Annotated in this window: 41 protein-coding genes, 3 pseudogenes and 1 riboswitch; of the genes and pseudogenes, 32 read left to right on the top strand and 12 right to left on the bottom strand. The window is 38.0% G+C overall.

Annotation, left to right across the window (positions count from 1 at the left end):
- Positions 1-82: pseudogene (locus tag ACFQ3N_RS12055) on the bottom strand (IS200/IS605 family transposase); the annotation flags it as partial.
- Between the two features lie 274 nt (positions 83-356).
- Here ACFQ3N_RS12055 and ltaE point away from each other — a divergent pair.
- Positions 357-1,382, top strand: coding sequence for a low-specificity L-threonine aldolase (gene ltaE / locus ACFQ3N_RS12050; RefSeq protein ID WP_390362741.1), 1,026 nt, complete (start codon positions 357-359; stop codon positions 1,380-1,382).
- A gap of 54 nt (positions 1,383-1,436) precedes the next feature.
- Here ltaE and ACFQ3N_RS12045 read toward each other — a convergent pair whose 3' ends face one another.
- Positions 1,437-2,195: a hypothetical protein gene (locus ACFQ3N_RS12045; protein WP_390362740.1), complete on the bottom strand. Its 759-nt coding sequence runs from the start codon at positions 2,193-2,195 to the stop codon at positions 1,437-1,439.
- Between the two features lie 131 nt (positions 2,196-2,326).
- On the opposite strand from ACFQ3N_RS12045, the gene ACFQ3N_RS12040 reads away from it, so the two are divergent.
- The 4 genes from ACFQ3N_RS12040 to ACFQ3N_RS12025 all read left to right on the top strand — a co-directional run bounded on the left by ACFQ3N_RS12040 (position 2,327) and on the right by ACFQ3N_RS12025 (position 6,703).
- Positions 2,327-3,028, top strand: a complete 702-nt coding sequence (locus ACFQ3N_RS12040) for a YetF domain-containing protein (protein WP_390362738.1) — start codon at positions 2,327-2,329, stop codon at positions 3,026-3,028.
- Positions 3,029-3,301: 273 nt separating this feature from the next.
- Positions 3,302-3,958 (top strand): NAD(P)H:quinone oxidoreductase, encoded by a 657-nt coding sequence (gene wrbA, locus ACFQ3N_RS12035; protein ID WP_390362736.1) that lies wholly within the window; start codon positions 3,302-3,304, stop codon positions 3,956-3,958.
- 253 nt (positions 3,959-4,211) lie between these two features.
- Positions 4,212-5,066, top strand: coding sequence for a VOC family protein (locus ACFQ3N_RS12030; RefSeq protein ID WP_390362735.1), 855 nt, complete (start codon positions 4,212-4,214; stop codon positions 5,064-5,066).
- 845 nt (positions 5,067-5,911) lie between these two features.
- Entirely contained in the window at positions 5,912-6,703 is a 792-nt protein-coding gene (locus ACFQ3N_RS12025; protein WP_390362734.1) for an ion transporter, read from the top strand.
- 45 nt (positions 6,704-6,748) lie between these two features.
- On the opposite strand, the gene ACFQ3N_RS12020 is transcribed toward ACFQ3N_RS12025, so the two are convergent.
- Positions 6,749-7,750 carry an LLM class flavin-dependent oxidoreductase gene (locus ACFQ3N_RS12020; RefSeq protein ID WP_390362733.1) on the bottom strand — a complete coding sequence of 334 codons (1,002 nt, stop codon included), beginning with the start codon at positions 7,748-7,750 and terminating at the stop codon, positions 6,749-6,751.
- A gap of 163 nt (positions 7,751-7,913) precedes the next feature.
- On the opposite strand from ACFQ3N_RS12020, the gene ACFQ3N_RS12015 reads away from it, so the two are divergent.
- The 4 genes from ACFQ3N_RS12015 (at position 7,914) to rlmN (ending at position 16,602) form a co-directional block, all read left to right on the top strand.
- Entirely contained in the window at positions 7,914-8,642 is a 729-nt protein-coding gene (locus tag ACFQ3N_RS12015; RefSeq protein ID WP_390362732.1) for a hypothetical protein, read from the top strand.
- Positions 8,643-9,076: 434 nt separating this feature from the next.
- Positions 9,077-13,723 carry a glutamate synthase large subunit gene (gltB, locus tag ACFQ3N_RS12010; RefSeq protein ID WP_390362731.1) on the top strand — a complete coding sequence of 1,549 codons (4,647 nt, stop codon included), beginning with the start codon at positions 9,077-9,079 and terminating at the stop codon, positions 13,721-13,723.
- Between the two features lie 40 nt (positions 13,724-13,763).
- A complete protein-coding gene (locus ACFQ3N_RS12005; RefSeq protein WP_390362730.1) occupies positions 13,764-15,251 on the top strand; it encodes a glutamate synthase subunit beta in 1,488 nt (495 codons plus the stop codon).
- Positions 15,252-15,534: 283 nt separating this feature from the next.
- Positions 15,535-16,602, top strand: coding sequence for a 23S rRNA (adenine(2503)-C(2))-methyltransferase RlmN (gene rlmN / locus ACFQ3N_RS12000; protein WP_390362729.1), 1,068 nt, complete (start codon positions 15,535-15,537; stop codon positions 16,600-16,602).
- A gap of 284 nt (positions 16,603-16,886) precedes the next feature.
- Here rlmN and ACFQ3N_RS11995 read toward each other — a convergent pair whose 3' ends face one another.
- Positions 16,887-17,771, bottom strand: a complete 885-nt coding sequence (locus tag ACFQ3N_RS11995) for an EamA family transporter (RefSeq protein ID WP_390362728.1) — start codon at positions 17,769-17,771, stop codon at positions 16,887-16,889.
- 715 nt (positions 17,772-18,486) lie between these two features.
- On the opposite strand from ACFQ3N_RS11995, the gene ACFQ3N_RS11990 reads away from it, so the two are divergent.
- The 4 genes from ACFQ3N_RS11990 to ACFQ3N_RS11975 all read left to right on the top strand — a co-directional run bounded on the left by ACFQ3N_RS11990 (position 18,487) and on the right by ACFQ3N_RS11975 (position 24,321).
- Positions 18,487-20,535 carry a catalase gene (locus tag ACFQ3N_RS11990; RefSeq protein WP_390362727.1) on the top strand — a complete coding sequence of 683 codons (2,049 nt, stop codon included), beginning with the start codon at positions 18,487-18,489 and terminating at the stop codon, positions 20,533-20,535.
- Positions 20,536-20,724: 189 nt separating this feature from the next.
- Positions 20,725-21,693: a hypothetical protein gene (locus ACFQ3N_RS11985; protein ID WP_390362726.1), complete on the top strand. Its 969-nt coding sequence runs from the start codon at positions 20,725-20,727 to the stop codon at positions 21,691-21,693.
- Between the two features lie 888 nt (positions 21,694-22,581).
- A complete protein-coding gene (locus tag ACFQ3N_RS11980) occupies positions 22,582-23,757 on the top strand; it encodes an Alp7A family actin-like protein (protein WP_390362725.1) in 1,176 nt (391 codons plus the stop codon).
- A 9-nt stretch (positions 23,758-23,766) separates the two neighbouring features.
- Entirely contained in the window at positions 23,767-24,321 is a 555-nt protein-coding gene (locus tag ACFQ3N_RS11975) for a hypothetical protein (protein WP_390362724.1), read from the top strand.
- Positions 24,322-24,753: 432 nt separating this feature from the next.
- Here the strand turns inward: ACFQ3N_RS11975 and ACFQ3N_RS11970 are convergent, their stop codons facing one another.
- Entirely contained in the window at positions 24,754-25,392 is a 639-nt protein-coding gene (locus tag ACFQ3N_RS11970; protein WP_390362723.1) for an NAD(P)-dependent oxidoreductase, read from the bottom strand.
- 206 nt (positions 25,393-25,598) lie between these two features.
- On the opposite strand from ACFQ3N_RS11970, the gene ACFQ3N_RS11965 reads away from it, so the two are divergent.
- Positions 25,599-26,033 carry an Rrf2 family transcriptional regulator gene (locus tag ACFQ3N_RS11965; protein ID WP_390362721.1) on the top strand — a complete coding sequence of 145 codons (435 nt, stop codon included), beginning with the start codon at positions 25,599-25,601 and terminating at the stop codon, positions 26,031-26,033.
- A 561-nt stretch (positions 26,034-26,594) separates the two neighbouring features.
- On the top strand, positions 26,595-27,227 hold the full coding sequence (locus ACFQ3N_RS11960; protein WP_390362719.1) for a DUF421 domain-containing protein: 633 nt from the start codon (positions 26,595-26,597) through the stop codon (positions 27,225-27,227).
- Positions 27,228-27,242: 15 nt separating this feature from the next.
- Here the strand turns inward: ACFQ3N_RS11960 and fdhD are convergent, their stop codons facing one another.
- The 5 genes and pseudogenes from fdhD to ACFQ3N_RS11935 all read right to left on the bottom strand — a co-directional run bounded on the left by fdhD (position 27,243) and on the right by ACFQ3N_RS11935 (position 32,515).
- A complete protein-coding gene (fdhD, locus tag ACFQ3N_RS11955; protein ID WP_390362717.1) occupies positions 27,243-28,046 on the bottom strand; it encodes a formate dehydrogenase accessory sulfurtransferase FdhD in 804 nt (267 codons plus the stop codon).
- A gap of 16 nt (positions 28,047-28,062) precedes the next feature.
- Positions 28,063-30,414: an FdhF/YdeP family oxidoreductase gene (locus ACFQ3N_RS11950; protein ID WP_390362715.1), complete on the bottom strand. Its 2,352-nt coding sequence runs from the start codon at positions 30,412-30,414 to the stop codon at positions 28,063-28,065.
- 178 nt (positions 30,415-30,592) lie between these two features.
- Positions 30,593-31,876, bottom strand: a complete 1,284-nt coding sequence (locus ACFQ3N_RS11945) for an L-lactate MFS transporter (RefSeq protein ID WP_390362712.1) — start codon at positions 31,874-31,876, stop codon at positions 30,593-30,595.
- A 320-nt stretch (positions 31,877-32,196) separates the two neighbouring features.
- Positions 32,197-32,345 (bottom strand): annotated as a pseudogene (locus ACFQ3N_RS11940) (transposase); the annotation flags it as partial.
- The gene (locus ACFQ3N_RS11935; RefSeq protein WP_390362710.1) at positions 32,300-32,515 is read right to left on the bottom strand and encodes a hypothetical protein; all 216 of its coding nucleotides are present in this window, start codon (positions 32,513-32,515) and stop codon (positions 32,300-32,302) included. The pseudogene ACFQ3N_RS11940 and the gene ACFQ3N_RS11935, both read right to left, overlap by 46 nt.
- Positions 32,516-32,738: 223 nt before the next feature.
- On the opposite strand from ACFQ3N_RS11935, the gene ACFQ3N_RS11930 reads away from it, so the two are divergent.
- From ACFQ3N_RS11930 to ACFQ3N_RS11895, 8 genes are all read left to right on the top strand, one after another.
- Positions 32,739-33,725 (top strand): ABC transporter substrate-binding protein, encoded by a 987-nt coding sequence (locus ACFQ3N_RS11930; protein WP_390362708.1) that lies wholly within the window; start codon positions 32,739-32,741, stop codon positions 33,723-33,725.
- A 93-nt stretch (positions 33,726-33,818) separates the two neighbouring features.
- Positions 33,819-34,799, top strand: a complete 981-nt coding sequence (locus tag ACFQ3N_RS11925) for an ABC transporter permease (protein WP_390362707.1) — start codon at positions 33,819-33,821, stop codon at positions 34,797-34,799.
- Positions 34,800-34,802: 3 nt separating this feature from the next.
- Positions 34,803-35,597 carry an ABC transporter ATP-binding protein gene (locus ACFQ3N_RS11920; protein WP_390362705.1) on the top strand — a complete coding sequence of 265 codons (795 nt, stop codon included), beginning with the start codon at positions 34,803-34,805 and terminating at the stop codon, positions 35,595-35,597.
- A gap of 214 nt (positions 35,598-35,811) precedes the next feature.
- Positions 35,812-36,366 carry a DUF3231 family protein gene (locus tag ACFQ3N_RS11915; RefSeq protein ID WP_390362703.1) on the top strand — a complete coding sequence of 185 codons (555 nt, stop codon included), beginning with the start codon at positions 35,812-35,814 and terminating at the stop codon, positions 36,364-36,366.
- A gap of 672 nt (positions 36,367-37,038) precedes the next feature.
- The gene (locus ACFQ3N_RS11910) at positions 37,039-37,653 is read left to right on the top strand and encodes a carbonate dehydratase (RefSeq protein WP_390362701.1); all 615 of its coding nucleotides are present in this window, start codon (positions 37,039-37,041) and stop codon (positions 37,651-37,653) included.
- 97 nt (positions 37,654-37,750) lie between these two features.
- Positions 37,751-37,943, top strand: a riboswitch (cobalamin riboswitch).
- Positions 37,944-38,061: 118 nt separating this feature from the next.
- Positions 38,062-40,287: a ribonucleoside-diphosphate reductase subunit alpha gene (locus ACFQ3N_RS11905; protein WP_390362699.1), complete on the top strand. Its 2,226-nt coding sequence runs from the start codon at positions 38,062-38,064 to the stop codon at positions 40,285-40,287.
- The gene (locus ACFQ3N_RS11900) at positions 40,284-40,718 is read left to right on the top strand and encodes a flavodoxin (RefSeq protein ID WP_390362697.1); all 435 of its coding nucleotides are present in this window, start codon (positions 40,284-40,286) and stop codon (positions 40,716-40,718) included. Before ACFQ3N_RS11905 ends, ACFQ3N_RS11900 begins: the two co-directional genes overlap by 4 nt.
- Entirely contained in the window at positions 40,699-41,742 is a 1,044-nt protein-coding gene (locus ACFQ3N_RS11895) for a ribonucleotide-diphosphate reductase subunit beta (RefSeq protein ID WP_390362695.1), read from the top strand. Before ACFQ3N_RS11900 ends, ACFQ3N_RS11895 begins: the two co-directional genes overlap by 20 nt.
- A gap of 58 nt (positions 41,743-41,800) precedes the next feature.
- Here ACFQ3N_RS11895 and ACFQ3N_RS11890 read toward each other — a convergent pair whose 3' ends face one another.
- On the bottom strand, positions 41,801-43,063 hold the full coding sequence (locus tag ACFQ3N_RS11890) for a hypothetical protein (protein ID WP_390362694.1): 1,263 nt from the start codon (positions 43,061-43,063) through the stop codon (positions 41,801-41,803).
- A 174-nt stretch (positions 43,064-43,237) separates the two neighbouring features.
- Here ACFQ3N_RS11890 and ACFQ3N_RS11885 point away from each other — a divergent pair, with 174 nt between their 5' ends.
- Both ACFQ3N_RS11885 and ACFQ3N_RS11880 read left to right on the top strand, forming a co-directional pair.
- On the top strand, positions 43,238-44,623 hold the full coding sequence (locus tag ACFQ3N_RS11885) for a sodium:solute symporter family protein (RefSeq protein ID WP_390362693.1): 1,386 nt from the start codon (positions 43,238-43,240) through the stop codon (positions 44,621-44,623).
- A 494-nt stretch (positions 44,624-45,117) separates the two neighbouring features.
- A complete protein-coding gene (locus ACFQ3N_RS11880; RefSeq protein WP_390362691.1) occupies positions 45,118-45,663 on the top strand; it encodes a GyrI-like domain-containing protein in 546 nt (181 codons plus the stop codon).
- 545 nt (positions 45,664-46,208) lie between these two features.
- Here the strand turns inward: ACFQ3N_RS11880 and ACFQ3N_RS11875 are convergent.
- The gene (locus ACFQ3N_RS11875) at positions 46,209-46,856 is read right to left on the bottom strand and encodes an N-acetylmuramoyl-L-alanine amidase family protein (protein WP_390362689.1); all 648 of its coding nucleotides are present in this window, start codon (positions 46,854-46,856) and stop codon (positions 46,209-46,211) included.
- A 108-nt stretch (positions 46,857-46,964) separates the two neighbouring features.
- Here ACFQ3N_RS11875 and ACFQ3N_RS11870 point away from each other — a divergent pair, with 108 nt between their 5' ends.
- From ACFQ3N_RS11870 to ACFQ3N_RS11840, 7 genes and pseudogenes are all read left to right on the top strand, one after another.
- Entirely contained in the window at positions 46,965-47,153 is a 189-nt protein-coding gene (locus ACFQ3N_RS11870; RefSeq protein ID WP_390362687.1) for a hypothetical protein, read from the top strand.
- A gap of 414 nt (positions 47,154-47,567) precedes the next feature.
- On the top strand, positions 47,568-47,840 hold the full coding sequence (locus ACFQ3N_RS11865; protein ID WP_390362685.1) for a hypothetical protein: 273 nt from the start codon (positions 47,568-47,570) through the stop codon (positions 47,838-47,840).
- Between the two features lie 27 nt (positions 47,841-47,867).
- On the top strand, positions 47,868-49,052 hold the full coding sequence (locus tag ACFQ3N_RS11860) for a spr1629 family repressor/antitoxin (protein WP_390362683.1): 1,185 nt from the start codon (positions 47,868-47,870) through the stop codon (positions 49,050-49,052).
- Positions 49,053-49,202: 150 nt separating this feature from the next.
- A pseudogene (locus ACFQ3N_RS11855) lies at positions 49,203-49,667 on the top strand (SDR family NAD(P)-dependent oxidoreductase); the annotation flags it as partial.
- A gap of 941 nt (positions 49,668-50,608) precedes the next feature.
- On the top strand, positions 50,609-51,712 hold the full coding sequence (locus tag ACFQ3N_RS11850; RefSeq protein ID WP_390362744.1) for an ABC transporter substrate-binding protein: 1,104 nt from the start codon (positions 50,609-50,611) through the stop codon (positions 51,710-51,712).
- Between the two features lie 84 nt (positions 51,713-51,796).
- Positions 51,797-52,681, top strand: coding sequence for a branched-chain amino acid ABC transporter permease (locus ACFQ3N_RS11845; RefSeq protein ID WP_390362742.1), 885 nt, complete (start codon positions 51,797-51,799; stop codon positions 52,679-52,681).
- A complete protein-coding gene (locus ACFQ3N_RS11840) occupies positions 52,650-53,264 on the top strand; it encodes a branched-chain amino acid ABC transporter permease (protein ID WP_390362681.1) in 615 nt (204 codons plus the stop codon). Before ACFQ3N_RS11845 ends, ACFQ3N_RS11840 begins: the two co-directional genes overlap by 32 nt.
- Positions 53,265-53,297: the final 33 nt, after the last annotated feature.

Below are 53,297 nucleotides of genomic sequence, written 5' to 3'. Positions count from 1 at the left end.
TTACTTTCCTTCGATATTTCACGACTAACACAAGATGGTAATACATCAAGAATACTGAATGATTATTGCTGTCTAATTTCATTGTTATATCAATCCTTATACTTTATAATACTGATTATACCATACTGGACAAAAAAAGCAAAAGAAAAAGCCTTTGGGCTGTCGCCCAACCGAAATTCATCTCCCCCTTACCGTTGGGCTACGCCCTTCACACACTTGAAGATGGAGACTTCTTTCGGAAGTACGTTAAAATTATCTCAGCTGAAATTGGCAAAAATAAGTAGTGTGATTTTCCATTTTCAATGAATGATTAGGTGTATAATGGATGGTAAAAAGAAATAAAGGGGAGGATACATATGATAGATTTACGTAGCGATACGGTCACAAAACCAAGTGAAAAGATGAGAAAAGCCATGTATGATGCTGAAGTTGGGGATGACGTTTACGAAGAAGATCCAACAGTAAATAAATTAGAAGAAAGAGCAGCAGAAATGCTAGGCAAGGAAAAAGCACTGTTTGTAACAAGTGGAACCCAAGGGAACCAAATTGCTGCGTTAGTGCAATGCAAACCTAGTGATGAAGTTATTTTGGAATCCAATGCACATATATTCCTTTATGAAGGTGCAGCTATTTCAGCCTTCGCTGGGGTGCAAACGAGAGTGATCCAGGGAGAACGTGGGGTCATGAAACCAGAAGATGTAGAAGCGGCTATTCGGGAAGATGATATCCATTTTCCAGAAACAGGGCTCATCTGCTTGGAGAACACGCATAATAAAGCAGGAGGAGCAGTGATACCGCTTGAAAATATGAAAGAAATTTATCACATTGCCCAAAAACACCACGTCCCTGTTCACTTAGATGGTGCACGGCTATTTAACGCATCAGTTGCCACAGGTATTCCTGTTAAAAAGTATGCTGAATATGTAGATACGGTGCAATTCTGTTTGTCTAAAGGGCTTGGTGCCCCAGTGGGATCTATTATTGCTGGCTCAGCTGAATTTATTGCAAGAGCTCGTAAATGGCGAAAGCGCCTCGGTGGAGGGTTAAGGCAGTCAGGGGTCCTAGCTGCTCCTGGTCTGTTGGCCCTTCAGGAAAATGTAGAACGTTTAACAGAAGATCATGAAAACGCGAAAGTGTTAGCTGATGGGTTTTCAACTATTAATGGTTTAACACTCGAAAGCGTTGTGGAAACCAACATTATTATAGTAAACATAGCGGGTACCCACATGACAACAGATCAATTTGTATCTGAATTGAAGGAGAATGGAGTACTAGCTGGAGCTTTCGGAGCGGATACAATCAGGTTTGTAACAAACAACGGTGTTACAAAAGAGGATATCGACAATGTGTTAAAAATCATTCAAAACATCATAAATGCTTAAACTTTTAATAAATAGAAAAGAAATACCGTGCCACAAATAGGCACGGTATTTTCTTTATAAATTAATATTAAATCCAAACTCCGGATGTTGATAAATTAGCTCGAAGCGGTCGTCATATTGTAAGTTTGTGGCTAAATCCTCTGGTGCAAAAAGGTAGAAATCATTCTCAAAAAGTATGTCGGCACCCTGGTAATAACTATGCCAGACAAGCTTTGAACAATACAAACCACTTGAAAGATCTTCTAGTGGAATAGTGTGATTGAAGGAGAACGGAGTAATTTTCTCCCCATTATCCAGCTGTTTATTATATTCGGATAGATAGTCTTTAGCAAATGCAGCTGCCTGCTCGCCTATTTCTATATCCTTGCTGCGATAGTGAGCATGAATAGGATGGACAGACAGAAAATTATCTATTTTGACCTTACGAACTTGTGGTTTAGAAGTGACTGCTTCAATAATATGGTTCTCATCGACTACCAATGCAGAGTGTCCCATATAGCCAGGTGGCAGAATATCCCCGTAGTTATCACTGGCAACTAGGATATCACCTGGCATGTAATCTTGGGCACGATGTACTTGATCCGGACGCAAAGAAAAAGTTGTAGGTTTCTGGGAGCCATCAATTAATGTAGATATTATTGTTATGAGACGACCACGACTAGTTGGCAAGTAAAATTGAGAAGCAGGATAAAAGTTTCCCATTAGTTGATTATCAATGAAGATGGTTACATATTGCACCGGATAACGGTTTAAATCAATAAAAACCATTAAACCGTTGTCCAACGATTTCCCTTCTATAATAGGGTTATTCATGATGGAACACCTCATCTTGTTTTATAGTACAGAATATAAGTTGTTCAAGGTATATGTGCATAAAAATAATGGATAAGGGACGTTCCTATGACCAAACTATAAACAACACACTATAGATAGGGGCTATATTCATGAGTTTTATAGAAATCATTATTCGAGTAGCGTCGTCATTTTTTGTATTGTTACTGATGACACGGATAATTGGCAGGAAAGAACTGAGGCAGCTTACCTTTTTCAATTTTGCATCAGGCATAGCAATTGGATCTATTGCTGCAAATCTTGCCGTTAATGGAAACTTGAATATTTCCCAAGGTATACTTGCTCTTTCATTATGGGCTCTTTTAACCATTGTAATGGGATTTGTTGATATTAAAGCTGGCAAGAATGTAAGGAGAATAGTTAATGGACAGCCAGTGATAGTTATTAAGGATGGAAAAATCATGGAAAAGGAGTTAAGGAAGGCGAGATTAGATATTAATGATTTAAGGGTTATGCTCAGGGAAAAAAATGTGTTTTCAGTGAGCGATGTAGACTATGCAATCCTGGAGACGGATGGCAAAGTATCGATTTTGAAAAAAGACAACAAGAAAACGATAACCAAAAGTGATATGAGGTTAGAAAAGATAAAAACAGACATGTACCCCTTACCAACAGTCATTATCAATGATGGGAATATCGATATGGATAATCTTGACCAATTAGATTTAGATGAGGTGTGGGTAATGAAACATTTAAGACAAGCAGGAATACAGAATGTAGCTGATGTTTTCTATGGTGAACTACAGACAGATGGAACGTTATACATAGATAAAAGGGAGGATTATAAGTATTAGTTATGTTTAGTAAGTTAGTTATTTGACAGAAGTATTGAAATCAGGTATATTAGTTACATAAAGTAAGTTACTTGATTAATACAAGTATCCTTTGCTTTTTTGTTCAACATTAGAAAACTTGGCTTATCGCCAAGCCATAATGCGAAAGCCTTAGTTGCACTTATGTAGATAAGAAAGTTTCTATACTTTCCTATCTACTAAAAAAACTAATAAAGGAGTGTATTATAAACCATACTAGTAGCAAAATATATGCATGAGGAGAAATAGAATAACATGGGATTTTTAGAAAAATTATTTGGAAAACCATCTACAAAGGAGACTAACAACATGGCAAACGTAAAATTAGCAGTAATTTATTACAGCTCATCAGGCACAAACTATCAATTAGCACAGTGGGCAGAAGCGAGTGCAAAAGAAGCTGGAGCAGAGGTTAAACTTGTAAAAGTACCTGAACTTGCACCAAAAGAGGCTATTGAATCGAATCCAGCTTGGAAAGCTCATTATGAAGCAACACAGGATGTCCCAGAAGCATCTTCAGACGATATTGAATGGGCAGATGCAATCATATTCAGTATGCCAACCCGATTTGGTAATCTCCCAGCTCAAATGAAGCAATTCCTTGATACACAAGGTGGTCTGTGGGCAAATGGTAAAACTGTTAACAAAGTAGTTAGTGGTATGACCTCGGCACAAAATCCACATGGTGGACAAGAGGCTACACTTCTTGCTTTATATACATCCATGATGCACTGGGGTGCTATCATCGCAAATCCAGCATATACGGATCCAGTTTTATTTGGTGCTGGTGGTAATCCTTATGGTACAAGCGTCTCTGTCGATCAGGATGGAAACATGGTCGAGGATGTAGAGGGTGCCGTGAAGCATCAAGCTAAACGCGTAGTAGATATAGCCGGACGCATTAATGGTTAATATAATTAAAGCTGACTAGTTTTTTAGTCAGCTTTTTAGATTCAATTCTCTTTGAATCGTGTTGATTTGAGCAAAGGCTATGACTAATCGGTTCTTCTTATCAGCGAATTTCAGCAGTTTATCAGTATTTGACCAGGTATCATCCTTGACACAAACTGTTATTTTAGTATACATTACTTATATTAAGTAACTTCATTATTAAATGGAATTATAATCATTTAAAATACAATCACCAGGGAGGGAATGGAGCCATATGGAACAGAAGTTTTTTCGTGAACCGAATACGTATGTAGGTCATGTGGAATTAAAAGTAAAAGACTTAGCACGGTCACTGAAGTTTTATAAAGAAGTAATTGGGTTTCAATTACTCGAACAAACAGAGCATCAAGCAGTACTATCTGCTGATGGGAAAACAGCTTTACTAACAATCGTTCAACCAGAAAATGTGATGGCAAAACAAGGTAATACGACGGGGTTGTATCATTATGCGATCTTACTGCCAAGCCGTGTGGAGTTAGGAAAAGTGTTAAAGCATTTTATTGCGCTTAACCAGCCATTAGGATCATCAGACCATTTGGTTAGTGAGGCACTTTATTTAAGTGACCCAGATGGGAATGGAATAGAAATCTATATCGACCGTCACTCATCCGACTGGAATTGGAATCATGGTCAAGTAGAAATGACGGTCGATCCAATTGAAGCTAAAAGTATTCTCGCAGAGGCCGAGGGCGAGACATGGAGTGGCCTTCCGACTGGTACAGTAATGGGACATATTCATTTGCATGTATCTGAATTACAAAAAACAGAGGAATTTTATAGTAAGGGACTCGGCTTTGACACTGTATGTCGTTTTGGCCAACAAGCACTCTTCATGTCCACTGGTAGTTATCATCATCATATAGGTTTAAATACTTGGGCTGGCGTTGGTGCGCCTGCAGCACCGAAAAATGGCGTTGGTTTAAAAGTGTTTTCGCTTGTATATCCGAATGAAAAATCTCGTGGAGAAGTAGTAGAACAATTAAGAACACTTGGTTATGAGGTTCAAGAAGAGCATGGGGCATTCATTACAGAGGATCCATCCGGTAATCGTATTCAACTATCGATTTAATACAAATATGAAAGCTGATTGGGAATAATTCCTAATCAGCTTTTTTAAATGGTCATTTCAAAAATGGCTTTTTCGTAGATGTTGTTGCTTTTGAGAGAATAGATATATAATACGACATAACTTGATGTGACGGTTAACCTATCGCTACGGAAATACACTTCGCTTTCACCCATCCGGGTACAAGTGCGACATCTGCTTCGTTTCACTGCGCAGTGTCTTCTACCCGTGGGCGGCTGATGATCCTCCTCGAGCTAACACTCTGCGGGGTCTCAGGCTAGGAGGCTGTCCGACGAAGTGAAATTGCCGAATATTTATTCAAAATATGGTGGATTATACATTAATAATTCAGTGTGAATGCATATATATTCACAGAAATTATTCCATTGGACAGCCTCCTAGGCATCTGCTCCCACAGGATAAGGAAAGCTACATAGCTAGACATCGCACGCAGAAAATCGGTTTGTATTTTCAAGGAGTCTACGTGTATTTCCTTCGCTGTTATTTCTGTTACTGTCGTGGGAATGTATTAGTATTAATAAAACCCCTTACCAGTCAGGGTGAGCGGAGGGCGGTGACTCCTGCGGGAACAGCACGTGTCTGAAGACACCGAAGCGGTGGTTTTCCGCTTCGGAGGCTGAAGCCGTGCCCGCGGAAAGCATCCGCCCGTAGCGATCCCAGACGGCGGCAATAGCACGCGTTCTTAGAAATAAGCCTAAAGTTACGTCGCAGTTTACATCAACAATGAAGATGAAAAAGTAACAATGCGTACGAAAACAGACTACAAAAATAATGACAGATCCGTTTGAAAAAAGTAAAATAAATGGGGGAGGAGGATAGAATAACACATGAACAGACTTAGAAAAAAATGCGCTCGAATCTCAGAACATCCTTTATTTATGAATGCAATAATTGGTTTAATTATCATAAATGCTATTTTAGTAGGATTAGAAACTTATTCATATTTTAAACATAATTTTTCCGATTGGATAACTATCGTTGATCAGTTATTACTTTGGATTTTTACCATAGAGATTGTGATTAGACTCATTGGGAGTAAGTCAATTGGCTCCTTTTTTCGTGATCCGTGGAGTATATTTGACTTTTTAATTGTGGCAAGTGGACATATCTTAGTAGGAGCCCATTATGTTACGGTGCTAAGGGTGCTAAGGGTTTTGCGTGTACTACGTGCTATCTCGATTATTCCCTCACTTCGTCGAATCGTGAACGCTTTATTATTAACGATTCCATCGATGGGAACCATTATGTTACTGCTTGGTATTTTCTTTTATATTTATGGGGTAATTGGTACGATGCTGTATGGTTCCATTGCGCCTGAATACTTTGGTACGCTACATGAGTCGTTGATAACGTTATTCCAGGTTGTAACATTAGAGTCTTGGGCAAGTGGTCTTATGCGACCGATACTAGCAAAAGACCCAACATCATGGTGGTTCTTTATAAGCTTTATTCTAATTGGTACGTTTGTTATTTTTAACTTATTAATTGGTGTTATCGTGAATAATGTGGAAGAAGCGGATGACGAAGAGAAAGAGCCTTCTTCGACGGATAAAAAATTAGCAGAAGTACAGCAGGAGTTACAGGATATTAAAAAATTACTTGAAAAAGATGCAAGATAAAAACAAATCCCCTCGATCTAATTCGGGGGGATTTAAGTATGTGTTCTAATTAAACAATTCAGCCACAATCTCATACGACCTGACTCGATCTTCATGATTATAAATTTGTGAGTTAATAATCATTTCATCTGCTTGTGTTTCGTTTAAGAAATCTTCAAGTCCCTTTTTGACTTTTTCTGGTCCACCAACAATCGTTGAACGTGAGCTAAGTGATTGTTCAACAGTAGCACGTTCCATTGGGGACCAAACCTCATCAAGGCTATCAATTGGTGGTTGCAGTTTAGTCGGCTGTCCTCGTCGAATACTTAAAAATTGTTGTTGTTGAGACGTCGCTAGCCACTCGGCTTTTTCGTCTGTATCTGCTGCAATAACGTTTACTCCGACCATCGCATATGGTTTATCGAGTACGTCAGCTTTAAAGTTATCACGGTACAGATTCAGTGCTGGAATTGTATAGTCTGGCGCAAAGTGACTGGCGAATGAAAATGGTAATCCTTTTTTGGCAGCAAGTTGTGCGCTAAATCCACTTGATCCTAAAAGCCATATTGGAATATCAAGACCTTCTCCTGGCACAGCTCGAACACTAGCAGTTCCCTCAAAATACGATTGCAGTTCATCTACTTGCATTGGGAAATCCTCGACACGCATGTTCAACGTGCGTCGTAATGCGTGTGCAGCAGCTTGGTCACTTCCGGGTGCCCGACCTAAACCAAGGTCAATACGGCCAGGATACATGGTTTCCAATGTTCCAAATTGCTCGGCAATAGCTAATGTGGCATGGTTAGGAAGCATAATACCGCCTGCACCGATACGCATTTGGTTAGTGGCACCAGCAATATGTCCTATGATCACAGAAGTTGCAGAACTGGCTATGCCAGGCATGTTGTGGTGCTCCGCAAACCAATAGCGGTGAAACCCTAATTTTTCAACATGTTGGGCCAAGTCAACACTATTTTTAAACGATTGTTCCGGTTTTCCACCTTCCACAACAGGGGCAAGGTCTAAGACGGATAAAGGTATATGGTTAAATGTTTTCGCGGTCGTCATTTTATTCACTCCTTAGGTATTTCTGTAGTAAGAAATGATACGACTTTTATACGTGTTAGTCCAATTTTTTAGCTTACAAAATAGTATTCATTTTTTTACGTTGTTTGGAAACCCTATGAAATGTGATAAAAATACATATCTCAAAAATAGGAGGATGGTTAACATGAAGAATTGTTTGCTTATCGTATTTAGTACCGTTATGTTTTTAGGAATTACTTGGCAAGTTCCAGCGGTAGTAGAAGCGCTAGACGACGAAAAAGTGGAATATATGGATGTTATGAAGGATAGAAAAGGGCATGTAGATTTATATAATCATGAGGCTTACATAAAGATGCAGGCTAGGGAACTGGGAATTGATACAGAAGGAAAAAATCTTGAGGAATTAGCAAAAGAAGTTCGTGAAGCCAAGATAAAACAAGCAGCAGAAGAATTAGGTATTAAAACAAAAGGAAAAGACTTAAAAGAGTTAGCTAATGAAGTGCATCATGCTAAAGTAGTGAAGAAAGCAAAAGAGATGGGCATTAAAACAAAAGGAAAGGAACCTGAAGAACTGGCTAAAGAAGTGTATGAGACAAAAATCAAACAACGAGCTGAAAGATTAGGTATTGAAACAGAAGGTAAAGATTTTGAAACCATCAAACAAGAAGTAATGGAAACCTATCTTAAAAAAGGTGCAAAGCAATTGGGAATTGATACAGAAGGTAAAGAAATCAGTGATATCGTACAAGCAATCCACGAAAAGAAAATTGCACAGACTGCTGAAGAATTGGGAATCGATAGTACGGATAAAGATACCGAACAGCTTCTAAATGAGATCCTAACCGACCATGCAGAAAAAGCAAAAGAACTTAAACTTTATCCTTTTAATAATGAAGCGGATTATGACCATTAGTTCCAGGTAAGTAATTGTGAAAAAATCAACTACCCCAAATGATATCAATTTGGGGTAGTTTTTTAATGTAACATGTCCAGAATAATAACTAGTTTTTTCTTACATATTATTAAAAATTTGGAACTAAATTGCTAGAAAATAGCCCGCTTTTTAAAAAAATATAATTTTTTTTGCTAAAATTACTAGTCAGACTTCCAAAATCCTATCATGATATACATTATAGCTGTATAAAAAAATAAAGAACACCTAAATGACAACGTTTTCATTTGATTAAATTTAGTTAAATTACATGAAAATGACTTATCAGAATTTTATGTTAACACTACATTTATGATATAATAGAATTTCACTAAACTATATAGGGAAAGAACTGCGTGAATAAAATGCTTATATAAAGTTATTTTTCACGCTTATACAAGAGAGGAGTTGTTGTGATGACAAGAAGGGAGTACCCTGAAGTGCAGGGTTTATATCATCCGGACTTTGAACATGAAGCATGCGGAATTGGGATGATAGCAAATATAAACGGCAAAAAAACACATAACATTGTTCAAAATGCTATTAATATTCTATGTAATCTCGAGCACCGTGGTGGTCAATCTGCTGACACGAGTACTGGCGATGGAGCTGGAATACTTATGCAAATTCCAGATCGTTTTTTCCAAAAGCAATGTGCTAAGGAAGACATCCATCTCCCGAATGAGGGCGAATATGGAATTGGCATGGTTTTTCTTCCAGAGGATCATAAAACACGAATTGATAGTAAACGTATCATTGAACAGATTATTCGCGAAGAAGGGCAAACGCATCTCGGCTGGCGTCCTGTACCGATAAATGGATCATTTATTGGAAAGGTAGCAGCGAAAAGTATGCCAACGATCCGTCAGGTGTTTATACAGAAATCCGAAGACCTGAAAGACCAAATGGCCTTCGAACGGAAGCTATATGTTATTCGAAAACGTATTGAGCAGGCTGTAGCAGATAAGCCTGAATATGATGACATCTATATAAGTAGTTTATCGACCCGTACCATAGTATATAAAGGAATGCTTATACCAGAACAATTAGATTCCTTCTACATTGATTTGAACCACCCTGATTTTAAATCCGCGCTAGCACTTGTACATTCACGCTTTAGTACGAACACCTTCCCAAGCTGGAAGCGATCACACCCAAATCGCTACTCCATTCATAACGGTGAATTTAATACATTACGTGGAAATGTTAATTGGATGCGGGCTCGTGAACAACTTTGTGATTCTGACTATTTTAGTGAAGAAGACTTGGAAAAGGTCTTACCGGTCATTGATGCAGATGGTAGTGATTCGTCTATATTTGATAATACGTTTGAATTCCTGCATCTTTCTGGACGGTCATTAGCACATACTGCCATGATGATGGTACCGGAACCATGGGCAAATGATTCCACAATTAAAGAAGAGAAGCGTGATTTCTATGAATATCATAGTACATTAATGGAACCGTGGGATGGTCCGGCAGCACTAGTGTTTACAGATGGTAATCAAATTGGTGCCTGCCTTGACCGTAATGGCCTTAGACCAGCGCGATATTATGTTACGAAAAGTGGCATGATTGTACTTGGTTCTGAGGTAGGTGCACTAGATATTTTTGCAGATGATATTTTGTATAAAGACCGTTTACAGCCAGGGAAAATGCTACTTGTGGATTTAGATAAAGGAATTATTATTCCTGATGAGGACATAAAGATGCAAATTGCTTCCGAGCACCCATATAAAGAGTGGCTTTCGAACATGACAAATCTGGATGATATTCCAGAAGTCGTTGAGAAGCAACCAGCCTATCGAAATGAATTGCTATTAAACCAACAACTAGTGTTTGGCTATACGAGGGAAGAATTAAATAAAATTATAAAGCCACTAGTAATGGACGGCAAAGACCCTATTGGTTCGATGGGATATGATTCACCACTTGCTGTACTATCGAAAAAACCACAGCTATTGTACAACTATTTTAAGCAACTTTTTGCACAGGTGACGAATCCTGCAATCGATGCAATTAGGGAACAGTTGATTACAATGGTGGAAACAACTATTGGAGCAGAGGGGAATCTAGTAAATCCTGGTCCAGAAAGTTGTAGACATATTAAATTAAAAACACCAATATTAACAAATCAGCAGTTGGAAAAACTTCGTCAACAGCAGTTAGAAGGGTTTCATACAACTACAATATCAACCCTTTTTAATGCAGTTGAGGGGCCAAATAATATGGAACAAGCATTAGAGGAAACCTTTAAAAAAGCAGATGAGGCAGTGGAATCTGGTTCGACATTGCTTATTTTATCAGATCGTGGTGTTTCGAAAGGTAAGGCAGCGATCCCAGCGCTTTTAGCTGTTTCAGGACTACACCATCATTTAATTCGAGCAGGGGAACGTACGAAGGTTAGTCTGTTAGTTGAGTCTGGTGAACCAAGAGAAGTGCATCACTTTGCAACTCTATTGGGGTATGGTGCTGAAGGTATTAATCCATATTTGGCGTTCGATTCCATTAGTGAATTGGTCGAAGAAAACGAAATTGAAGCTGTTTCAAACGAACAAGCAATTGAAAAATATATTGGTTCTGTTACCGATGGAATCATCAAAATATTATCGAAAATGGGAATTTCGACGATACAGAGTTATCGTGGTGCACAAATTTTCGAAGCAGTTGGAATACAAAATGATGTAATCGATAAATACTTTACCCGTACAGCATCACGACTTGGTGGCATAGGCATGGATATCATTGAAAAAGAGGTACTCATGCGTCATGAACGTGCTTTCAAGGAAGGTCGTGGATCCAATCACACATTAGATGCTGGTGATGAATTCCAATATCGTGAAAATGGTGAGGACCATCAATATAATCCAAGAACGATTCATACCCTTCAACATGCATGCCGGACCAATGATTATGATCTATTCAAAACCTACTCGAAGTTACTAACCGATGAAACGAACAACCTGCAATCTTTGCGTGGATTTTTAGCATTCAAAGAACAGAAATCGGTGCCAATTGAAGAGGTAGAATCTGTTGAAGAGATCTGTGCTCGCTTTAAAACGGGTGCTATGTCATACGGTGCTATTAGCCAAGAAGCTCATGAGGCACTTGCGATTGCTATGAACCGAATTGGTGGTAAAAGTAACTCAGGTGAGGGTGGAGAATCACCTGAACGTTTTACACCAGATGAAAATGGCGATTACAGAAGGAGTTCGATTAAACAGGTTGCATCAGGGAGATTTGGTGTAACAAGTCACTACCTCGTTAATGCGGATGAAATTCAAATTAAAGTGGCTCAAGGTGCAAAACCAGGTGAAGGTGGGCATTTACCAGGTAAAAAGGTATATCCTTGGATTGCCGAGGTACGAGGATCAACTCCTGGTGTTGAGTTAATCTCACCACCTCCACATCATGATATTTATTCGATTGAGGACTTAGCTGAATTGATTCATAACCTGAAGAATACCAATCCTGATGCACGTATAAGTGTAAAGCTCGTATCTGCAGTAGGAGTTGGAACAATTGCTGCAGGTGTGGCAAAAGGTCGTGCTGATCACGTGTTGATTAGTGGTTATGACGGCGGAACAGGTGCCGCTCCCAATACGAGTATTAAACATACTGGATTACCATGGGAGATAGGTCTAGCTGAAACACATCAGACCCTTCTGTTGAATGGCTTACGTGATCGAATTGCGGTTGAAACCGATGGTAAAATGATGACGGGTCGTGATGTAGTTGTTGCTACATTACTAGGTGCAGAGGAGTACGGATTTTCGACTGCCCCACTTGTTGTATTAGGCTGTGTCATGATGCGTGTCTGTCATTTGGATACATGTCCTGTTGGGGTAGCAACTCAAAATCCTGAACTACGTAAAAAATTCTCTGGTGATGCCGATCATGTAGCGAATTTCATGCGATTTATTGCACAAGAAACGCGCGAACTAATGGCTGAGCTAGGGTTTAGAACGATCAATGAAATGATTGGCCGTACAGATATAATGAAGGTTAACAGTGGTATTGAACATTGGAAGGCCAAGGACCTGGATCTTTCTACGCTACTGCATCAGCCTGATCTACCAGCAAAAGTTGGCCGTTATGCAACAGTTAAACAAGATCATGGAATAGATAAATCACTTGATTATCAAGAACTGATTCCCAATTGCCAACCCGCTTTGGATGATCAAAAACCTGTTCAATTTACAACGGCAATTCGAAATATTCACCGTGTAACTGGAACACTCCTCGGAAGTGAGATTACGAAGCGCTATGGAGAGAAAGGTCTTCCAGAGGATACTATTAAACTGACATTTAATGGTTCAGCAGGTCAAAGTTTTGGTGGGTATATTCCAAAAGGTATGACATTAAGACTTGTTGGTGATGCCAATGACTTTGTTGGAAAAGGATTATCAGGTGGTAAGATTATTGTCCAACCAGATCCAGTAGCTACTTTTGAACCAGAGAAAAATATTATTATTGGTAATGTTGCATTATATGGAGCATCCGATGGTGAAGCATACATTCGTGGAATTGCTGGAGAACGCTTCTGTGTCCGTAATAGTGGTGCTGAAGTTGTCGTTGAAGGTGTTGGCGATCATGGCTGTGAATATATGACAGGTGGAGCGGTAGTCGTTCTCGGATCAACTGGTCGTAACTTTGCTGCAGGTATGTCTGGTGGGGTTGCCTATGTGTACGATGAAGATTCAAGTTTTCGTGAAAAGGTAAATCCTGAACTTGTCCATGTGGATCAGTTATCAGAGCAGGCTGAGATGGATAAGGTTTATCAAATGATTCAAAAACACGCCCAATATACAAACAGTACACATGCGGAACGAATTTTAGCATATTGGGAAAAATATGCAGAAAAATTTGTACGTGTAATTCCTAAAGCATACCTGAAGATGAATGATCGTATCCAGGCGCTAAAGGATAGTGGATTAAGTAAGTTCGACGCAGAAATGACAGCTTTTGAAGAAAGTAATTCAGGGAGTAAAGATAGCAAGGATAAGCAAGCAACGATAGTAAAAAAAACATCTAAAGTAGGTATAGAAACAGTTTTAAAATAGTTGATTTGTCAGTTGACAATTCTTATTAAGGGGGCCTTTGATGGGAAAACAAACTGGATTTATGGAATATGAACGCCAGGCACAACGTGAACGCGATCCCGCGGAGCGAACGAATGACTGGAATGATTATACTGCTCCTATGTCGGAGCAAGAGCTACAAAATCAAGGTGCACGCTGCATGGACTGTGGTGTTCCCACATGTCATACAGGGATGGAAATTAACGGGGTAACAACAGGGTGCCCCGTGTATCATCTTATTCCTGAATGGAACCACCTTGTATACGAGGGAAAGTGGAAAGAAGCTTTAGAGCGTGAGCTTGAGATGAATAACTTCCCGGAATTTACGGGGATAGCTTGTCCTGCACCATGTGAGGGAGCATGTGTGTTAGGCATAAACGAGCCACCAGTAGCAATTCGTACCATTGAGCGTTCGATTATCGAAAAGGGTTTTGATGAAGGCTGGGTGGTACCAGAATTACCTGAAACTCGAACAGGTAAAAAAATAGCAGTTGTCGGATCAGGTCCAGCAGGGCTTGCCGCAGCTGCACAACTAAACAAAGCTGGTCACACGGTTACCGTTTTTGAACGAAATGATCGTGTGGGTGGTTTATTGACTTACGGTATTCCTGAAATGAAACTTTCATATGATGTAGTGAAGCGTCGAGTGGATTTATTAGAACAAGAAGGAATTACATTCATTACGAATACCGAAGTTGGAGTAGATTATCCAATTTCCAGACTAGAATCTGAATTCGATGCAACTATTCTGTGTGGTGGTGCAACGGTACACCGGGATATTGAAGTTGAAGGAAGCAAATTAAAAGGTGTTCATCATGCAATGGACTTTTTACATGCGAATACGAAAAGCTTGCTTGATTCAGATTTAGAGGATGGAGACTATATTTCTGCACAAGACAAGAATGTCATTGTGATAGGTGGTGGCGATACAGGAACTGACTGTCTCGCAACATCTGTACGACACAATTGTAAAAGCCTGACACAATTCGATATTTACGATAAGAAGGGTGAGGATCGTGACATTGAGTCGAACCCTTGGCCACAATATCCAGTTATTCATCGCGTAGAATATGGGCATAAAGAGGCGGCAAGTAAATTAGGAAACGACCCACGGGCCTATGCTGTTATGACGAAAAAGTTTGTAGGCGATGAAAATGGACATATCAAGGAAGTACACACGGTAAATGTTAAATTGCGTTATGATGAATCTGGAAACAAAATTCGTGAAGAAATTCCAGGTTCAGAAAAGGTTTGGCCTGCTGACTTAGTACTTATTGCAATTGGATTTACTGGACCAGAACAGGACTTGCTGGATCAACTTGAAATCGAACGTAGTACTCGTTCAACTGTTAAAGCAGAATATGGAGAGTACACAACAAACGTAGAAGGTATTTTTGCTGCAGGTGATATGCGCCGTGGTCAAAGCCTTATTGTCTGGGCAATTAACGAAGGTAGAGAAGTTGCCAGAGAATGTGACCGATTTTTAATGGGCGAAACAGTGTTGCCATAAAAGAAAAATGTAATTAAAAAAGTACCCTCATGTGAAACTTTCACGTGGGGGTATTGTTATGAGGACCCATATTAAACGCTACTGAACGCCATACCACACCCACCCAAATTGTATATTTATCCAACACAACCACCACAAACCATTTGCCTCATCTCTTCACATGAAGTAAGATAGTACAAGGAAAGTTCTGTAATGACAATTGGCTTAATAACTTACTAAAATGAGGGCTATCGCTATATGACTAGTGATTGCCTAGTTTTTTAAATAGAAATGAGGGTACACAATGAGTAAAGCATCCATATATGGATTAACATATGAGCAGTTAACGGCATGGTTGATAGAGCATGGTCAACAGCGATTCCGTGTGGATCAAGTATGGAATTGGCTATATAAAAAGCGTGTCACCTATTTTTCCGAAATGAAGAATGTGAACGCTGAGACCATTGAATTATTAGAAGAACACTTTGTTCTTCATACGCTGGAGGATGAGATTAAGCAAGAGTCCAAGGATGGTACGATAAAATTCTTATTCAAGCTTCAGGACGGAAACCTTATCGAGACTGTTCTCATGCGATTTAATTATGGATTATCTGTTTGTGTTACAACACAGGTAGGCTGTAATATTGGTTGTACGTTTTGTGCAAGTGGATTGTTGAAGAAGAGCCGTGACTTATCAAGCGGGGAGATTGTTGAGCAAATTATGAACGTACAAAAACACCTTGATCAGCGTGGTGAAGATGAACGTGTTAGCCACATCGTTGTGATGGGGATTGGTGAGCCATTTGATAACTTTACTAATCTTATGGACTTCATTAGTGTTGTGAACGATGATAAAGGTCTTTGTATTGGAGCAAGACATATTACGGTTTCAACTAGTGGTCTAGCAAACAAAATTTATGAGTGGGCTGATACGGGCACACAAGTTAACCTAGCCATTTCCATTCATGCTCCTAACAATGAACTTAGATCACGTATTATGAAAATTAACAAAGCATTTCCTATTGAAAAACTAATGGCCTCTGTTGATTATTATCTAGAAAAAGTTAATCGACGTATAACGTATGAGTATATTATGTTACGGGATGTTAATGATCATAAAGAAGAAGCAATACAACTTGCAAAATTATTAAAAGATAAACGCCACCTTTCATATGTGAACTTAATCCCATATAACTCTGTTGATGAGCATAATCAATATCAACGAAGTGAATCAGAAACAATCCAGGCATTTTATGAAACGTTGAAAAAGAACGGCATAAATTGTGGAGTTCGCTGGGAAAACGGAGCAGACATTGATGCCGCATGTGGACAACTGCGAAGCAAACAAATTAAAAAACAAAAAGCGGTTTAAACAATTCACACAAAAAACCCACGCCAACTATATCTGGCGCGGGTTTTTTGCAGCTTAGGAAATTATGAAATTAGGAGTGTGGATAATTTATTAATTGCTTAAGCCACGTCCAGATTCGACAGCGCATCGCACGATGAAAAAGCGAACTCCTTTTTCAAGGACGTACTAGTGCCGAAGAAGCCACAGGATAAGGGAAGCTTCCCTGAAAAAACATCGCACACAGAAAAAAGTGCTTTTCTTTTTCAAGGACGTGGGCAACTTAGCCTGCAAGGGTGCTTGCGCTTTTATCCATTATATTTCATACCTCCAATTTCATTTAATATAATTGCTGCAATAATGAGAAATGTTCCCAGCCACTGAAGCAACGTAATTTCCTCTGCTAAAATAATGCTTGCTGAAATAATGGCCACAGGCAACTCGATTGAACTTAATATATTTGACATTCCTCCAGAAATTAAAGGTGCTCCAACTGCGAAGAATAAGGGTGGAATTACTGCACCAAATAATGCTACTCCTGAGGCGATAAGCCATAACGGATCTGTAAAACTTGGGACGTTCGGGATATCCTGAATAAAGATAAGGATTACTAAAATAACAGAACTCGTTACCATAAGTGAACTTCGAATCCATGGATCCACATCTGTTGCAACTTTACCACTGAAAAAAATAAACCCTGCATAAGTGAAAGCTGCAAGAAAACCGAACACAATTCCGATGATTGGTAACTCAGAGACCATACCATTTATTATATCGGATGCAAAAAAAACGCCTGTTAATATGAAAACAATCGCTATCAAGGTAGCAATTGTAGGTTTAATTTTACTGAATACCCACTCAAAGAGAATACCGATCCAGACAAATTGAAAGAGTAAAATGATTGCTAGTGAAGCTGGAAGATATTGAATAGACCCATAATAAAAAATACTAGTTAGGGCAACAAATGCTCCGTTTATGGAAATTTTGCCTATATTTTTCTTTGTTAATCCTCGAAAACTAGAACGTTTAGCTAGTGTTATTACCCATAGTATGAGAAAGGAAATAGTCATTTGGACAATATTCAACTGACCTAGTGAATAACCATAATTAAATCCAAGCTTTACAAATATAGGAGTAAATCCAAAACAGGCAGCACCGATTAAAACAAAGAACATTCCTTTATTTATAAGCATTACCATCGCCTCCTTTACACAAGCAAGACAATCATATCATAACTTGTGAGAATGATGGCGGATTATTTGTTAAAATTTGAGCGTGTTTTGTTGTCTGTGGAATACGGAACAAATAATGGTAATTCATAGATACCATTATTTACAGGTACTCTGTTTTTACCTTTACCAAGTTCTTTGGATTGAAGCAATAGGTGATCGGCGTTTACATATCCTATTTCAATTGATAGGTATTCAGTTGTCTTGAAGTAGTATAACCCAAAAGATGCCGTATATGAAATAGATACAAATGTTGATAAATGTTCTACACTAATTTCGCTGTTAGCAACCCATTCCGCAGTTTTTCAACCAATTCTGTACAACCGTGGTAGGTTCTGTTTCTTAGGAAAATAGTGAATTCCTCGCCACGCTTCTAAAAATCAGATCATCATCGTATAAAAAAGAGTTTAATGTAGTAGCGAATGCTGAATAACTTGATCGCCAACTGCATGGCTATAGGTATCGTTGTATTACTTGAAATAGTCAATATCAGCAACGATGATGCCTATATTTCTCCAGACTTGTTCAATTCTTTCATCACTTTACCCACTTTTCATGAAACTAATTCCGTGGTCTGAGAGACGTAACAGATGCAATTCTCTTTCATAGTAGATAAATATCATTTGGGTACGCTAAAGATATACTTATTTAACAACTATGAAAAGGAAGGAGTCCTACAATGAGTGATGAAAATCAAGTAAACGAAAATAGTAAAAATGAGCAACTTGGGCAGTATCGGGTAGATGATTCAGATAAGAAAATGACAACAAATCAAGGATTGAAAGTTTCTGAGGATGAGTTTTCTTTAACTGCAGGTGAGCGAGGACCAACGTTAATGGAGGATTTTCACTTTAGGGAAAAATTAACTCATTTTGATCATGAACGGATTCCAGAACGTGTGGTCCATGCCCGTGGTTTTGCAGCTCATGGCGAGTTTGAGTTGTACGAATCTATGAAACAGTACACGAAAGCAAAATTTTTGCAGGATACATCAAAGAAAACCTCCGTATTTGTGCGTTTTTCAACAGTAGTGGGATCTCGTGGTTCAGCAGATACAGTTCGGGATGTACGTGGATTTGCAACAAAGTTTTATACTGAAGAAGGAAATTATGATCTAGTTGCCAACAACATGCCCGTTTTTTTTATTCAAGATGGAATTAAGTTTCCAGATATTGTGCATGCAATTAAGCCTGAACCACATAATGAAATGCCGCAAGCATCGGGTGCGCATGATACCTTTTGGGATTTTGTTGCCAATAATCAAGAATCAGCACATCAAGTCATGTGGTTAATGTCAGACCGAGCAATTCCCCGTAGTTTTCGAATGATGCAGGGTTTTGGTATTCACACGTTTCGCTTCGTAAATGAAGAGGGAGTAAGCCATTTTGTAAAATTTCATTGGATTCCAAAACTAGGAGTTCACTCACTTGTATGGGATGAAGCACAAAAAATAGCAGGTAAAGATCCTGACTTCAATCGAAGAGATCTGTACGATGCTATTGAAAACGGTGAATATCCAGAATATGAATTAGGCGTACAAATTATAGAAGAGAAAGATGAATTTGCTTTCGACTTTGATATTCTTGATTCAACCAAAATTTGGCCTGAAGAAGATGTACCTGTAAAAGTTATTGGAAAGATTACATTGGATCAAAACGTGGATAATTTTTTCGCTGAAACAGAGCAAGTAGCGTTTCACCCAGGACATGTAGTTCCAGGTATCGATTTTTCTAATGATCCTCTATTGCAAGGCCGATTATTTTCATATCTTGATACCCAACTAATTCGCTTGGGGGGACCTAATTTTCATGAGATACCCATTAATCGACCAGTTTGTCCGTTTAATAATAACCAGCGTGATGGATATAATCGGCAAACGATTAACGAAGGGAAAGTTACCTATCATAATAATTCCATGGCAGCAAATACTCCATCAACAGCTAACGGACAGCAAGGTGGGTTTGTTCATTACCAGGAAAAAGTAGAAGGTCGTAAAATACGTGCGCGAAGTGAAAGTTTTAATGATCATTTTTCACAACCTAAGTTATTTTGGAACAGTATGAGTGAACCGGAAAAAATGCATATTAAGCAAGCATTTGCCTTTGAAGTGGGCAAAGTAAAAAACAAATCTGTACAGCAGCAAGTTGTTGATATGTTTACGAATGTTGATATCGAATTGGCGACTGCATTTGCAAAAGAAATTGGTGCTACACCACCTGCCAAAGGGGGATCCAATATAACAAAGGCATCACCTGCACTTAGTCAGGAAAACACCATGAAAAGTGTATTGACACGTAAAGTGGCTGTACTTATGAATAATGGATTTAACGAAGCGGAAGTGAGTCCTATATTAGCTGAGTTAAAAACAGCAGGGCTTCATCCAGAAATCATAAGCGAGAAACTTGGTATGATAACAGGAACAAACGGTAATACGTTACAAGTAGATCACTCCTTTACCACAACGGATTCAGTATTGTTTGATGCTATCTATATTGTAGGTGGTACCAGTGATAGTAAAGTCTTTAATAAAAATACAACCTACTTTTTAACAGATGCATACAAGCATTACAAACCAATTGGTGCCACACATGATGGAATAATGTTACTGAACGAGAATAACATTCCAAACAGTCCGGGTGTGGTTATAGGAAGTAATTTACAGAATTTCGCTGGAAACTTTGTGCAGGCAATTGCTGCCCACAGACATTGGAACAGAGATGTTATTTAGTTTGTTCGTAACACGAGAGCTATAGAGAAGTTTTCATCTTATATGATAAATGGTATTACCTTGTTTGAAAACGTATAGAATATCAATTAGCCAACAGGCATACATTGTTCCATAAAGAGTGATTATGGATGACAAGTGCAGAACCTAAAGAGAATGTCATCCATGGTTTCTCGTGATGGGGGGATATGTATGTCTGTTTTTAGTTTAGTCGGTCGCACGTTGCCTTTTATTTTTGCCCGATTGGCTGTATATGTCATTTTTGCAATTGTCGCATTTGTGTTCCTAGGCATTATGTTAGGTATCAGCATGTTCTTGTTTAAGACATTTGAATTTGCTTCGGGTTTTTTCGTTATCATTTTATTAATCTCATTTTTGGGGGTGTTTGGAGGTCTCAAGGTTGTAGAAAGATATGTGTTATATATGGTTAAGGTGGGACATATTTCAGTCATCACTGAAATGTTAAAGAATGGAAAGGTCCCGTCTGGAAAAGGCCAACTAGCTTATGGAAAGGATCAGGTTAAAAATAATTTTGGATCTGCAAATGTTTGTTTTGTCGTTGATCGAATGGTGCATGGTGCAGTAAAACAAATACAACGCTGGACAATAAGGGTAGGTAATTTATTTAGCTTTATACCTGGATCTAATATCATTATTTCATTAGTCAATCGTGTTATGTCTGTCAGCTTAAATTATATTGATGAAGCAATACTCAGCTACATCATGCTAAGAAAAGATGAAAAGCAGGATGAAACAGTTTGGAAGTCGGCATCAGATGGAGTTGTGTTATATGCACAAAGTTGGAAGAAGGTATTAATGACAGCTATCGGTGTTGTCGTATTTATTTTCATCTTAAATATTACGGTATTTTTAGTAACGGTATTTCCACTTATGGGGTTAGCTAATATGATTGCTGAAAATAATGAGGCAGCGTCTGTACTTGGTTTTATTGCAGTTGTTGGAGCATATGTCATTATGACGGTAGTTAGACGTGCATTAGTTGATCCTATCGCTACGGTAGCTATGATTCGTGCCTATCAAACTACGATTAAAGAAATGGAGCCTTCCATCGATCTACAACAAAAACTATTAGGCGTATCATCGAAATTCAAGAAATTGCATCAAAAGAGGGATGAACCTAAAGATTCTTCTAAGAAGTAATTAAATAAAAATAAGCCTTTTCTGATATAGGATAGGCTTTTTATTTTGGCTGCTTTCGCACGTGTTGTTGCTTTTTACCTTCATAGTTGATGTAAAATGCGACGTAACTTAGGCTTATTTCTAAGAACGCTCGCTATTGCTGCCGTCTGGGATCGCTACGGGCGGATGCTTTCCGCGGGCACGGCCTCAGCCTCCGAAGCGGAAAACCACTCTGCGGGGTCTTCGGACACGTGCTGTTCCCGCAGGAGTCACCGCCCTCCGCTCACCCTGACAGATAAGATGTTTTATTAATACTGATACAGTCCCACGACAGTAACGGAAATAACAGCGGAGGAAGTGCACGTAGACTCCTCGAAAATACAAACCGATTTTCTGCGTGCGATGTCTAGCTATGTAGCTTTCCTTATCCTGTGGGAGCAGAGGCCTAGCCTGAGACCCCGCAGAGCGTTAGCTCGAGGAGGCTCATCAGCCGCCCACGGGTAGAAGACACTGCGCAGTGAAACGAAGCAGATGTCGCACTTGTACCCGGATGGGTGAAAGCGAAGTGTATTTCCGTAGTGGTAGGTTAACCGTCACATCAAGTTACGTCGCATATTTTCCCTAAAGCATCAACCTTCACGAAAACAACCTTTATTGTTGACTAATTAGGTCATATTTCCTACTACAATTTGTTTGTGTACAATAATGCACACAAGTATACTTTTTGAAAACAAGTGTATGCAAAACTGTTTACACGTACACAAACTCGTTTACAAACTGTTGCAAAAGAGTGTGCAGAAATGTAAACATGTATACAAAAAAGAATACGCTAAAAGTCCGATTGCGCATTAATCTTGGATTTACTAAAATGATATTGTAAGTCATTTTCACGAGAGGGGAAGTACAACTATGACAAAATCAAGAATTGCAGCAATCGATGTAGGAAATGATGCCGTAAAGGCAAACTTTGGGAGGATGGAAGATTCATATTATATACCGAATGTGATTGCGAGGGATATGGAGGACCGTCCTGTAATTGGAATTGAAGAATTGGACGATAAGGATCCACTTGATAATCTACATATTCGTGTCCATTCACCAGCACTAGCAGAAAATAATGCTGTGTACCGTGTGGGGAATTTAGCAACAAAAACAAATAATTCAACGGAACTAGATCCTGGGAGTAGTAAATCAGAAGAAGATCAAACTCTGATCATGCTGTTTGCATCCATTGCATTGGATGCTGTTAGTGATGGAACATTTAAAGTAACAAAAAATGATATTGTAGATGCAACATACACATTGGGGACAGGCCTTCCATTACGAGAAGTTAAGGAAGGAAAAGATGTGGGTTACCGTTCGCAACTACTTGGGTCAGTCCATCAGGTAGAATTTCTAATAACTCCAAAATATCAAGGGAAGAAAGTAAATATCTCATTTGATGAGGTTAAGGTTTATCCAGAAGGTTTTGCTGCGTATGTGAATTTAATTATGGATAATGAGTTGAATGTCATTAATAAAGAATTGATAGACAAACAAATTCTAATTCAGGATATTGGAGGACTTTCTACTGATATCGCTGTAATTCGTAACCGTAATGTTGATGATGACAAAGCACAAGGATTTCATCTTGGTGTTGCCGAATCACTAGAGGAAATTCGTGAAGAAATCCGTACCAAGCATGGCATAGAACTTGATAGCAGGCGTGATGTTGTGGATATTATTACGCGCAAAAATAATCGTCATCATATAATGGTCAAAGGAAGCCGTACAAACGTTCATGATATAACGGATAGAATTTTACTAGAATTAGCTAAGAAGGAATATCGTTATCTAAGAAATGTATGGCAAAAGAATTCGCAATCAGAAATTTGTTATTTTGTTGGTGGTGGATCAGCCGTACTTAAAGATTACTTAAAAGCATTGAATAACAAACTAGATGGATTTAATATTGAGTTCTTTGAAGATGAAGGTGAGAGCATTTGGATGATGGCTAATGCTTATTACAAGCTGATTATGGATTATATTAATAAAAATACTAGTGCAGAAACAACGGAAAAATCAGCAGCGAATAAAGAGAAATAGGGTGATTGAATGGGTGAATTTAAAAAACGTATAGAACGTGGACAGTCCATAACCTTTCGTGTCCCGTCCGATACACCTGACTATCTCCTGAAACAACTGCAAAATCTAAAAGAAACCGAACGACGAAATTTTTCGAGTGAAATAGCACAATATGTACTAAAAGGTGTCAATGAGAGCTATTCTAAAGAACGTGAAACAATAACAGTGCCACTACCGAAACAGTTAACGAAAGAACAAAAAAACTGGTTGAAGCATGCACATTCTGAAACACTTATCGGGAGCATTATGTATCAATTGTTACAGGATCCAATGCGAGCTACATCATTAATGGCTTCCTTAAACAGTGGTTCTCGTGATGGTAGTTTATATGTACAAGAGGATAAGTCTGATTCATCAGAGGATCCTCCAAAAGAAAACGTTCGTACTACCAATGAAAACACCTATGAATTAAACGATATAGATCTTGAAAACCTACAAGATGATCTATTAGAACAGCCAGAACAGCTTCATGAAAAAGAGGAAGAAGATCCATTGAGTGACTTTTTCTCTAGTATGAATAAATGAAAAAGGAAGTCCACTCGGTGCTAACGGGTTCCGATATCTATCGCAAAATCTGGAATTGCATTATAAAAGGCAGCTAAATTTGTAATTAAAAATCTCAGTTCAATAACTGAGATTTTTCTTATGTATTTTCAAGTGCTTATTAAACTAAAGCCGGTAGGTTAAGCCCATCTCTCCTCTTGTGTAGTGGATGGATAAAAACCAGATGTGTACATGTCGATCAAACCGTACTTTTTAATAAATGGGGAAAAATTCTTTGTGGATCAGTTTCCTCCATACTCTATACGTTTCTTTTAAGTCTCATTCATAATCTCACCATCTTTAGATGTTAAGTATAAGAAATGCGTTATATATCTAATCTATCCTATAACTAGGAAGTAAAATGCCATTAGTATAACACTAATGGCATTTTAAACATTTTTCTTTTTCAAATACTTATTCTGCTTCACCGACAACTGTAAACCGTTCATTTATATGTTGCGGATTTTCAATTTCATCCAATACTGCAATAGCATAGTCTGCATAGCTAATATAACTCTCACCTTTTGAATTTACCAAAAGATGGTCTTTTCCAGACTGATATGAACCAGTTCTTTTCCCTTCAGCATCAAACACCGCAGAAGGACTAATAAATGTCCATGTAATATTAGAGGTTTCCTGTAATTCTTTTAAATTACGTCCTTGCCCTTTAGCAGTCGGGATAAATATATCTGGAAAATCAGGTGTTTCTATTACCGTAACGGTTTTGTTTTCGTCTACATAAAGACTTCCAGCTCCACCTACTATAATGGATCTTGTATTTGTTCCTTTTAGTACCTCAATTAATGCATGTCCAGCATCAACATGTGTTTGCTCTTCACCAAGAGGCGCACCGAAGGCATTAACTACTACGTCAAACTTTTTCACGTCATCAGATGTGAGGTCAAATATATTTTTCTCAATAACTGCAACGTTTTCACCTTCAAGTTTTGAAGCATCTCTCACAATAGCTGTTACGTCATGTCCATGACTAACTGCTTCTTTCAAAATAAGACTTCCTGCTTTACCACTTGCTCCAATAATTCCAATTTTCATTTTATAATCCTCCTATAATGAATAAGTTGTAATCGATTCAGTTACCTGTAACTATAGTAATTACATTAATGGTATTTGTCAACACTTTTAATAATATTTATATTTTGTTAATAGTTTATACCATTATATTAAGTATTGCAGATACTTGTAATAAAAAGAGTTACAGGTGTATAATTGTAATACATCTATTTTATGAGGTGAGAAAAATGTCCATTAGTAGTCGATTTTCTGTAGGCATTCATATATTAGCTCTTATTGAGATAAATGAAAGTGGAATAAGCACTTCAGAGTTTTTGGCAAGAAGTGTAAATACAAATCCAGCTGTAATCAGAAAAATTATGGGAATGCTTAAAAATACAGGATTGGTAAAAGTTCGACCTGGCGTTGCAGGTGCTGAACTCGCAAAGGAATTATCTGATATTACACTGTTTGATGTATATAAGGCAGTGAGTGTTGTACAGGAAAAAGAGTTATTTACTGTTCATGATAATCCAAATCCTGAATGTCCTGTAGGTGGGAACATCCAGAAAACAATTGAACCATTATTCTCAGCAGCCCAATTGGCAATGGAGAAGGTTTTAAAAAGTCTTACATTAGAAGATGTTGTGAAGGATATTACTACTAAAAAAAATATCTGTTAAAAAGGCATTCCAAAGGAATGTCTTTTTTCTTGGCAGATAAGAAAGTATAAAATTTTCTTATCTACATAAGTGTAACTAAGGCTTCCGCCATTAAGGCTTGGCGATAAGCCAAGTTTTCTAAGTTATTCAACTAAACTGCTTTCGCACAGTGTAATTGTTCACAATCTCTATATTTAGTTTAACATAAATATTCAGACTACCTTGTACAAGCAAGCGAAAACAAAACAATTTCCAATTTATTAGTAAATATATGTATTTCAATTTACATATGAATTGATAGGTCAAAATAGAGACTTACCCTGGCTATTGTTACCAAACAAATTGGGATACATATTACACTACAATTTTAATGGATATTAAGCCTATAATACTATTACACCAACCATAAATGACGATCAAATTAGCATATAAATTGATGGTTATTTTTCATTACATTTTTAATGATTGCGATAGGAAATGGAATGCGTTAGTTGCGGGCTTCCTTTTTTTAATACCGAATAATTACATGGTTTAAACTCAAACTAATTACTAGGTAATAATAGCTAAAGGAGTGTTTCTAGTATGGAGTTAGATTGGATTTGGAAGGCAATTGTAATTGTTATAGGTGGAACGTTTCTTTTGCGGTTTGCTGGGAGGAAATCAATTGCTCAAATGACACTTGCTCAAACAGTTATTATGATTGCGATTGGATCACTGCTCATTCAGCCTGTGGCAGGAGATAATATTTGGAGGACGCTAGGTGCGGGCGCTGTTCTTGTTGCGACGCTTTTTGTGTTGGAATTTGTTCAAGTTAAAGGTGATCCATTTGAAAAATTAATTACAGGTAAATCGAAAGTGTTAATCGAGAACGGGACGATTAACGAGAAGAATTTAAAAAAATTAAGGTTAACAGTAGATCAACTGGAAATGAATTTAAGGCAACAGAATGTGATGAGAATAAGTGATGTGAAGTGGGCGACTTTAGAGCCGAACGGACAGGTTGGATACACATTAAAGGATGAAGCGCAGACAGTAACAAAAAAAGATCTGCAGTTATTGCGTAATGACATTCAACAAACGATAAATAATGCTTTATCTGGTGGACAGCAGCCAAATCAAATTAATAATCAGTATACACCACCTAATCAAGAAGATATTTTTAAAGAAGTGCAACAAAAAGGGCATCAACAAGACCCACCAGAACGCTTGCGGTAATGGTGGGTTTATTTGTTAAATATCATTGTTCACCCCATGTATTCTGTGTGAATGTGTATAGATATTTAATTTGTTTCCTCGAACAAAGCCAACAACAGTAATCCCTAGATCCTCAGCCAATTGCAGGGCAAGATCAGTAGGTGCTGACTTAGAGATAAGTATTCCAACGCCTATTTTGGATATTTTCAACAAAACTTCTGAAGAAATCCTTCCGCTAAACGTGATTAACTTATCGGACAAAGGTATTTTATTTTGTAATATGTGACCGTAAATCTTATCAAGCGCATTGTGTCTGCCAATATCTGTTCGAATAATTACCATTTCATTTGGTGTGCAAAGTGCTGCATTATGCACGCCGCCAGTCATTTGGAAATGCTCAGATTGCGTTTGGAGATTTTTCATTAAAGCGAAACATTGTTCAACTGTAACTGTTAAACGGCTTGTGATTGTTTTGGCTGTTCTAACATCACTTTTAAAATAAAATTGACGACTTTTGCCACAGCACGACCCAATAAATCGCTTTGAATGATCGTGCTGGGTATCTCCTAACGGCTTACTTATCTCAATATAAGCAAAACCGCGTTCTTTATCCACATTTAGGGAATCGATATCTTTAAAAAAGCGGATGATCCCCTCTGAAGCTAGAATGCCAATTATAAGCTCATTTATATTATTTGGAGAACAAACAACCGTTGCAAACTCCTCACCGTTTAGCATAATGGTGATAGGGAATTCAGTTACAATTTCTTCGTCTTCGTTAGAGATAGCCCCCTCATCAACTCGAATAATTTCCCAGCTGGTTTGAATTTCGTGTTCCATAATAACTTCACACCTTCTAACTCATTTCCGTTTCCAGTTCTTCTACGCGCTTCTCAACGTATTTCGTATCCTTGTGTGCATAGTATGTTTCTGCTTTTTCTACAATTACAGCAGTGTTGTACTCCGGAATTCCAGCATGCTCTTCATATACACCTTTTGGAATTAACTCATTTCCCTCTGGCCAGTGTAATTCAATATTCCCGGATTTTACAGATACAAATTTTGCACGACCATTGAATGTTCCATGATGATTGTAAACAACGATGGCATCGCCTTCATTAATTTGATGTTCTTTTCCATCTATCTTATTCATCAGAACGTCAAAACGGTCTGCATCATTAAAAGGGTCTTTCTCACCATAGATCATGGAATTAAACTGTTTACCTCTTCTAGTCGTTACGTAGAAGTGTCCCTCAGGTTTACGAAGCTCTGGTAATTCAACCGTTACGAGGCTTCCTTTACCATCAGGTGTTGGACAAATGCCATCTTCACACAACCAAGCACCACCCCATTGGAAAACCGTATTATCTTCGTTCAAATGCTGAATTCCATTATAGTTTGGAGCTGCCACTGCAATTTCATCACGAATTGCATCCGCGTCCTTAAAATCAATTAAATGACTTTCTTCAGGCTTTACTCGTTTTGCAAGGTCAACGTAAATTTCCCATTCTGATCGGGCTTCTTCAATGCGTGGCCCCTTAATTTCTGGTGAAAAATATACCATCCTCTCTGTAGAGGTAGATGTACCGCCACCTGGTTGTTCATACCTCGTCATAGCAGGTAACACAATGACCGCCTCTTTTGCATCAACAAAGGTAGACGTATTGAAAATAATATCCTGATGGACACGAATATCCATATTTTCAAGGCACTGTCTTACAAAATCAGGATTAGGCATTGTCTCTAAAAAATTCCCGCCTGACATGTAATAAAGCTTTAATTTTCTCTCATGATCCTCTGGTAGAAGTGTATTTTCAAGCGAAACACCAACAATATCACCTTGCCAGTCTGGTATATCAAAGCCCCACACCTCTCCAACTCGTTTTCGGCCGTTTTCATTCATAGGTCCACCAGGTAAAACGAATGGATCAGCACCCATTTCCCCGGAACCCTGTACGCCCGAATGGCCACGGATTGGCATTACACCACAATTCTCCCGGCCAAGGAAGCCACGTAACATAGCCAGATTGGCAACTTGTGAAACGTTATCTGTACCAAAGCGGTGCTGTGTTAAGCCCATTGACCACACAAATACTGCTGATTTAGATTTAGCAAGTAGTTCTGCTAGTGCTATTGTTTGCTCTTTAGATATCCCTGAAGAGCTTACAAGTTGTTCCCAATTATAAGAAGTAGCTTTTGCTTTTAGTTCTTCAAAACCATTTACGTGCTCAGCGACAAATTGATGATCAATTGCCGAACCTGGTTCTTTTTCTTCCATGTCAAACCAGTGCTTCATGATGCCGTGCATAAAGGCAATGTCTCCGCCGATATTTACTTGATAAACATCATCAGCAATTTGTGTTCCAAATAATGCAGATTCAGGGATAGATGGAATCCAGTAATTATCCATTGAGGGTTCATGATAAGGATTGATGATGATTATTTTTGTTCCCTTCCGTTTAGCTGCATACATATACTTTGTTGAAACGGGCTGATTATTAGCTGCCACTGAGCCCCAAAACACAAGAACGTCCGTTCCAATCCAATCTTTATAATTACAGCTGGATGCACCAATACCTAGTGAGCGGCTTAATCCAGTTTTCGAAGGAGAGTGGCAAATACGTGAGGCATTATCAACATTATTTGTCCCGAGATAACGAGCCACTTTTCCAACTGTATAATAGGATTCATTGGTAATTCCACGAGAAGTTGAGTAAAAGGCATACTGTTTTGGATTAAGCGCTTTCATCTTTTCTGCAATTACGTCCAATGCTTCGTCCCATGTGAGACGGCTGAAATTATTTTCACCTGGTCTTCGAATAAGTGGATACGGAATCCGCCCTAATTTACGAAGCTCAGTACTACTCATTTTTCGTAATTCATCAATGTCTGCATGTAGAACATCTTCTTTTATGGCTGACATTGTATTCAACCGGAGTACATTCAATCTGGTCGTGCATACATGTGGACCTGTTAACGTCTGGTCTTTTAATCCTTGTACCCCAAGTGCGCAACCATCGCAAACACCTTTTGTCAAAATGCGTGTGGCATACGGAAGGTTGTCACGATTTTCCCAAACAACTTTCATCGTATCACGGATGTGATGTGGTTTTATTTTTCCTAAACCAAATGGAACTTTACTTGACCATAGATTAGGGTCAGGCTTTTTTGATAACTTGACTGGACCTGTATGTTTCGTTTTCCCCAATGTTATCCCTCCTGATTAGACTTTCGCCATGTGACAGATACATATCGCTGACAGACGCCGTAACGTAGATCTTTTTTAATTTGTATAAAAACCCCGCTACGGCGATTTGTCTTTCGTATACTTTCATTCTATCAATTACTTATTATTTATTCTATAAAGATTCATAAATTTTTGATATTTATCGCGCTTCACTAGTTACACCCGCAAATTTTTGTTTCGATGTAGTTTGCTCATTTTTTAATCGATTAATATCTACACGGATCCATAGAGATAGCACTAATGAGACGATAAATAAAATACCAAAGATCATCATCGTTATATTATAGCTATTCGTTGTATCATAAATTAACGATAATAGAATTGGGCCAGCAACACCCGCCAATGCCCACGCAGTTAGAATATAGCCGTGAATTGCTCCAAGCTGTTTGGTTCCAAATAAGTCACCAATATATGCTGGAACGGATGCAAAACCTCCACCGTAACATGTTAATATCGCAAAAACTAAGATCTGGAACAATATAACACTAGCAGCGAACGGTAACAGGAAGAATGCTGCAATTTGGATGATAAAGAAAGCGGTATATACATTCGGGCGTCCAATATAGTCAGACAACGATGCCCATCCTATTCTTCCACCACCGTTGAATAGACCCATCAATCCAACCATCGTTGCAGCTGCAATAGGTGTCATACCTGCTATGTCTTGTGCCATAGGTGATGCCACTGAAATAACTGCAATTCCACAAGTTACATTAAGGAATAGCATCGTCCATAACATCCAAAAACGACGAGTTTTAATTGCTTCATTAGCAGTAAGTTGGGAAAGATCTGCTTTAATTTTTATGGCACCTTTTTGTTCGTTTTCCTTGAATCCTTCAGGTGCCCAACCTTTTGGAGGTGGAGCCAAGTATTGAGCAGCGAGGGTCATGACGGTGAAATATACAGCCCCAAGGATATAGAATGTATTAGAAATACCAACTGCTTCAATTAACCCAGCGGCAGCAGGCCCACTTATAAGGGCTGCAAAGCCAAAGCCCATAATAGCTAGTCCAGTAGCAAGCCCACGACGATCAGGGAACCACTTTACAAGTGTAGAAACTGGAGAAATATACCCTATTCCTAAACCTATACCACCAATAACCCCATAAAATAAGTACAGTAAAAATAACGATCCTACAGCAGTTGCCAACCCGGAACCAGCAACACCTACACCGAAAAACAATGCAGCTAACATACTAGATTTTTTTGGCCCATTTTTTTCCACAAATCTTCCCATAAATGCAGCCGAAAAACCTAGCATAAAAATTGCGATACTAAAAGCCATTGAAATTTCTGTAGTCTCCCAGCCGAACTGATTAGCCATAGGATTTGTGAAAACACTCCATGCATAAGCAGAGCCGATTGAAATATGAACACCCACAGCAGATGCAGCTATTAACCAACGATTTTTTACCTTATCCATACATTTCCTCCTTAATAAATTATTTATAGAAAAACCTCCGTATATGTAAGAAGGTTTGTTCCTAATTTAACAATTATTTATGTCGGTACCAATGTTGTTTTGTTACTTGGTTTTATTAGCTTTTCACGGACAAATTGTGAACATTATATGACAAATTATTAAAACAAATATTACCATGGAAATGTATCCATAACAACCATTTTTTGTTTATTATAAAAATTGTCTCTATTAATCTAAATAGGAATAGAGATTAGATTATAGTTAATAGCTCCATATAGTATCAATTTTATCTAAAACAGGCGATATTTTTCACTGACAAATTCAATCCCGATAATGTCGTAGTTTTTGACAATCACGGTAGAGATTTTGTCCGACATATCTTTTCTAGCATTAGCGATTTTCTCATGAATACGAGCGACACTTTTATTTTTTGTTTATGCCAATTAGAAGAACCAAGCAAAGTTTTTGACTACGGTAACGACTTCTTTTCCGTACTATTTCGCTTTGTATTCCCATCGTTCTGAATTGTGACCATGATACTTCACTAATTGCTTTTGCAAGATTATGGTTTTTTAACCATAGGCTTGGATCAGGTTTCTTGGATAAGGTCACCGGGCCAATATCCTTTGTTTTCCCCAAGGTAGTCCTATGTTTTTATTTTACCAATTGATAGCAATTATTCTATAAGTTTCACAGATTTTGAGCCATGAAATAAAGCTGTAAGTGTATTGGAGCTGTTACTAGCTTATTAAAAAGACTCCATAATACTTGTTTAAAAGATTTGTATGGTTGATTAACTCGCATGATGTGATATAATTGGTTAAATTTTTAGAAGGTTAAAAAGTCGAGGGGGAAATGCACAATGAGAAGATGGTCATATGTAATTGCAATAATAGTAATAAGTATACTTGTATTAGTAGCTTGTGGTGAGGATGAAACTTCAGGGTCTGATAGTGCAACCTATCAGGTAGGGGCAACACAAATCGTAGAGCATCCTTCTTTGGATAGAGCTTATGAAGGATTTCAAGCGGCATTGGATGAAGCTGGCTTAGATGTAGATTATGATTTTCAAAGTGCTCAAAACGATCCGAATAATGTAAAACCGATTTCTGATGGTTTTGTGGCTGACGGTGTAGATTTAATTTTTGCTAACTCAACACCAAGTGCACAAGGTGCCTACAAAGCAACAGAGGATATTCCGATTTTATTTACTTCTGTAACAGATGCTGTAGATGCCGGATTAGTGAGTTCGATGGATGAATCCGATGGAAACGTTACAGGGGTAGTTGATCTTCATCCGGATGCAATTAAAGAAACAGTTGGATTTATAGATACGTATTTTGAAGGTGCAACTGTAGGTTTACTATATAATGCTGGGGAACCGAACTCTGTGACACAAATTGAAGCAGTACAAGCAGCTGTTGAGGGAACTAGTTTGAGTCTAGAAGAGAGTATGGTGGCTAATTCATCGGAAGTACACCAAGCTGCGACAACATTAGTCAGTGATATAGACGTATTTTTTATCGTAACAGATAACACAGTAGTCGAAGCACTAGACAGTGTCATTGGTGTTGCAAACGATCATGATATTCCACTTATTACAGGAGAACCAGACTCAGTAGCAAAAGGTGGGTTTGCAACATTTGGAATTGATTACTATACGATAGGTTATCGTACAGGAGAAATGGCAGTAGATATTTTAACAGGTGAAAAAGAGGTTAGTGATATTCCTGCTGAGTATCCTCCAGAGATACAATTATTTATCAATAAAGAAGCAGCAGAAGCACAAAGTATTGAATGGCAAGATGAATGGGATGAAGATGCTCAGTTTGTAGACCCAGCAGAATAATAAACGAATCAAATAAACGGGTAGTTTAAAGCAGGCTAATGCCTGCTTTACTATTCTAAGACTTATTCAGCTATGTGCGGGAAGGAGGACATCATGCTTTTATCATTATTTGGTGCAGTTGAATCAGGTATAATTTATGCAATCATGGCTTTAGGAGTATATTTATCCTTCCGCGTTTTGGATTTTCCTGACTTAACAGTGGACGGGAGCTTCGTTACAGGAGCCGGTGTAGCGGCAATTTCGATTGTAAATGGAGTACCCCCTGTTATGGCAACACTTTTAGGAGCAATTATTGGTTTTATGGCAGGTTGTATTACCGGAGTACTTCATACAAAAGGAAGAATTAATGCTTTGCTATCAGGAATACTTATGATGATTGCCTTATATTCTATAAATTTACGTATTATGGGTCAGCCTACAGTTTCCATGCTAAATGAAATAACGCTTTTCAAACAATTGGAATCCATATGGGCATCAACTGGTATTGATTCTTTTCTTAATAGTATTTTAATAACTTTTGGAGCAGACCGGCTTCCAACAACTTGGGTAATCGTTATATTAATGTTTATCGTTACCCTTGCTATTAAGTTCCTGACAGATTATTTTATGAAAACAGAAGTTGGCCTTGCGTTACGGGCGACGGGTGATAATCAAAGGATGATTCGAAGCCTTTCAGGTAATACGGACTTCTTAATTATCGTAGGAATTGGTATATCAAACGGTCTTGTAGCGCTTTCAGGAGCGCTAATAGCACAGCATGGTGGATTTGCAAACGTCAATATGGGGATTGGAATGATTGTAATTGGGCTTGCCTCTGTGATTATAGGTGAAGCACTGTTCGGAAAAAGAACCATTGCCATTGCAACGTTAGCTGTTATTGGCGGAGCTATTGTCTATCGAATTGTCGTTGCTTTATCACTTCGAGTTGATTTTCTCGAATCGGGTGACATGAAGTTTATAACGGCCATTCTCGTAATTGCAGCTTTAGTTGCACCTAGAGTTCTGCAGGCGCGAAAAGAAAGAAAACGGCGTCTCCAAAAACGGGCTGCGATTAATAAGGTAGGTGAGGTTTAGCCAATGCTAAAACTAAGTGATATTTCGTTAACATTTAACGAAGACACACCAGATGAAAAAAATGCATTACAATCAATTGATTTGGAACTCCAAAAAGGTGAATTTGTCACGGTCATTGGAAGTAATGGGGCTGGTAAATCAAGCTTAATGAATGTTATTTCTGGTAATCTAACACCAGATGTGGGTGATGTGTTAATTGATGGTAAACAAGTCGTTCATTTACCAGAATACAAACGTTCCTCATTCATTGGACGTGTATTTCAAGACCCAATGGCAGGAACAGCACCATCTATGACAATTGAAGAAAACTTAGCAATTGCATATGCACGTGATAAGAAACGAAAGCTTAAACCAGGTGTGACAAAAAATCGAAAAGAATTGTTCAAGGGATATTTGGAAACGTTGAATTTAGGTCTCGAAGACCGTTTAACTGCAAAAGTCGGTTTACTCTCTGGAGGGGAGCGACAGGCGCTTTCGTTATTGATGGCTACTTTTACAGAACCGAAAATCTTATTACTTGATGAACATACGGCTGCATTAGACCCTGCCCGGGCAGAGTTAATTACTGAGATCACCGCAGACGTTGTAAAGAGGTTCGAATTAACGACCTTAATGGTAACACATAATATGAATCAAGCATTGGATCTAGGTGACCGGTTATTTATGATGGATAAAGGTGAAATTATTTTCGATATCAAAGGCAAAGAAAAACAACAATTAACGATGGAATCTCTGTTAAAGGAATTCCAACGAATACGCGGAAAACAATTTGATAGTGATCGGGCAGTATTAGGATAATTAAATCATAATCTAGCATGAAACAGGGACATAATTATGTTCCTGTTTTTTTGGCAAATAAGAAAGTATAAAATTTTCTTATCTACATAAGTGTAACTAAGGCTTCCGCCATTAAGGCTTGGCGATAAGCCAAGTTTTCTAATCGTTTTTAATTTGTGATAACTGTGCATACTTTTAAAAGAGTTATTGAAAATACCACTAAAGGGGTGAAAATGTGTCAAATCCATTTGAAGCAGCATGGAATTTGCTTAAAACTGCAGTTGATAACACAAATGAACCTAAATCACCATTTAATATCATTGAAGCAGGGGATTGTTGGAAATATATTACCATGGTAGAAGAATTTATACGATATGAAGAAATAGGTTTGAATACAACGACAGATGATGAAGTAAAAGAAATGTTAAATGATGTGATCAAGCAGTGTGAATCACATATTAAAAAATTAAGTACGATTATGAAAGAAGAGGGTATTCCCTTACCAGATGTAACTTCAGCAAAACCTAAATCAGAGCCCAATGAAATTCCGCTCGGTGTAAAGCTAACAGATGATGAGATTGCTAATGGAGTAGCATTTAAATTAATCGTATGCATGCAAGCATGTGCAAAAGGACAAGGGGATTCGATTCGAAATGATATTGGGATGGTTTGGTTGAACTTTTATTCGGAATGGGTTGTGTTAGGAACAACATTAAAAACGCTAATGCGAAAACGCGGATGGTTAAAGGTGCCGCCCTTTTATTATCCACCCGGATCTCCAAAAAATTAACTATTTCCCCAATAACCCTGTATCCTATGAAGGTCATTACCCCGCGCATATTATAAATGTGCTGGGTTTTTTAATTACTTAAATTATAAAATTAGGAGCCTATGAAGGGGCATGTTCCTTTAAGAAAGATAGACTAACTTTGTCGCTCTGTGGCAACGACCCACCCGCTATGCGTGCGCAGCCCATACGTCGCTATGACGCACAGGACGTGCTAGTTACAGGCGTTGCCACAGGACAAGGAAAGCTTCAATGAGAAACATCGCACGCAGAAAAAGTGCTTTACTTTTTCAAGGACGTGGCGAACTTAGCCTGTAAGGGCGCTTCTAGCTTTTATTAGTAGATAGGAAAGTATAAAACTTTCTTATCTACATAAGTGCAACTAAGGCTTTCGCCATTAAGGCTTGGCGATAAGCCAAGTTTTCTAAAAGGTAAGGAAAGTATAAAATTTTGGTACTATAAAGTTTCTTGTCAGCAAGAGCCATGTCTAGCTCCAGCGCCCAGCCACTCGCGACATAAGCAATCCGTCTTGCGAAAGGAAAAACTACCTTTCTCCAGCCGTTTTGCTTATGCGGTCGTGTCTTTCAGGGCGCTTACGCTTTTCTTATTACATCGAACTATTTACCTTTTTTATACATAACCTAGGTATGGATAGATAAATAGGAGGTGTTCGCTATGGTACAAAAACCAATAATATATCAAAATCCCCCAGTTCAAGAGGTCAAAAATATAAGTTATCCTACAATTAGTAACAAGGCAGTAATTGGTACCGAATCGACCGTAATCGGTGATATTACGATAGATGATGACGTTTATATAGGATTTAAAAACTTACTTCGAGCAGATTCAGGATATCCTTACTATATTGGTCCGTATACTAATATACAGGATTATGTATTAATGCACGTTCATCCGGGGAGTGCGCATGTGGAAATCGACGGCAGGAAATGGGGTGTTTACTTAGAGGGGGAGATCAGTGTATTACATCATGCAGCAGTACACGGACCATTATTTATTGGACGTAATACATTTGTAGGACAACATGCTAATATTTATGATGCAGTAATTGGACGAAACTGTGTAGTTATGCATGGTGCAACGGTAACAAACAGAGTAACGATAGCTGATAATCGTTTTGTTCCACCTGGCTATTCTGTATGGAAACAAGAGGATGCAGATCAACTTCCAATGGTACCTGAAGAACATAAAAATCTTAATCAGGAAATTGTTGACCATTATTATCGATTAGGCAAATCATACTATGAAAATACTCCGTTAGCATTTTCATAACTTACTGCCTATCGGAAATAATCATTGCGAAGTTATTTTTTCTATGATAGGATTTAAATACAATATATTGGTAAAATAAAAATGCAAGCAACTATATATAGTAATTACGAGTTAAGGTGACACACGTTGTCTTAAAAGGGAACCTAGTTCAAATCTAGGACTGCCCCCGCAACTGTAAGTGTGGACGAACGAGTAATCCACTGTATCACATGCTTTACGGCTATGATACGGGAAGGGCTCTAGTAGGCAGAAGCACAAGTCAGGAGACCTGCCATAACTTGTAGTTTCATTTCTCCGGGGTGAGAGAAGTTGAAACGGTAGAGATATAGATACGTAATTTCTATCGTTTTTTAACCGTTCATCCTTTGGGTGAGCGTTTTTTAATGGGGAAAAAAGGGAGGAATTAGTATGACAATCACAACAACAAAACCTGAACAGGAAATAAATCATATTATTGACAAAGCAGTGAGAGGGTTGGATCTGGATGTAGACGCTTACCAGAAAAAGGCTTTGAAGTTATTATCAAATCGAGAGGAAATGTATGAAAGTCTAATTAAATTAGCACTTGAAAATATAGATGAATCCACCCCTGACTGGACGTATGTAGCAAGTCGATTATACTTACAGGACCTGTACCGCCAGGCAGCAGAAAATCGACATTATGATGCCGCTATTCGGTATGGGAATTTTTATGAACTTATCCAAACCCTGACAGAAAAAGGAATTTATGCAAATAAGATCATCACCAAATATACGAAAGAAGAAATTGATTATCTTGCAGAGCAAATCGATCCAAAGCGTGATTTGCTGTTTGATTATTTAGGTCTGTTTACATTGGCAACAAGATACTTAGCCACGGATTACGAAAAAAATACATATGAGCTTCCACAAGAGCGTTGGATGATTATTGCGATGTATGTCATGCAGGATGAACCTTTATCGAAACGGAGCCAATTAGTAACCGAAGCATATTGGGCATTGAGTAATCTTTATATGACGGTTGCTACCCCAACTCTAACCAATGCAGGAAAATCACATGGGCAACTATCCAGTTGTTTCATTGATACAGTCGATGATAGTCTTCAATCGATTTATGATAGTAACACCGATATTGCCAAGCTTTCTAAAAACGGTGGAGGTATTGGTGTATACATGGGGAAAATCCGTAGTCGAGGCAGTTCGATTAAAGGATATACTGGTATGAGCAGTGGTGTCGTTCCGTGGATTAAACAGCTCAATAATACTGCTGTTAATGTGGACCAATTAGGTACGCGTAAAGGCGCCATTGCCATCTACCTAGATATTTGGCATATGGATATTGAAGCTTTTCTTGATTTGAAACTGAATAATGGGGATGACCGTTTACGTGCCCATGATATTTTTACTGGCGTGAGTCTGCCTGATTATTTTATGGAGCAAGTGGACAAGCGTGGTGACTGGTATTTATTTGACCCACATGAAGTTCGTCAAGTGATGGGATACTCACTGGAAGATTTTTATGATGAAGAAAAAACCCGAGGGTCCTGGCGTGAACGATATCAGGAATGTGTAGATTCGAAATTGTTATCCAAAAAGAAGATTCCTGCTATTGAAATCATGAAACGAATTATGAAATCCCAACTGGAGTCAGGTACACCGTTCATGTTTTATCGTGATGAAGTGAATAGACAGAATAGTAATCATCATAAAGGGATCATCTACTGTTCCAATTTATGTACGGAAATAACCCAGAATCAGTCTCCAACTGAATTTTTGGAGGAATTTCTGGAAAATGATAACACGATCGTTAAAAAGTATAAATCCGGTGACTATGTGGTATGTAATTTGAGTTCCATTAATTTAGGGAGAGCGGTTCCTGATGATATATTGGAGCGTCTCATCAAGATCCAAATACGCATGCTTGATAATGTCATTGATATTAATACATTACCAATTAAGCAAACACAGTTAACGAATCAGAAATATCGGGCAATAGGGCTTGGCACCTTTGGCTGGCATCATCTTTTAGCACTTGAAAACCTGAAATGGGAATCAGATGAAGCGGTTAATTATGCAGATGAGTTATATGAGAAAATTGCCTATTTAACGATTACAAATAGTATGGAGTTAAGTAAAGAAAAAGGAAATTATCCCTGCTTTGCAGGAAGTAAATGGCATACGGGAGCTTATTTTTCACAAAAAGGTTATTCTGATGAAAAGTGGCTTGCGTTAAGAAATGATGTTGCTCAATATGGAATTCGTAATGGGTATCTTATGGCAGTTGCGCCAAACTCTACAACCTCGATGATCGCGGGGTCTACTGCTAGTATCGATCCGATTTTTAATACATTTTATAGCGAAGAAAAAAAGGATTTCAAAATACCGACGACTGCACCTGATTTGAATCACAAAACATATGATATCTATCGAAGATCTGCCTATATATTGGATCAACGCTGGTCTGTTAGACAAAATGCAGCACGACAAAAGCATATCGATCAAAGTATTTCATTTAACTTTTATGTACCAAATACAATAAAGGCCTCCGTGTTACTAGATTTGCATTTACAAGCATGGAAGGAAGGATTGAAAACAACGTATTATGTACGTTCATCCTCGAATGATATAGAAGAATGTGAGTGGTGTGAAAGTTGAAGATTTTACTAGCATACTTATCGTACAGCGGAAACACAACAGAAGTAGCAGAAATCATTGAACGAAAATTAACAGAAGATAGGTGCACAATAGTTAGGCACCGAATTGGCATAGACCGACCAGTTAACGCAGCAGTATACGATTATATTTTTCTTGGAACTTTTACTTGGGATAAGGGGCAAACACCAGATGAAGTGAAGGATTTCGTGTTGGAAGTGGGCTACAAGCCTCGAAATGTAGCCGTTTTTGGTACAGGTGATACGCAATTTGGTGGGGATGCTCTATTTTGTAAAGCTGTAGATAAGCTTGAAACATTTTACCAAAGTAGATGGACAGGGTTGAAAATAGAGCAATCACCACGGGGAAGCCAAGAACAACTAGTAGAAAAATGGGTGGAAGGAGTGTTTCATGATGCCAAAACACTTGCTTGAAAAAGCAAAAACACTAGAACCGCTGCATCCCAATAAATCAACTGGATTATTTGGCGGAGAATCGAGTGGAATATTAAACTGGAACGATATTGCTTATCCGCATTGGTACAAAATATATAAACGGTTAATCGGGAATTACTGGCAGGCTGATGAGGTGAATATGTCGGGGGATGTTCGGCAATTTTCTTCTCTAACGGAGGCCGAAAAAGAAGCTTACTTAAGAATAATTGGTCTGCTCTCAACATTAGACGGGCCGCAAACCAGAACCGCATTACTTTTATCTTTGTATGCAACGGATGTTTCTGTTCAATCGATTATGGCTGTAATTGCCCAGCAGGAAGCGGTTCATAATGAGAGCTATTCTTATGTCCTGTCATCAGTTGTCTCCTTAGATGAACAAAATGAATCGTTCCAATTAGGACGCAAAGATCCTGCATTGTTAAAAAGAAACAAGCATTTAATCGAGCAATATAATTCGTTTGTGGAAGAACCATCTATGGAAAATATCTTAAAGACGATGGTGTACACTTCCCTTTTAGAAGGTATGTTCTTTTATTCAGGATTTGCGTTTTTCTATCATCTAGCAAGAAATAACAAAATGGTAGGGACATCCACTATGATTAGCTATATTAATCGTGATGAATTGGAGCATGGGCGGTTTATCGCTGAATTGTTTCGTGCTACCTTAGCAGAGAATCCAGTCTTTAATACGAAAACCTTTACAGACTGGGTGTACACACACGTTGAAAAATCAGTTGATCTTGAAATGGAGTGGTCAACCTATGTATTAACTGATATTAATGGAATAGATTTAGATGAAATGGCAGGATATATCAAATATCGTGCAAACAAAATGCTTCGTATGATGGGACTGAGCGAAATTTATCCAGAATATACGGAAAATCCAATGAAGTGGATTAGAGCCTATGTGGACAATTTTGATGGAACCAAAACAGATTTTTTTGAGCAAAAATCCAGGCAATATACAAAGACAAGTGATTTAAATGGGTTTGATGATCTTTAGTATGTTAGAAAATAAGAGGGAGGAAACAACACATTGTGCTGTTTCCTCCCTTGTGAACTTACATTTCCTTTAACAAAATAACTTCCCCGCTCACAGCATTTACACCATATGCACAATCAATCATTCCGCACATAATGTAGCTTTCTATCTTAGGGTCGTACACATAAACAGGCGTGACTTCAATATGCTCGTACAGCTTTTTGTAAGCCTCATCCTTGGATATAGTTGGTTTCTCAGCTGACTCGTAAAACTGGAACATTTCTAGTACTACGTTATTGTCCGTATAATTTAAAACGTTAAAATTTACGTCGTCCATAACCAATTTTATTTTTCGTTCAATAATACGGTTTCCGCTGTCTACTGGTTCTAGGTTAGCGATTAAATAGCCGTTTTCCCGTAACAGACTAGTCAATTTTAGTTGAGAACTTTCATCAGGGAATTCACGCTGTAGAAATCGTCTCGCTTCTTCTGTACTCTTTTCCTGAGCCTCTTCTGTTATCGGAAGAAGATCTGGGTGAGGTTCATTTGCTATAGCTTGTTCAACTGTTACCTCCGGGGATAAGTCTATTTCTGCTCGCTCAAATGCTTCTTTAATTGGCTCATCCCATTCCAAAACTGTGTCTAATTTAACCTCAACACCTGCTTGTTCCACCGCCTCTACTGGAATCGTACGACTTCCATCATTCGTAATGATTGTTTTTTCAATACCATAAACCGGTAGCCAGATTTCCTGTTCTTCTAAGGGGACTTCGGTTATTTTACATTGATCCATAGCTAGTGGTTCGACTTGATCTGAAGTTAAAGAAAAAGGTTCCCAGATTATCTTATCTTCACTCGGAAACACCCCATCAATGGTAAAGAGTGTCATCATGTCCCCTTCTAATTCAACTTCCATCTTTCCTGATGGGATCACACCAACATTGTCTACAGCAGCACGAAATGTAATTGCATCCTCTTCCTGGTGTGAAATCTGAAATTGATGTCCGTATTGATAGCCAGTTATCCCCTCTATCCACTCGATAATACTCTCTGAATCGGAACTTGGGTACAGCTCTTCCTTTGCATTACTTGTACCTTGTGTGAAAACGATCCGCTTAAGTGTTTTCGTATGTAACTCCATATCAATGATTGTAGTTCCAGACGGAATGTGGTCCTCATCTGTTTTGTCTGCATCATTTGGAATCCATTCCATATTTAAAATATAATTTGTTTGGTGAAAATTATTTTTTTCCCGGAAAATATGGTGTCGATTTAAATAGTAGTTATCTAAACCAAACGTTTCGCTCGTATGAATAATCGCTTCTTTTAGTTGATCTTTCATTATGAAAACCTCACTTTTACGTAATGTGTTTCTGTTAGTATAACTTGATATTGAATTGTAATTCCAGTAACCTATACAATGTCCTCCACGCGAGCTTGCTTTTATAGTGGTAATGTATAGCTTAGCTCAAAAATAACATCCTAAGAAATAAACAGAGAATGGGAGCGTAACAACATGGAATTCACACATAACCCGACACTACTTTGGTTTGTCGGAGCCTATGGACTAATTATGATTATAATGGGGATTTATTTCTCACGAAAAATTTCGAACAGTGAAGACTTTATTCTTGCAGGAAAAGGTCTTGGAACCATTGTGTTAACTGGTACACTACTCGCAACATGGACAGGAAGCGGAAGTATTTCAGGTGGGGAAACGTCGATGGCCTTCACCTATGGTATTACTCCCGCACTCCTAATGATGATTCCGACATTAGTTGGTATTGGAATCCTCTACCTGATCGCACCAAAAATTCGAGAATTCGGTAAATATACGGTATCTGGAATTCTTGAGGCTAAGTATGGAGCCACTGCCAGAATGATTGCAAGTATTATAATTATCCTAGCTTTTGTCGGAATTGTTTCCTATCAAATGACAGGACTTGGATTTATCTTAAATGTAACAACAGGGATGTCAGTTGAAGTAGGAACGATAATTGGTGCTTTCTTAATCATCTTTTTGGCATCAATTGGGGGATTACGCTCTGTTGCTCCAACAGATGCATTAAGTGCATTCTTAGCGATAGCTGCATTATTTATTACCCTGCCAACGATATTTGTGATCGCTGGCGGCTGGGACGAGATTACGGCAAATGTCCCTGCAGAACATCTAACAGCAACTGGGACCCTGAATAGTATTCAATTACTCGGGTTTCTATTGCCATCATTATTTCTATTATTAGGTGATCAAAATATGTATCAACGACTTGCCTCATCAAAAGGAGGAAAGTCAGCGAAAAAAGCTCAAATCGGTTGGTTGATCGGAATGGTGCTCATATCACCAGCCATTTCATTCATCGCCTTTGCCTCAAGATCACTATTCCCGGATATAGATCCAGGCATGGCATTAATGGCAACTACAACAGTAATGCCAACGATAGTTGGGGGTATATTATTAGCAGCTGCTACAGCGTTTATCGTAACAACTGGTAACTCGTATCTATTGTCTGCTGCAACAAACGTAACCTATGACATCATTGGTAAATATATTCAAAAAGATGCATCGGACAGGCAACTATTGAGAATCACAAAGATTTTTATCGTCTTATTAGGAGTTATCTCCTTTATTTTAATCAGCTACTTCCCAACAGTGTTGGAAGTACAAATGTACGCATACACCGTTTACGGAGCAGGATTAACACCAGCACTGCTCGCAGTATTTTTCTGGAAGCGCGTAAATGCAATTGGAGGTATTTCCTCCATGATTGCAGGAGTTGTAACCACATTATTGTGGGAAATTGTATTAGGAAAGCCATTTGAACTAAACAGCGTTATTATTGCCTTACCAGTTGCGATTATTGTGTTGATTGTAGTGACATTAATGACTTCTGGTAAAAAATAAACAAACCGGCTTCGAAAGGCTGCCTCAAATAGTTGAGGCAGCCTTTACTTAGCAAATAAGAAAGTAAAAACTTTCTTATTTGCATAAGTGCAACTAGGTCATTCGCCATTAAGACTTGCACTCCAAAGCATAAGCGCTTCTAAGAAAGCAAAGTACGCTTACCAAGAATCCATAAAACGAATGCCAAGTTTTCTAATATCTACTATCGTATTGGATAACCATTATTTCACTTCATAATCGATTACAGTAGTAAGAACTAGTAAAAAAAAGTAATCAAAAGGGAAATTTTCTGCAGACCAGAAAATATTATTTTAATAAATCGGAGGACGCGCGTCACAGCAGGAAAGTAGCGCAATAATGAGGTAAACACGAGCGATAACCGCCAAAAGAAGCGCAATAATCAAAAAAAGTTACTCGGGTCCACTAAAAAGTAGCGCAATAAAGCCCTAAACACGCGCGATAAAGGATTAATTTCGTTACTGGTGGGGACAATTTTGTATAGTACGTATTTTAAAACAGGATTAGTACGTGTAGATAGCGAAATTGTTAAGAATAAGGAGTTGTTGATCCGAATGAAGCCAACAATAACGTTTAAAAAACAATTTACGGCCATAGGTGATTCCTGGCAGGGAACCTTTCAGCAAGCTAAAGCGGGTGAAATAAAGGTAATGATGCAGTCATTTAAAGAGCGATTAAAAGAAATTTCTAATCGAATTGATAAAAATGTCTATTATGGATTATCGTTCGATGTTACAAAAGCAGGATTTACGTATTATCTTTGTTGTGAGGTGAGCAGACACGACAAACTACCTAAGGGAATGGAGATCATCAATGTGCCAGCACTGAAGTATATTACAGTTGAGCATAATCCTAATGATATTATTGAAGATACTTATACCAAAACTTATGAATGGATGGAAAAAGAAGGCTACCTATTAAATAATGACATAGATATGTCCCGTTTTGAAACATATCCGGTTTCTTATAACCCATTAGAAGATAGACCTACATTAACCATTAATATACCAATTAAACCATAAGAAAGCTGTCAAACATGACGTCTTTTTTCTATTTACTAGGCTGTTTCGTAAAGTTTGTTGCTTTTGAGTGAATAGATATAGACTACGGTGTAACTTGAAAACACGATCAGTGCTCTGCTACTGCTGCGGAAAAATACTACGCTTTCCGCCGGCTCGCGCTGAGCCTTATCGCTCGCAAAGACTGATCCCTGTGGGGTCTGTAGCGTTTTCGCTTCTCCGCAGGACAAGGAAAGCTCCGGCAGCATTACATCGCATGCAGAAAATAGGTCTGTATTTTCAAGGAGTCTCCGCATGTTTCCTTCGTTAGGATTGATTCACCCTTTAATTCCATTACATCCATTTTCAACTCAGTGATTGGAGCGGAGGGCTGTCGACTCCTGTGGGAGGATAGGCATAGGTAAGATTCTAAAAATACGTCAGCATGAAGAAGCTCACCAGCTGCCCACAGAAAGCGACTGCCCGGAGCGGAAATCACGACGTTGCTGTTATCTCGGTAGTTTATATCAACTATGAAGATAAAAAAGCAACCATGTGTGCGAAAACAGCTATTTACTAAAATAACTTCTTAATCCTTCCACAATACCCTCGGCCACGCCATTTTGAAACTCCAAAGTCTGAACCGTTGATAGATCATCAGGATTAGTAATAAATCCTAGTTCCAAAAGCACTGCTAAATCACTATTTTTTCTCAGTACACGATAATCTCCTTGCATAATCCCTCTGTTCTTAAGAGGAACATTTGCAGCCAGTGAGGATTGAATCTCATGTGCGAGTTTCCGATCATTACCGTTTGTGTAATAAAATGTACTAATACCATTCACTGTATATGTTGGAAATGTGTTGTAATGTAAGCTGATGAATGCATCGGTATTATACGAATTGCTTATACGTATTCGTTCCCCTAAAGGAACAAAGTAGTCTGCTGTTCTTGTTAGAATAACCGTAGCTCCTGCATCTCGCAAGTGCTGCGCCACTTTATAAGTTGTGGGCATAATGAAGTCTTTTTCATGTACTCCACCCAGTCCGATTGCACCCGGGTCCTTTCCACCATGTCCTGGGTCGAGAACAATGTTATAACCTTCTAATGGTGACTTGGTATTTTTATTCTGTTCTGATTCAGCAAGAGTAAATGCTGTGGAAATGAATACTAGTAAGAAACCAACTCCAACTGTAATAATTTGAATTAACTTCATGTATAACTCCTTTAAATTTTTTAACGCTAATAGTTAATCGTAACCCTATAAGGAAAATAATAAACTTATTTTATTAAAATTAAGTTCTTTTTTGCAGGGAAATAATGAATGGGAATAAAAGAAGGTAGTAAACAAGGGGGGAAATACATGGTTTACAGAAGGAGGTTATACATAATAAAACCTGAAAAATTAGATGAATTTAATGATTTTTTTCATACATACTTATACCCAAACCAAATAAAACATGGCTCAAAATTAATAGGACGTTGGGTAAACGAAATAAAGATGAAATTATAGCTATATAGCAATACAATAACAAGGAACATTATGAGCTAATAGAAAATGATATTAAAAACAGTGACTTGCACCAAAAGGCGTACCAATTTGCCCAATCGGCAAAAAGATGAAGCTGAATGGCTTTGAGAACTCGCAGAACCGCCAGAAATAGCGTTGTCCACTGGCTTGTGGGACGAAAAACACTTGTGAATCACCCTGCTCGACTGCCAAGTACGGGCGAACCTACCATACGCACAATAAAGATACCCTTCGTTTGTTCCCAAAAACATCGAGGGAAACAGATAAATGGAAAATAATCTTCAAACGACGCTCTTCTGTAGAACGTTCAATCAAGCGTGAGAAGGTCGATTATCATTTGGAAGCTGGAAACCATCGCTCTACTTAATTTTCCAAAAAAATGAAGATAAAAAAATTATGAGCATTTTTGATGATGAAACATTAAAGCTTCTGGATGAACCTCAAGCACTTGAACTTGAAAAGGATTTTAATCAATTTTATATTGTTACCTATGAGATTGAAGACCTTTCTGAGTTTATTGGTACCAGCACAGTGAACTTTGATGAAGGTGATTATGAGGTGCTGGTTGAAGATGGGTTTGATGTACCGGACACACCTGCTGCAGTTTATTATGATATTGTACCAGAAGATGAACTAAATGAGGATGATGGAGAGGGAGAAGGAAATTAATCTTCCTCTTCAAAAGGAGGGAAGGAAATGTTTGTTGGTACAAACTTGACCAACATTCGTATTCTCCATGGATTTACTAGAAAACAATTAGGAATTGATCTAGGAGTTACGGAGCAAGCTGTATGGCAATATGAAAATGGTTTTGTATCACCTAAAATGGAGGTTGTGAATAGACTAAAAGAAATTTTTAGCGTAAAAAGTAAATACTTTTATAAAGAAGATTCTCTAAGTAAACATAAAAAAGTCTTTGTTAATCACAATCATATAGCCTACAGATCTTCAGTAATGAATAGTGTGCAGAAAACTCAATTTGAGGCTGCTCATATTGAGAATTTAATTGCCTTTCTTGACCTTATGAATAGTAAGTTACGGTTTCCAGAAAATCGGCTAAGAGAATTACGTGAAAATGTTATTGAATTGATGAATGATAATGAAGAGAGCAGAAAGGAATGTATTAGTAAAACAGCGGAATATGCTAGAGGTTTTTTAAATATAGGCGAACAAGATAATAGCAACCTATTGTTTCTACTTGAGAAAAATGGGGCATTTGTTTTTGAAAAAGCAATAGGAGACAAGATAGATGCTTATAGCTTGTGGTCCACAGACGATAAACCCTACATCATGTTAGGAAATTTAAAAAAATCAGCTGCAAGAAGAAATTTTGACTTAGCACATGAACTGGGGCATTTACTTTTGCATTATAAAGTTGAATTTGCTTTGCATGATAAAAAAAGCCTCAGGGAATATGAACATGAGGCTAACTTGTTTGCTGGATCCTTTTTGTTACCAAAAAATGAGTTTACTGAGGATTTTAAAGCTATTTCTAAGGTTTCGCACCCAGATTCATATGTGGAATTGAAAAGGAAATGGATGATATCTATCCAAGCATTAGCTTTCCGGGCGCATTCTTTGCAATTAATTTCATATCAGCAATACAGGTACTTTAATATTATGCTTAACAGGTTAAAGTACAAGGAAATTGAACCCCTTGACAGAGAATTACGAGTGCCACGGCCAGGAAAAATAAGGAGTATACTTCAATTACTATTTGAAAAGAAATATTTATCATTAGATGAGTTACTGGATTCAATGGAAATCGATATAGGATTTTTGACCAGCTTAACTGGTATAGAGGCAGACTTTTTTAAACAATATCAATATAAACAAGCTCAGCAATTTACGATTAGGGATCTAGATTTCAAAGTTGATTAATTAAGTGAGCCTTATCCCTGCCCATATTTGGTGTTAATTAACCTGACTTCAGTTGATGTTTTAACTCCCACAAAAAGGATAGAATATTAACCATAGTTATCACATTATGATTATTTCTCGTGCAGATGACCAGGTCTAAAATTCGCTGAAAACACGATAGAGGACATCGATCAAGTTATCGGTATTGATCTGCGTGGTGGATTGTATGGTATTAAATATGTACTTGAAATAATGTTGAAAAATGGTGGTGCTATCGTCAATACATCATCAACAGCAGGATTAGTCGGTCAAGCAACTGCTGGGACTTATTCTGCAACGAAACATGGTATTGCTGGTATTACAAAAACTGCGGAATATGGAAATAAAGGTATTCGAGCCAATGCTATTTCTCTAGGGACAACAGAAGCTCCTATGGTTAAAGAATACCGTGAAAAAAATCCGGAAGCAGTCGAGGCTGCGGTTGCACCAGTTCCTCAGAAATCACTTGAAGCTAAATTGATAAGAAATCATGATACCGTTGAAAATGGCTGGAATTTAAGATATGAAGACCGAAATTATCAACCCACAAGTAAGGAGGGAAGTCTCCTGCGACTTTCTATATATCAGAGTCATTGAATTGAATTCGCATAAGGAAATTGAATTATTAATTTAGAAATATAGAAGAACTACAAGATGAAATCATACATAGGCTCTATCCGTTAAATATAATCGGGTGGGGTCTATTAGGTGAAGATAATGTTTTTTTGGAAATAAAGAAAGTGTAAATTGAAAGCTGCGTATATTTAAATTACTGAAACAGCCCAGTCCAGCTTCGACGTACTAGTGCCGATTTGGCGTTTTCATCGGCCAGCGACTAGTGTGACTTCCTTCTCCTCCTTACGATAAGTCACCATCGAATCGCTACGCTCTTCGTGTTTCCTTTATCTTAAGACTTTAGTGGATGTTCGACTAAGACCGCCACTCGAACCACCTGCGATGCGCGGGCGCAGTCCATACGTTGCTAAACGGGCGCTTCCGCTTTTGTTCGCAGATAGGAAAGTATAAAACTTTCTTATCTGCATAAGTGCAACTAAGGCTTTCACCATTAAGGCTTGGTGATAAGCCAAGTTTTCTAAGAAACACCTGAAGGATTAAAAAGGTTTCAAGGTTGGAGTAAGCTTTATAAAAATAGTATCTTATGATGAAGAAGTGGGATTTTTCCAAATGAAAAGTGAAAGTCCATTCGGAGGTTACAAAATTACTTGTTTTTCCCTCAAAACCGACATTCATTCAAACTTTATTTTTTAAAACTATTATACCATTATTATACAATTTAAGATTCTGAATAATTATTGACTTAATATTACTACAATTGTATAATCATTCAATATAGTAAGTATATATAAAGAAATAATTGTTAATTTTAAAAATATTATATAGTAGTAGATTGATAAAGTGTCAAATTTTGACACTTTTATTTCTAAGACTACTAATTATTTTATATAGTATTTTTAAATAATAAAAATAAGGGGGATTTTAAATTGGTGAAGTTTTTGTTGTCGATTTTTGCCGTGTCAATGCTATTTGTAGTTTCTGCTTGTGCTGACGAATCAACAGATGGAGATGGTGAGGGAGATTCATCATCAATCGAAGTAGATGTAGGTTTAATTTCTTTTATAACGGGGTCCGGTGCAGGTTATGGTGAAGCCATTACTAACGGAATAAAACTTGCTAATGAGGAAGTTAAGGAAGAAGGAAATGTTGACATAAATTTAATTATTGAAGATTCAGCTGGTGAACAAGAACAAGCTTTATCTGCAGCTCAAAAACTAATGAATTCTGATAATGTTTCTGTTCTTATAGGACCTACTTTAAGTAATGAAATGAATGTTGTAGGGCCAGAGGCAGATCTAAACGGTGTTCCAACGATTGGCACATCAACAACAGCGGTAGGGATTCCTCAAATAGGTGATTATATATTTAGAAATTCCATTCCTGAATCACAGGCTATTCCTGCATCAATTGAAGCAGCGGTAGAGAAGTATGATGTGGAAACAGTAGCCATGTTATATGGGAATGACGATGTATTCACGCAATCTGGTTTTGACACGATGGAAAAAGTCGCAAAGGATATGGGCTTAGAAATTTTAACAATTGAAACATTTCAAAGAGATCAATCGGATTACAATGCACAACTCACAAAGATTAAAGATGTAGACCCAGACTTAATTCTTGCATCAGCTCTTTACAATGAAGGAGCAGTTATTATGAACCAAGCAAGAAGAATTGGCATTGATGTTCCTTTCGTTGGAGGAAATGGATTCAACTCGCCGGAGGTTATTGAAATTGCCGGAGATGCTTCAGAGGGATTAATTGTTGCAACACCTTGGTTTGCTGGTGTTGATAATCCAAAGGTACAACAATTTACAGAGAAATATGAAGAAGAATTCGACCTTGAGCCAGACCAATTTGCTGCTCAAGCTTATGATGCTCTGCATTTATTAGCAGACGCAATTGAAAAAGCAGGTAGTGATGATCGAGATGCAATCAGAGATGCACTAGCTGAGACTAGTGGATTTGAGGGGGTCCTTGGGGAAATGTCCTTTGATGAGGACGGGGATATTGTCATGGAGCCGATAGTATTAACGATTAAGGACGGTAAATTTCAATTATTTGAATAAGTAACCTTTTAACAACAATGAGAGTGTGTAAATATACACGCTCTCTATATTTCAACTATGATAATAGGAAGAGGTGAGATGCACTTGTTATTAGAACAATTAATAAATGGATTAACATTAGGAAGTATTTATGCCATTATTGCGCTCGGTTATACGTTAGTTTTTGGTGTTTTAGGAATCTTAAATATGGCACACGGGGAAATCTTTATGTTCGGCGCCTTTATGGGTGTTGTTGTTACATATACATTTGAATTACCACTTGCTGTTGCATTTATTGTTGCAATTATTGTAACGGCACTCTTAGGTTTACTTTTAGAAAAGCTGGCATTACGCCCTTTAAGAGGTAAAAAAGGGGTATCTCATCTTGCACCGTTAATTAGTACAATTGGTGTATCTATTTTTTTGGAAAACTTAGCTCACCATTTATTTGGTGCAGGGAACCAACCATTCCATACGACGTTTTCTGAAATTAGTTTTCAAATCGGGTCTGTTACCATTTATTTAGTTCAATTTGTCATCTTTGGAATCGCTTGTTTATTAATGATAGGACTTTCCTTTTGGTTATCAAAAACAAAAGCAGGAAAAGGTCTTCGAGCATGTGCTGAAAATATACAAGTAGCAAGTTTACTAGGCGTAAATACGAAAAAAATGATTACATTGACCGTCGTGATTGCTTCTGTTATGGGGGGGATTGCAGGAATTTTAGTAGGAATGGCATTTAATTCTGTTGCCCCTCAAATGGGACTATCAATGGGCCTGAAAGGTTTAGCAATCATTATATTAGGTGGTATGGGCAGTGTAAGAGGTGCAATGGTTGGCGGATTAATACTCGGCTTATCAGAAACGATGATAGTTGTCTTTGGAGAATCAGGTTATCGTGACGCTGTCGCATTTATAGCAATTATAGTTATATTACTAGCTAGACCACAAGGAATCTTTGGTAAACCGTTACCAGAGGCAAGGCGGTGATGTTTATATGTTAGAAGAATTAATCAATCCATATCATTTACAAGTGATGTCATTTATCCTAATAAATATCATCTTGGGCGTTAGTATTTATATCACCCTTTCAACCGGTCAGTTATCTTTGGGTCATGCAGGGTTTATGGCTATAGGGGCTTACAGCTCAGCTATTTTAACATTGAATTTCGGGTTACCTATAGGAATTGGCATTTTATTAGGGGGATTATTTGCAGCTGCTGTTGGTATTTTAATAGGAATACCAACGCTACGATTGCAAGGTGTTTTCTTAGCAATAGCCACTTTAGGGTTCGGTGAAGTAATTCGCGTTATATTTGTAAACTGGGTAAGTGTAACAAATGGTTCGATAGGAATCTCTTCCATTCCTCATTTAGGTCGAGAAATAAGTGGCATGCTAGAAACAGTTGGATTTGAAGCAAGTATGATTGGACTAAGAGATAACCAGTTAATTAGTTTATACGTATTTTTTATATTACTAATCGTCACTATTTTCATTATATCATTTTTTGTTAGGCAACATAACTCCAGGGTAGGAAGGGTTTGTGTCAAGTTTTTCTCGGTACCCTTATAACACCAGTATATCTGGCACTCTATTTTTGTACGC

It is taken from the genome of Virgibacillus byunsanensis (genome assembly GCF_042675965.1).
Lineage (GTDB): Bacteria > Bacillota > Bacilli > Bacillales > Amphibacillaceae > Virgibacillus_R > Virgibacillus_R byunsanensis.
Note: the sequence above shows the minus strand (reverse complement) of the source record. Positions and strands in the feature narration are given on the sequence as shown.

Excerpts from the sequence above, each read along its gene's own strand:
- ACFQ3N_RS11910 (WP_390362701.1), top strand. The coding sequence starts at position 37,039 with ATGGTACAAAAACCAATAATATATCAAAATCCCCCAGTTCAAGAGGTC.
- ACFQ3N_RS11865 (WP_390362685.1), top strand. The coding sequence starts at position 47,568 with ATGAGCATTTTTGATGATGAAACATTAAAGCTTCTGGATGAACCTCAA.
- ACFQ3N_RS11965 (WP_390362721.1), top strand. The coding sequence starts at position 25,599 with ATGTCCATTAGTAGTCGATTTTCTGTAGGCATTCATATATTAGCTCTT.
- ACFQ3N_RS12015 (WP_390362732.1), top strand. The coding sequence starts at position 7,914 with ATGAAGAATTGTTTGCTTATCGTATTTAGTACCGTTATGTTTTTAGGA.
- ACFQ3N_RS11930 (WP_390362708.1), top strand. The coding sequence starts at position 32,739 with ATGAGAAGATGGTCATATGTAATTGCAATAATAGTAATAAGTATACTT.
- ltaE (WP_390362741.1), top strand. The coding sequence starts at position 357 with ATGATAGATTTACGTAGCGATACGGTCACAAAACCAAGTGAAAAGATG.
- ACFQ3N_RS11920 (WP_390362705.1), top strand. The coding sequence starts at position 34,803 with ATGCTAAAACTAAGTGATATTTCGTTAACATTTAACGAAGACACACCA.
- ACFQ3N_RS11960 (WP_390362719.1), top strand. The coding sequence starts at position 26,595 with ATGGAGTTAGATTGGATTTGGAAGGCAATTGTAATTGTTATAGGTGGA.
- ACFQ3N_RS11875 (WP_390362689.1), bottom strand. The coding sequence starts at position 46,856 with ATGAAGTTAATTCAAATTATTACAGTTGGAGTTGGTTTCTTACTAGTA.
- ACFQ3N_RS11890 (WP_390362694.1), bottom strand. The coding sequence starts at position 43,063 with ATGAAAGATCAACTAAAAGAAGCGATTATTCATACGAGCGAAACGTTT.
- ACFQ3N_RS11945 (WP_390362712.1), bottom strand. The coding sequence starts at position 31,876 with ATGGATAAGGTAAAAAATCGTTGGTTAATAGCTGCATCTGCTGTGGGT.
- rlmN (WP_390362729.1), top strand. The coding sequence starts at position 15,535 with ATGAGTAAAGCATCCATATATGGATTAACATATGAGCAGTTAACGGCA.
- ACFQ3N_RS12020 (WP_390362733.1), bottom strand. The coding sequence starts at position 7,750 with ATGACGACCGCGAAAACATTTAACCATATACCTTTATCCGTCTTAGAC.
- gltB (WP_390362731.1), top strand. The coding sequence starts at position 9,077 with ATGACAAGAAGGGAGTACCCTGAAGTGCAGGGTTTATATCATCCGGAC.
- ACFQ3N_RS11925 (WP_390362707.1), top strand. The coding sequence starts at position 33,819 with ATGCTTTTATCATTATTTGGTGCAGTTGAATCAGGTATAATTTATGCA.
- ACFQ3N_RS11975 (WP_390362724.1), top strand. The coding sequence starts at position 23,767 with ATGGGTGAATTTAAAAAACGTATAGAACGTGGACAGTCCATAACCTTT.
- ACFQ3N_RS11895 (WP_390362695.1), top strand. The coding sequence starts at position 40,699 with ATGCCAAAACACTTGCTTGAAAAAGCAAAAACACTAGAACCGCTGCAT.
- ACFQ3N_RS12040 (WP_390362738.1), top strand. The coding sequence starts at position 2,327 with ATGAGTTTTATAGAAATCATTATTCGAGTAGCGTCGTCATTTTTTGTA.
- ACFQ3N_RS11995 (WP_390362728.1), bottom strand. The coding sequence starts at position 17,771 with ATGCTTATAAATAAAGGAATGTTCTTTGTTTTAATCGGTGCTGCCTGT.
- ACFQ3N_RS12030 (WP_390362735.1), top strand. The coding sequence starts at position 4,212 with ATGGAACAGAAGTTTTTTCGTGAACCGAATACGTATGTAGGTCATGTG.
- ACFQ3N_RS12005 (WP_390362730.1), top strand. The coding sequence starts at position 13,764 with ATGGGAAAACAAACTGGATTTATGGAATATGAACGCCAGGCACAACGT.
- ACFQ3N_RS11990 (WP_390362727.1), top strand. The coding sequence starts at position 18,487 with ATGAGTGATGAAAATCAAGTAAACGAAAATAGTAAAAATGAGCAACTT.
- ACFQ3N_RS11970 (WP_390362723.1), bottom strand. The coding sequence starts at position 25,392 with ATGAAAATTGGAATTATTGGAGCAAGTGGTAAAGCAGGAAGTCTTATT.
- fdhD (WP_390362717.1), bottom strand. The coding sequence starts at position 28,046 with ATGGAACACGAAATTCAAACCAGCTGGGAAATTATTCGAGTTGATGAG.
- ACFQ3N_RS11985 (WP_390362726.1), top strand. The coding sequence starts at position 20,725 with ATGTCTGTTTTTAGTTTAGTCGGTCGCACGTTGCCTTTTATTTTTGCC.
- ACFQ3N_RS11885 (WP_390362693.1), top strand. The coding sequence starts at position 43,238 with ATGGAATTCACACATAACCCGACACTACTTTGGTTTGTCGGAGCCTAT.
- ACFQ3N_RS11870 (WP_390362687.1), top strand. The coding sequence starts at position 46,965 with ATGGGAATAAAAGAAGGTAGTAAACAAGGGGGGAAATACATGGTTTAC.
- ACFQ3N_RS11860 (WP_390362683.1), top strand. The coding sequence starts at position 47,868 with ATGTTTGTTGGTACAAACTTGACCAACATTCGTATTCTCCATGGATTT.
- ACFQ3N_RS11905 (WP_390362699.1), top strand. The coding sequence starts at position 38,062 with ATGACAATCACAACAACAAAACCTGAACAGGAAATAAATCATATTATT.
- wrbA (WP_390362736.1), top strand. The coding sequence starts at position 3,302 with ATGGGATTTTTAGAAAAATTATTTGGAAAACCATCTACAAAGGAGACT.
- ACFQ3N_RS12025 (WP_390362734.1), top strand. The coding sequence starts at position 5,912 with ATGAACAGACTTAGAAAAAAATGCGCTCGAATCTCAGAACATCCTTTA.
- ACFQ3N_RS11850 (WP_390362744.1), top strand. The coding sequence starts at position 50,609 with ATGCTATTTGTAGTTTCTGCTTGTGCTGACGAATCAACAGATGGAGAT.
- ACFQ3N_RS12045 (WP_390362740.1), bottom strand. The coding sequence starts at position 2,195 with ATGAATAACCCTATTATAGAAGGGAAATCGTTGGACAACGGTTTAATG.
- ACFQ3N_RS11980 (WP_390362725.1), top strand. The coding sequence starts at position 22,582 with ATGACAAAATCAAGAATTGCAGCAATCGATGTAGGAAATGATGCCGTA.